This is a genomic window from Flavobacterium sp. (genome assembly GCF_041911335.1).
GTDB lineage: Bacteria > Bacteroidota > Bacteroidia > Flavobacteriales > Flavobacteriaceae > Flavobacterium.
The window spans coordinates 1-42,698 of record NZ_JAYRPD010000061.1 but is presented as its reverse complement, the minus strand read 5'-3'; the positions used below and the strand labels follow the sequence as shown (position 1 = coordinate 42,698).

Below are 42,698 nucleotides of genomic sequence, written 5' to 3'. Positions count from 1 at the left end.
ATAGGAGAGAAGCTATCGGCGTAAGTTCGGAAAATATGTTGCACACAACGTTCCCAGGCTTTACGTCTGTTGCGGACTAAAGAAGCCGTAACTTTCGATTTTGCACTGACTTCAGTGATACAAAATAAACTTTAAATTAAGCCCGAAACCCGCAATAGCGTAAAACCTGTGTTGGCAGATGCCTTTTTTGTGTTGTCGTTTTAGATACTATTTTGTAGATTGTATAATTCGGATATTTTGTAGAATTTCATATTATTACTTTTAACATAGTTACAAATTTCAATTAGAGTTTGGTATTCCGTTTCATAATTATTTTGAAAAGTCGGAACTGGTTTGTGAGCATAAAATATTACGATTTTATTATTATTTTTTGCATATTCTAAAAGTGATAAAAAATAAGAAATACTGAAATGTGAATAATTTTTGTCAATTCCTAAACCAAAAACAAGATTGTTGTTATTGTAATAACAATTTTGAGAAGCTGGATTTGCGTTTCCATATGTTGTTCCGCGAACTATTTCAAATCGATTTAGTAGCAAATTGTCAGTTGTTGTATTTCTTGCACCATAAGGATATGCAAATGATGTAGTTGACAAATCATTATTATTCATTAAAGTTTCCATTGGAATAATTTCCTGATTTAAATATTCGGCGGTTCCGTTTGCTGAAATAAAATTAGGAGCGTTTAAATGATTTAATCCGTGTCCACCAATTTCGTGTCCGTCAATTTTTAAATCTTTTAGCTTTTGTATTTTAGCTGTAGATAACTGATTAAATTTAGTTACAAAAAATGTTGCTTTCCAATCGTAAGGTTCTAAAACATTATTTACTTCAAACCACTCGTCAACATAATCATCATCAAAAGAGATTACAACTCCAGATTGTAAATTTGATTGTTGATTTGGAATATCGTCATTTTCACTACACGAAAATAACACTATGCTTAAAACTAATAAAAGTATTTTTTTTGTTTTCAAATTTCTGTTCTTTTTGCGTTCTGTTTTTTTTCCAAGGTTTCTGCCAACTAGTAAATATCATCAAATATATACAACTTTTTTTAACTTTAAAACTATTCATCAAGTTTTTGCTTACCTTTTATGTCAACCATGCGATCTAAAGGACTCTGTATTCTATCAACAGCAGTTTTTGTTAAATGTGTATAAACAGTCGTGGTTTTTATGCTCGAATGCCCTAAAAATTGCTGAATGTAGCGGATATCCGTCCCGTTTTCTAATAAATGAGTCGCAAAACTATGACGCAACGTATGCACCGTAGCCTTCTTCTCTAAACCCGATAATTTTATTGCATTCCGCATCACTTGTTGCACGCTTCCAGTACTGTAAGGCTCACCCGCAAACTGACCCTCAAAAACATAATGTTTACCCTTATAAAGTTCTCTATAAAGCTGCAAAGAAGTAACAATAGAGTAGGGCAACATTACCATTCTATCTTTTTTACCCTTAGCATTCTTAACATGAATCTTGTGTTCCTCAAATAAAATATCACTCCATTTTAAACTCACAATCTCACTCACACGCAAGCCAGCACCATAACCTATCAACAACAAAAGCTTGTGTTTCGGATTATCTACAACTTTAAAAATCTGCAAACATTCCTCCATAGTCAATACAACAGGCAACTTTTTCTCCTTCTTTGGTCGTGGAAGCACAAAACTATAGTCAACTTTCAATAAAACTTGCTGATAATAAAATTGAACCCCATTCACCATACTATGTCCACTTGTGGCAGACAAACCACGCTCCATCAAAGAGCCTAAAAAACGAATAATTTCCTCCCTAGTAATCTCCTCAGGATTTCGAAACTCAAAAAAGCGTAAAAATTGAATAAAAGCACCACAATACGTTCGCAAGGTCGAACTACTATAATTCAAAGCCAATAAAGTATCAATCATCTTACTTAAATAACTTTGAGCTTGCTCTGGAACCAAGTCCAGTAAGCTTTTCTTCGTTTTAGATAAGTCCAATTGTTTTTTATTAGGCAAATTTCGTTTATCCAAATAATTCTTCGGAAGCAAAGCGGTAATCGTAATGCTAGAAGATTCAAACTGTAAATGCAAAGAATCCATCACAACAGGCGCAGCCGGAAGCAAATAACACCCCTTAATCTTACTGTAGCGAGCCATCGAAAAACGCTTTAATTTCTCATGAACCGCAACCATTTTAGGAACATGAACTTCCATCCAAGCTGCATCTTCTAAATGAGGCAAAACCCTAATTTCTCCCTTACCAACAAACGAATCTTTAACAAAATAGTCCGTACCAAAAAACTCAGAAACGCCTAAAACCTTTTCCACTTCATGCTTCACAACTTCATTTCTAAAAACCATATAGCTTTTATAATTTCCGTTCCAATAAACCCCTTTAGTTTTCAAAAGTTGTTTACTAATTTCATGATGAAAATGCATCTTAAAAACCCAATATTTACCAATACTTGGCAACAATTGTAACTTCAATTTATCCGAAGTTAGCAAAGTTGATTTATGTTCAGGATTACTCACAGAAGAGCCTAACTGAAGTGCGCTTGAAGAAGCTATGGGTGAAAGGTCACGGTTATCAACACCGGTCACCATATTAGGAATAGAAGATTCAGTAACCACCACTAAATCCGGAAAATGAGAACGCAACAAATGATAAGAAGCCTTAGAATAATCCAAATACCAACACCTACGAGAACCACTATAAGTAGCACCCAAACGTTTTAAAATGGCAATAATTTCAAAATCCTTATCAAAAAACACCCCAATGCGATAAGCACCATGGTGAAAAATCTTCTCAATACGTACACTCTTCATGGCAAACACAAAATTTAAATGGCTTATAATGATACAAATATACAAAATAAATATATAAACCCAAAAACTCCCATATTGTCAATTCGAGCGAAGTCGAGAACTGTAGTACCGATTTTCCACCACCGTCACTTCAAGTATTTTGTAACAGTAAAGCCAAAGATTTACTATTGCAAAATGTATCAAGAACTGTAGAACCAAAACAACTCCACACCCTGTCAATTCGAGCGAAGTCGAGAACTCATCATATCAATTCTAAATCCTGTCAAGTCCAGCGAAGTCAAGACAGCCACAAAAAAAATATAGAATTTCAGAAACTCCAATATTGTCAATTCGAGCGAAGTCGAGACAAAAGCAATATCCAGTAAAAAAAGATTATAGATACTAGGAAGATTCTAAGTACATAAATAGTATATATAGCATAGATATAGCACTGATATAGCATAGATAAAGCATAGATAAAGTATAGATAAAGTATAGATAGTGTATGCGGAGTGTATGCCAGAAGTATGGATACTACATAGATGAAGTATGCCAAAAGTATATTGTAGCTTTCTAAAAGTAGTACAAACATAAAAAAAGCGTCACTTTCGTAACGCTTCATTTCTTATTTTTTCTCCGTTGTGGTTTTATTTTTCTTGTAAATTGGAATAAAATAACTCAATGAGTAATTAAATCCTGCTCCAAATTTTCCATCATACGTTCGGTTATACCCTGGTATAAAAAGATTGTCAAAATTATCTGGTTTTTTATTGGAAACCAAATAGTTTAATCGTACCGAGAATCCTAAATACACATTGCTAAACAACTCCGCTTTAATACCTCCGACAACTTCTAACCAACTCGCTGTTAAACCATCAAACTCTTCTCCTGAAATAACAACGTTTTCTCCATAATAATTGGTAGGGTCATAGATTTTATAACTATTCAAGGTGTGGCTAAAACTACTAACTCCATAACGCATTCCTACGTAAATCATGTTTTCCATGTCGAGCCAGTTTTCAAACGAATTGTAATCAAAACCCACTTTAAAGTAAGAACCTTTTGTGGTAAAGTTTAAGCGGTCGTCGTCAACCGTTTTATCTTCGTTTCCTAGTTCTCCAGCGATGTAAAACTTTTTAGTTAAGCGGTAATCTCCTACTACTTCAAAACCTCTATAGTCTTTTTCGTAAAATGAACGCGCAATTTTGTGTAAATCAGCACCTAAACGTAATCCGTAGCTTTCAGGATACATAACTTTTGCAGTGTCTTTAGTTTGTGCATTTCCTAGTAATGAAACACACAATAAGCTCAGACTAAAAATAAATCTTAACATGTATTTCATTTTCGGTTTCAATATTAGGTTGGTTTACTATGATGTTTTGAATCCAATATCCCGAAACAGGAAAACTATTCGGATTATTATCTGTTAAATTAAAAATTGTTTTGTAACCACAAGCACGTGAAATATAAATATCCTCTTTATCATATGTAAATGAAATTACATCATTATTTTCAGTAGCATCGCCGTAATTGAATTTAAAATCAAACTCAGAAATATTAGCGAATGTTTTCAACGGAATCGCAATTTTATTTCCATTGGTTAAAAAACGTGCTGGACTTGTTTCTGGTAGATTTTCATTAAAAACTACACCTTCACCTGTTCCGAATTCTTCAACCCTAAGATTCGTAACATTTTTCAAAACCGTAGGATTGGCAGCATCGTAAAACTCTATAATTACTCTTGGTGTAGTTGGAGTTCCTTCGGCACAAATATCATCTTTTTCACAATTCCAAAAGGAGAATGCTAAAAGCAAGGATAGGGTTATTAAAACTATTTTTTTCATATTTATCTTTTTTCTAAAAGAACCACGTTTTCTACATGATGCGTTTGCGGAAACATATCTACAGGACGTACACGAACTACCTTGTATTTTTCGTCCATCAAAGCCAAATCACGAGCTTGTGTTGCTGAATTACAACTTACATACACAATTTTTGGTACATCTGTTTTTAATAACATTTCTACCACATCTTTATGCATTCCGTCACGTGGTGGATCGGTGATGATAACGTCTGGTTTTCCGTGTTGGTTGATGAATTCGTCGTTGAAAACGTTTTTCATATCCCCAACATAAAACTCACAATTCGTAATGTTATTGCGTTCGGCATTTGCTTTTGCATCAATAATGGCTTCAGGTACGGCTTCAACACCAATTACTTTTTTCGCTTTTTTCGATACGAATTGCGCAATAGTTCCCGTTCCGGTGTATAAATCGTAAACCGTTTCGTTTCCAGTTAAACCTGCAAATTCTCTTGTAATTTTGTATAATTCATATGCTTGGTCCGAATTGGTTTGATAGAACGATTTCGCATTAATACTAAAATGCAAGCCTTCCATTTCTTCCAAAATATAATCGCGACCTTTAAACAAAATAATGTCTTGGTCATACAACGTATCATTCAATTTCTGATTGATAACATATTGCAACGACGTAATTTGTGGAAAACGCTCTGCCAAGAAATTCATCATCAATTCGATACCGTTTTTATCATTTTCAAAGAATTGAATCAATACCATGATTTCTCCAGTTGAAGCGGTACGAATCATCAACGTTCGCAACAAACCTTCCACAGCTCTAGCATTGAAGAACGTTAGGTTGTTTTCGTTAGCAAATCGTTTAATTTCGTTACGAATTTCGTTAGATGGATCTTCTTGTAAATGACATTTATCAATATCTAAAATCTTATCCCACATTCTTGGGATATGAAATCCCAACGCATTTTTATTGTCAAATTCAGCTCCCGATTGAATTTCGGCATCCGTCATCCAACGCGCATTCGAGAAACCAAATTCCATTTTATTTCTGTAGAATAATTGCTTTTCGGAACCTAAAATAGGCTCGAATTCTGGCAATTCAATTTTACCAATTCGCTTTAAATTATTATAAACTTCCTGATTTTTATAGAACAATTGTTGGCTGTACTTCATGTTTTGCCATTTGCAACCACCACAAGCACCAAAATGCTCGCAAACAGGTTCAATTCTATGTTCTGAAAATTCATGGATTTTTATAGCTTTACCTTGGTAGTAGGCTTTTCTTTTCTTCATCGTTTGCACGTCTACCACATCGCCGGGTACTACATTTGGAAGAAATATTACTTTTCCATCAGGAGCTTTAGCTACCGATACACCTTTTGCACCTGCATCAAGGATTTTTACGTTTTCGAATACGATTTTTTCTGTTCTCTTTTTTCCCATGAGACAAAAATAAGAATTGTTCAGTGGATTTGATAGGTTTTTTTTGATTTCTACTATTTTTAAAATCAATTTAATAGAATGCAACGGTTTAAATTGTAAATTAGCAGAAATGTTTTTGAATTATGAGTAACAATACAACGTTTAAAAGTGCTATTTCAAATATCGAATTTCCTGAGCATGATAGAGTTTCTGGGAAAACAATTCGAACTTCCATTTTAAACCTAATTTTAGAAGATTTTCCCGATTTTGATGTGAATGATTCTATTGCTGTACAAGAATTGAATGTGTATCGTGAAAAATACATCTCTAAATTTTTACAAACCGAAATTAGTCAGTTATCAAAATTAGAAAAAGATGTAGTTCGATCTTTAGGCGATGATACTTCTTTTGTAGCCAAAGTTGAAGAGGAAGTTGATACTCGAAATTATGGTCAAATTGTAGCGGATAAAGTGGCGGCTTTTGGAGGAAGTTGGACCTTTATTATTGCTTTTTTTATTTTCATTTCCATTTGGATTGGTTCCAATGTAATTATATTTACGAACAAAGAATTCGATCCTTATCCCTTCATTTTATTGAACTTGATTTTATCATGTGTGGCAGCATTGCAAGCGCCGGTCATTATGATGAGCCAAAACCGTCAGGAAGAAAAAGACCGTGAACGCGCTAAGAAAGATTACATGATTAATTTAAAATCAGAACTAGAAATTCGAATGTTAGATGATAAAATTGATCATTTGGTAATGCACCAACAACAAGAGTTAATCGAAATTCAAAAAGTGCAAATCGAAATGATGAACGATATTTTGAACCGAATGAAATAGAACTCCTATTTTTGCACCAAATTATTACTATGAAAACCCACTTAGCTTTACTTCGCGGAATTAACGTTTCCGGTCACAATATGATTAAAATGGATGTTTTGAAAACGCTTTTAGAAAATGCAGGATTTCAAAATGTTCGCACTTATATCCAGTCAGGAAACGTTTTTGTAGATTCAGAAGAAGAACACGGTGCGAGTGTTGGGTTTAAAATCAAACAAGAAATTTTCAAAGAATTAGGTTTGGAAGTTCCTGTTGTAGTTATTAGTAAAGAAGATTTGGAAGCGTGTTTTAAGAATAATCCTTATCTAAAAGAAAAAGAGTGTGATACTAAGAAATTGTATGTGGCCTTTCTTTCAAAAGAATTGCAAGGAAGTGCCATAAACGATTTAAAAATAAGTCAATTCAAACGCGATGAAGCAGCAATAGATAAAAGCAGAATCTACATCAAATACGCTGTAGGAGCCGGAAAAACAAGATTAGACCAAAAATATATCGAGAAAAAATTAAACGTTGTTGCCACAATTAGAAATTGGAATACGGTTACGACGTTGTTAGAAATGTTTGGATAGTGATTAGTTTCTGAAAATTGAACTTGAATTTGATTTTTGAATTTGATTTTGAACTTGAATTTGAACTTGAATTTGAATTTGCCCTTGATTTTTGTACTTGAACTTGCCCTTGAATTTGAACTTGCCCTTGATTTTTGAATTTAACTTTGAACTTTCCCTTGATTTTTGTATTTTTGGCAACTATATGGTTGATTTCTCACCACTAAGAAGGAATTGCGATGTAACAATCAATAACAAAATTTTATGTCAGTTTTAGAAAAAATGAGTTCGGCTGAAGCTATTGCATTAGAAGACAAACACGGTGCACACAATTATCATCCACTACCAGTAGTATTAAGTAGAGGAGAAGGAGTTTATGTTTGGGATGTTGAAGGAAAAAAATATTACGATTTTCTTTCAGCTTATTCTGCTGTTAATCAAGGTCATTGCCATCCTAAAATTGTAGGAGCAATGGTGCAACAAGCGCAAACATTAACCTTAACATCAAGAGCGTTTTACAATGATAAATTAGGAGTTTACGAGCAATTTGTAACCAACTATTTTGGATTTGACAAAGTATTGCCCATGAACACAGGAGCTGAAGCAGTAGAAACGGCTTTGAAATTGTGTAGAAAATGGGCTTACGAGCAAAAAGGAATTAATGAAAATGAAGCGCAAATTATAGTTTGTGATGGTAACTTCCACGGAAGAACCACAACAATTATTTCGTTTTCAAACGACGAGAATGCACGTAAAAACTTCGGGCCATATACGGCTGGTTTTATTAGCATTCCTTATGACGATATTGATGCTTTAGAAAAAGCAATTGCATCATCAAAAAATATTGCAGGATTTTTAGTAGAACCTATTCAAGGTGAAGCTGGTGTTTATACGCCATCAGAAGATTTTATAAAAAGAGCTAAAGCAATCTGTCAAGCCAATAACGTTTTATTCATTGCTGACGAAGTACAAACAGGAATTGCAAGAACGGGTTCGTTATTAGCGGTTTGTGGAAATTGTACTTGTGAAGCAAAATGTGAAAAACAAGAAACGTATACCCAACCTGATATTTTAATTTTAGGAAAAGCATTATCAGGCGGTGCTTATCCAGTTTCTGCGGTTTTGGCAAATGATAGCATTATGAATGTTATCAAACCAGGACAACATGGTTCTACATTCGGAGGAAATCCAGTAGCGGCTGCAGTTGCTATGGCTGCTTTAGAAGTAGTTTCTGAAGAAAACTTGGCTCAAAACGCTAGAAAATTAGGAAAAATCTTCCGTGAGGAATTAGGTAAATTTATCGAAACTTCAAACATTGCTACTTTAGTAAGAGGAAAAGGATTACTAAATGCAGTTGTTATCAACGATACTGAAGAAAGCGATACCGCTTGGAATATTTGTGTTCGTTTAGCAGAAAACGGTTTATTAGCAAAACCAACACACGGAAACATCATTCGTTTTGCTCCGCCTTTAGTTATGAACGAAGAACAATTGAGAGATTGTGTAGCTATTATTATTAATACTTTGAAAGAGTTCGAGAAATAAATAATTTCTTAGTAAATATAAATCCCGATGAAAGTCGGGATTTTTTATTTTACATACTTATTTGTTACTTTATGCGTTTTGTATTAAAAATAACAGTTATGCTTAGATTTTTTCTTTGCTTTTTTCTGCTTTCTACAGTGGCATTTTCCCAAGCTAAATTTACGGTGTATTTTGATACCGATTCACATCAGTTAACTCCTCCAGAATTAACTCGATTAGATGTTTTTCTGAAAAATAAAGATTTGAAATTTCTCAAAATAATTGGATTTTGCGATTACCGAGCAACTAATGCTTACAATGATACTTTAGCACTCAACAGAGCTAATTACGTGTATCATATTATAGAAAAAGTTACCAACCAAAAGCAAATTGAAATTGAAAGCAAAGGAGAAAATTTCATACAAAGCTCAGATTTAAAACTAAATCGAAAAGTAGAGATTTTCTATGAAGAATTAGAAACAGATAAGACGCTCCCAAAAGACGATAAGAAAAATTTATCGCAACAAGTGTCAACAGCAAAAGTAGGTGATAAATTAATTCTAAAGAATTTACATTTCTACAATCGTTCCGGAATTTTTGTTCCTGAATCGCGTCCTATTTTAGAAGAATTATTGAAAATCATGTTAGCAAATCCTAATCTAAAAATCGAAATTCAAGGGCATATTTGTTGTCAAATAGGAACCGATGTAGAAGATACAGCAAAAGTTAGAGCTTTAGCAGTATATAATTATCTGATAAATAATGGAATTAATAAAAACCGTTTGAGTTATAAAAGTTTTGGTAGTTCGAAACCAATTCATATCATTCCAGAAAATAATGAAGACGAGCGAAACGAAAATAGGAGAGTAGAAATTCAAATCATTGCCAATTAAGTTTAAAATAATTTTTTTTAATGTATTGTAAATTAATCTGTTAAGTAAAATAAAAAGTTCTTTTTCTGAATAAGTTTTTTTAATACTTTTATTTTTTTATATTCGTTACATTAAAATACCCTAAATGAAATACGTATTACTGCTGTTTGGACTACTACTTTCAGCACAAGAAAAAGCGAGTTTTTATTTTGATTTTGATCAAGATACGTTTAACCCAAAGCAAAACGAATTGTTTATGTCTTGGTTAAACAAAGCCGAAAACCGCGAAATTCTGGTAATCAACGGATATTGTGATTGGTACGGAACCTATGAATATAACGATACTTTAGCTTACAAACGAATTCATACGGTTCATGAACAACTGAAAACAAAAACAAATTCATCCCTATTTTTTAGCGAAGATTTAAAAATTAAAGGTTTTGGAGAACGAGTTCAAACCCGAAAAGAAAGACGTTATAACAGAAGAGTTGACGTTTTTTACAAGGTAATTCCAAACAAAACAATAGTTGAGAAACCCTTGGTTTACGACGATCCAGTAGTTTATACAGGACAAAAAATTTCGGAGGATCCAATGCCAATCAATGAAATTGATACCGAATTACAACCCGTTGACCCAGAAGAATTAGTGCATCTTGAAGCAATTCCAAATCGGTACACGAATGCAAAAGTAGGAGATAAGTTGGTGATGAAAAACCTCTATTTTTATGACCGTTCCGGAATTTTCGTACCCGAATCGTTACCCGTTATGGAAGAACTTTTAGCATTTATGGTAAGTAATCCGAAAGCAAAAATCGAAATTCAAGGTCATATTTGCTGTCAATTAGGCGAAGATCCAGAAGATATTGCGTTAATTCGTGCTATTGCGGTTCATAATTATTTGGTTGCCAACGATATTGATGATAGTAGATTACAGTATAAAAGTTTTGGAAGTACACAACCCATTCACAAAATACCAGAAAAAAACGAAAAAGAAAGAAACGAAAATCGTAGAGTAGAAATACTTATCTTAGAGAATTAATTTTTGGCATAGTCTTTCGACCTATTTTACAAACATGATTTCATGAAATATTTTTTTTCCTATATAGTATTTGTATTGTTTCAAATGACATTGGCGCAAGAACAAGCGGTGTTTTATTTTGATAACAATAAGTTTGAATTGAACAAAACAGAAGCGGCTAAACTTCAAAAATGGATTGTTGAAAATGCAACTTCAAAAATTCTTTCTATTACAGGTTCTACAGACGAAGTAGGGACTTCGGGTTATAATGATACTTTATCTCAAAAACGTGTGAGTCATATTTTCAATCAAATTAAAGGAAAAGTTAACATCAGACCCGATTTTAAAAGTATTTCTCTTGGCGAAAAAGGTGCCACTTCCACTAATAAAGCTGAAAACAGAAAAGCTATTATTCATTATTTATTAGAGAAAGATTTAGATAAAGAAGATGAGGTTTTAGGAATAAAAGAAGCCGAACCAGAAGTAATAATTCCAGATGATGCACCATTAGCTGAAAAAGTAAAATTGGCAAAAGTTGGAACAAAAATCACTTTAAAAAATATCACTTTTTATCAAAATACTTTCGCAACAATGCCTGAATCGCAAGGAACTTTGTATGATTTGTTGTTTGTAATGCAAAATAATCCTGAGCTAATAATCGAAATTCAAGGTCATATTTGTTGTATTGATAAAGATTACCGAAATTTGTCTACCGATAGAGCAAAACAAATTAAGCGTTTTCTCGTTTATAATGGTATTCAAGATTATCGAGTAAAAACAAAAGGATTTGGAATTTCGCAACCGATTTATCCTATTCCAGAAGCAACGCCTGAGCAAGCCGCAGCAAATCGTAGGGTAGAAATTGAAATTTTAAGTAAAAAATAATGAGAAACAGAATAACTTTATTTTTGGTAGTATTAACAATTTCATTAGTTAGTTGTAACGATGAGTGTAATGAAGGTGAAAAAGCTACTCCAGCTTCTTTCTTTGTTGAGATTATTGATGAAACTTCAGGAGAAAATGTATTTGAAAATGAAATGTATACTTCGCAACAGATTACCATTCAAGATATAGATGAAGTTGCAATTCCGTATGAATTTATAGAAAGTTCAAATATTATTCAAATATTTCCATCAGTTGTAAATCCAACAGGAAATTCGTTCATAATTAAACTAAATAACGAAACAACCTTACAAATGGATGAAATTGATGTCAATTACGATGTTTCGTCTAGCGCAGGAGAATGTTTTACAACTTTTAAAATTGAGAATATTTTGTTTCCAAATAATACATCAGAATTGGTTGAAAGTGTTCATGTTATAAAAATTTAACAAATTCTAAATTCATACTTCTAAATTCTAAATTTTAGAACTATCTTTGCGCCACAACAACAACACACTACATACATGAGTTCTGATACGAGCAAACGCTACAATTTAAGAGGAGTTTCGGCTTCTAAAGAAGATGTGCACCAAGCTATCAAAAACATAGACAAAGGCTTATTTCCACAAGCATTTTGTAAAATCATCCCCGATTATTTAACTAACGACGACCAATATTGCATCATTATGCATGCGGATGGCGCAGGAACAAAATCTTCCTTAGCCTACATGTATTGGAAAGAAACAGGCGATATTTCGGTTTGGAAAGGAATTGCTCAAGATGCCTTAATCATGAATATCGATGATTTATTATGCGTTGGAGCAACGGATAACATTTTACTTTCATCAACCATTGGAAGAAATAAAAATCTAATTCCAGGAGAAGTCATTTCAGCCATCATCAACGGAACAGAAGAGTTAATTACAGAATTAAAAAATCACGGAGTTACGATTCACTCAACTGGAGGCGAAACTGCAGATGTAGGCGATTTAGTTCGTACAATCATAGTAGATTCAACCGTTACAGCTCGTATGAAACGTACGGATGTGATTGATAATGCGAATATTCAAGCAGGTGATGTAATTGTAGGATTGGCTTCTTTTGGACAAGCAACTTACGAAAAAGAATACAATGGTGGAATGGGGAGCAACGGCTTAACTTCGGCTCGTCATGATGTTTTTGCGAAATATTTAGCGGAGAAATATCCAGAAAGTTTTGATGCTTCAGTTCCAAATGAATTAGTGTATTCAGGTCAAACGAAATTAACGGATTCAGTTGAAAATAGTCCAATTGACGCCGGAAAATTAGTGCTTTCTCCAACGAGAACGTATGCTCCTGTTATCAAAAAGATTTTATCAAAATACAATTCAAATCAAATTCACGGAATGGTTCATTGCTCTGGTGGGGCACAAACAAAAGTGCTTCACTTCGTAGAAAACGTTCACGTGATTAAAGATAATTTATTTCCAGTACCACCATTGTTCCAATTAATTCAAGAACAATCAAAAACCGATTGGAAAGAAATGTACCAAGTTTTCAATTGTGGTCACCGCATGGAATTATACGTTTCAGCAGAAGTAGCACAAGACATTATCGAAATTTCAAAATCCTTCAACATCGATGCACAAATCGTTGGAAGAGTAGAGAAGTCAGATAGTAAGAAATTAACAATTACATCGGAATACGGAACGTTTGAATATTAATCTGTAGAGACAAGTCATGACTTGTCTTTCTGTTTTTAATGAAATTAAAATTTACAACACAACAACAATAAAATGCAACACAACGTATTAATTTTAGATTTCGGTTCGCAATACACCCAATTAATTGCCCGAAGAGTAAGAGAATTAAACATTTTCTGCGAGATTTTTCCATTCGATAAAATTCCAGCAGATTTATCATCATACAAAGCCGTAATCTTAGGCGGAAGTCCATGCTCAGTTCGTTCTGAAGAAGCGCTTCATCCAGATTTATCACAAATCAGAGGAAAATTGCCTTTATTGGCAGTTTGTTACGGCGCACAATATTTAGCGCATTTTTCAGGTGGAGAAGTAGCCGCTTCAAACACTAGAGAATACGGAAGAGCGAATTTGTCTTACATCAAAGAAAACGAAGTGTTTTTAGAAGGTGTTTCTGAAAACAGTCAAGTTTGGATGAGTCATTCGGATTCAATCAAAAAACTTCCGACAAATGGAGTCATGATTGCGAGTACTAAAGACGTTGAAAATGCAGCTTATAAAATCGAAGGCGAAACGACTTATGCTATCCAATTTCATCCAGAAGTTTATCATTCAACAGATGGAAAACAAATGTTGGAAAACTTCTTAGTGAAAATTGCAAAAGTGCCTCAAAATTTTACGCCAAATGCTTTCGTTGAAGAAGTAGTTGCCGAAATGAAAGCTAAAATCGGAAACGACAAAGTAGTTTTAGGACTTTCTGGTGGTGTAGATTCAACTGTAGCAGCAGTTTTATTGAATAAAGCAATCGGTGAAAACTTATATTGTATTTTCGTAAATAACGGATTATTACGTAAAAATGAGTTCCAAAATGTACTAAATCAGTACAAAGGAATGGGCTTAAATGTAAAAGGAGTGGATGCTTCGGCACGCTTTTTGGATGCATTAGCTGGGTTAGATGATCCAGAAGCAAAACGTAAAGCCATTGGAAAAGCGTTCATTGAAGTTTTTGATGATGAAGCACACCAATTAACCGATGTAAAATGGTTAGGTCAAGGTACGATTTATCCGGATGTTATTGAATCAGTTTCAGCCACTGGCGGACCTTCGGCAACAATTAAATCGCATCATAACGTAGGTGGATTACCTGATTTTATGAAATTGCAAGTGGTAGAACCTTTGCGTATGTTATTCAAAGATGAAGTTCGTAGAGTAGGTAGAAGTTTAGGAATCGACGAAGAATTATTAGGTCGTCATCCTTTCCCTGGACCAGGATTAGCGATTCGTATTTTAGGTGATATTACGCCAGAAAAAGTAGCTATTTTGCAAGAAGTAGATGCGGTTTTCATCAACGGATTAAAAGAACACGGATTATACGATAAAGTATGGCAAGCAGGAGCCATATTGTTACCGGTAAATAGTGTTGGAGTAATGGGTGATGAGCGCACTTACGAAAAAGTGGTTGCCTTACGCGCAGTAGAATCTACAGATGGAATGACAGCAGATTGGGTACATTTACCGTATGAGTTTTTAATGAAAATTTCTAATGAAATTATAAATAACGTTAGAGGTGTAAACCGAGTGGTGTATGACATCAGTTCGAAACCGCCTGCAACGATAGAATGGGAATAAAATAAATTTTTCAAATTCAACATATAAATTTCAATAGCAATTATTTTTATTCTATTTTTACAATATAAATTGCTATTGAAATTTTTGTTTAGTATTGTTTTTAAATTAAGATTATGATAAAAAGAGTTGTTTTTCTTTTCAGTTTGATTTTTCTTTTCGCTTTGCCAGTTCAATCTCAGATTAAGCATGTAGTAGCTAAAGGAGAAACCGTTTTTCAAATCGCAAAAAAATATGAGGTAACGCCTTTCGATATTTACCGATTAAATCCAGATGCGAAAAATGGAGTTAAAGAAAATACTACATTGCTAATTCCAAATGGATCTGTTAATAAGTCAATTACACATGTAGTAGGCGAAAAAGAAACCCTTTTTGGAATTGCAAAAAAATACAATGTTTCAGTTGCTGATTTAGAAACTTGGAATAAAGCCACACTTCAAAACGGCTTGAAGAAAGGACAAGAAATTTTTGTTTCAAAACCATCTGCTGCCGATTTAAAATCAGTTTCAACTCCTTTTGTTTCAAAACCTAAACCAGTTTCAAATGTAACAACTCACTTAGTAGAAGCAAAAGAAACAAAATATGGAATTGCAACCAAATATGGCTTAACGGTTACCGAATTAGAACAACTAAATCCACAAATTGTAAGTGGGTTAAATATTGGACAAACCTTAATTTTAAAACCAGGAGTTCAAATTAAAAAGCCTTCGAATGTAACCTTAGTTAATTATGAAGTGCAACCAAAAGAAACGCTTTACAGTCTTTCTAAAAAGTTTAATATTGCTCAAGGTGAATTAATCACGTTAAATCCAGATTTACAAGATGGCTTAAAAATAGGAATGATTTTAAAAGTTCCTTCAAACGGAACTGTGATTTCGAAAGTAAAAGATTCAGTTTTAGTAGCTAAAAACAAAGTGAATTTATTGGCTACTGTAGATAAATCAAAACAAAAAAACTTAGTATTGTTATTACCGTTTAACATTAATAAAATTGAAACAGATTCGGTTAAAACCAAGACAGAACAATTAAAAACGAATAAATTCTTAAATCTTACTTTAGATTTTTACGCTGGAGCACTTATGGCGATTGATTCGGCTAAAGTGTTAGGTTTGCCAGTAAATGTTAAGGTTTACGATGTGGAAAGCACTAAATATTCATCAAATGTGGCTTCTATTATTTCAAAAAATGATTTTGAAAATGTAGATGCAGTTGTGGGACCTTTCCAAAATTCAGTAGTTGAAACAACGGCACAATTACTAACAAAATATAATACTCCAGTAATTTCTCCCCTTTCAAAAGAACGTGGATTGCCATTGTCAAATTTATACTACACTGTTCCTTCTGAAGATCTTTTACGTGCTTCAATGTTTGATTATTTCAAATCGAAAAACGGAAATGTGGTTGCGATTATTAGTGCTAAAAAAACGACTTCGAAAGATTTTATAACAGCGAATCACCCTGAAGTTAAACATGCTTTGTTTAATGATAAAGGCGCTTTAGATGTGGCACTTTTGAAAACGCAATTGGTTAAAGGACAAAAGAATTTCGTTTTAATGGAAATTGAAAAAGCAAGTACAATTATTAGTATTACTAATATTTTAAAAGGATTACAAAAAGAATACGATATTCAATTGGCGGTTTTCGAATTGTATGATGCGTTGAATTTTGAGGAAATTCCAATGAAAAATTTAACTGATTTAAAATTGTTATTTCCATCGGCAACTAAAGTAGCTTCAACTCCAGAAGAGAAGATTTTTGAGAAACAATTCAAAAAAATCAACAATATTTATCCAAACGCTGCAGCTAAAAAAGGTTTTGATGTTACGTTTGATGCGATGTTGCGTATTTGCCAACCAGAAGGTTTTGTAAAATCTTCAGCAACAACCAAAACAGAATACATTGAAAACGCATTTGATTATAATTCGAGTAACGGATTAATTTCAAACAACGCGACGTATTTATTGTATTACGACAGTGATTTAACGATTAAACAAGCACAATAATGGCAACTTCAAAAGTGACCTACTTAGGTGATTTACGCACCTCTTCGATACATTTACAATCGGGTTCTGAAATTATTTCGGATGCACCACTAGATAACAACGGAAAAGGAGAAGCATTCTCACCAACCGACACTGTTGCCAATGGATTAGCAAGTTGCATTTTCACCGTTATGGGTATCAAAGCACGAGATTTAGAAGTAGATTTTTCAGGTTCCACCGCAGAAGTAACCAAAATCATGGGAACCGAACCAAGAAGAATCACAGAAATTCACGTAACCTTTAATTTCTCCATCAATCCTGACGAAAAAACAAAAACTATTTTGGAAAGAACAGCCATGACTTGTCCTGTTTTTTATAGTTTGCATCCTGAGATTAAAAAGGAGATTGTTTTTAATTGGAAGTAAATAGATAAAAGAATAAAGATAAAGAGAAAAGAAAGTAGACCATTTTAAAAAGTCTTTTTTCTTTTCTCTTTTTTCTATCCTCTAAAAAATGACTAACCACGAACTCCTCATCAAACTCGCACATACTAAAATGCCATTTGGCAAATACGAAGGCTATTACTTAATAGATCTTCCGGAGTATTATGTGGTTTGGTATGCCAATAAAGGTTTCCCAAAAGGACAATTAGGCGAACAATTAAAATTGGTACACGAACTCAAGCTAAACGGCTTAGAAGAACTGGTTCGAAACATCCGCAGAAACTTTCCAAAAAAATAAAATATTTTTGCCACAGATTAAAGAATTTTCACTGATTAATCTGTGCTAATCTTTGTAATCCGTGGCTATAAAATTTCGTATTACAATATATTTTGTCTTTTAATTATTGAATAGAATATTGTTTACAATTTAATTACAAAATTGATACATCGACTAATTGGCACATTGACTAATTAGTATTATCTTTGCACGATTTTATTACAGATAAAAGATATTTATCGCAACAACAACACAACAACAACACAATGAACCAAACTAAGTACATTTTTGTTACCGGAGGTGTGACTTCTTCTTTAGGAAAAGGAATTATCGCAGCTTCGTTAGCTAAATTATTGCAAGCCAGAGGATACCGAACGACCATTCAAAAGTTTGACCCTTACATCAACGTGGATCCAGGAACATTAAATCCATACGAACACGGAGAATGTTATGTAACAGACGATGGAGCTGAAACGGATTTGGATTTAGGTCATTATGAGCGTTTTTTAAACGTTCCTACCTCTCAAGCGAACAACGTAACTACAGGAAGAGTATATCTTTCGGTTATTGAAAAAGAGCGTAGAGGAGAATTTTTAGGAAAAACGGTTCAAGTGGTGCCTCATATCACAAACGAAATCAAGGAACGCATGCAGTTACTAGGAAAATCGGGTGATTATGACATTGTGATTACGGAGATTGGTGGAACTGTTGGAGATATTGAATCATTACCTTACATCGAGTCAGTTAGACAATTGATTTGGGAATTAGGTGAAAATAATGGAATCGTTGTTCATTTAACGTTAGTGCCTTTTTTGGCTGCTGCCGGAGAATTGAAAACGAAACCAACCCAACATTCAGTAAAAACCTTAATGGAAAGCGGAATCAAAGCCGATATCTTAGTGTGTCGTACCGAACATGAATTGTCGCAAGATTTACGTCAGAAATTAGCGTTGTTCTGTAATGTGAAAAAAGAAGCGGTAATTCAATCTATTGATGCGTCGACTATTTATGAAGTTCCAAATTTAATGTTGGAAGAAGGATTGGATAGAGTAGCGTTGAAGAAATTAGATTTACCAGAAAAAAATACACCAGATTTAACCAACTGGAACGAGTTCTTATTCAGATTGAAAAATCCAAAGCATGAAGTAAACATTGGTTTAGTTGGAAAATATGTAGAATTACAAGATTCTTACAAATCAATTTTAGAAGCATTTATTCATGCTGGAGCGGCAAATGAGACAAAAGTGAATGTCATTTCGATTCATTCTGAGTATTTAGATGCCAATTCGGCAGAAAGTCAGTTGAAAGATTTAGATGGTATACTTGTTGCACCAGGTTTTGGCGGTCGTGGAATTGAAGGAAAAATCGACACGGTTCGTTATGCAAGAGAAAATAACATTCCGTTTTTCGGAATTTGTTTGGGAATGCAAATGGCAGTAATTGAATATTCACGTAACGTTTTAGGTTATGCGGATGCGAATTCAACCGAAATGAATGAAAGCACTGCTCATCCGGTTATTAATTTAATGGAAGAGCAAAAGAATATTGAAAATAAAGGAGGAACTATGCGTTTGGGCGCATGGAAATGTAGCATAAAAGAAAATACTTTGGCACAAAAAATCTATGGCAAAACAGAGATTATGGAGCGCCACCGTCACCGTTATGAATTCAATGGTGCGTATTTAAACGAATTAGAGAAAGCAGGATTAGTAGCTTCAGGAGTAAATCCAGATACGAAGTTGGTAGAAATTGTTGAAATTCCTACACATCCTTTCTTTATCGGCGTTCAATACCATCCTGAATATAAAAGTACAGTCGCTAATCCGCACCCACTTTTTGTGAGTTTTGTAGCTGCAGCTGTGCAACATAAGAATAAATAAACTGTTCAATAAAACTGAACACTGAACACTTATAAGTAGATGGAAGAAAAAAAATTAGACCTTAATTCGATTATCGGATTTGTATTGATTTCTGGAATTTTGATTTGGATGTTATATTCAAACGCTCCAACACCAGAAGAATTAAAGGAAAAAGAGAAAAAAGAGCAAGTTGAAAAACAAGCCAAAGAAGTTAAAACCGTAACTTCAACAGTTGCCACAACTCCAGTAGCAGATTCTACTAAAAATGCTGCAGCACAAGCACAATTAGGTTCGTTTGGATATTCTGCAACACTTCCATCAGCAACAGATGCTGTTACCGAAATTAAAAATGAAGTTTTATCGCTTAAAATTTCTAATAAAGGTGGATATATCGTTGATGCAACTATATTAGGTTTTGATCAATTTGAGAAAAATTCAAAAAAAGCAGTTCAACTTATTAAAAACAACAATGCTTCTTTAAACATTGCTTTAAATACAACTGATAACAGAACGTTGCACACAAAAGACATGTATTTTGAACCTAAGTTAACTACTGAAGGTAAAAATCAAGTCTTAACATTACAGTTAAAAGCAGGTCCAGATCAGTTTTTAGAATATCGTTATGTATTAAAGCCTAACGAATACATGTTAGATTTTGCTATCCGTTCTCAAGGTTTAGAAAAAGTAGTCAATACTTCAAAACCATTAGATTTAGAATGGCAAATGAAAACATACAGAAATGAGAAAAGTGTTTCGTATGAAAATCGTTATACTGAGTTGGTTTTCGAATATGAAGATGGAAAAGACGATTATTTAAACGCTGCAAAAGATTCAGAAGATGAAGCTAATGACGTTTCTTATATTGCTTTCAAACAACATTTGTTTACTTCTATTTTATTAACGGATACCAAATTCAAAACAGCTAAATTTAAATCTGACAATTTAGTTGATAATGAAAAAGTAGATACCGTTTTCACTAAAAATTTCACAGCTCAAGTTCCTTTAGAATTTAAAAATGGCGCCTTAAACTATAATATGAATTGGTATTATGGTCCAGCTAAATATGAAATTTTAAATGATTATGAAAGAAATTTAGATGAAATCATGCCATTAGGTTGGGGAATTTTCGGATGGATTAACCGTTACATTTTCATTCCAGTTTTCGGATTGATTTCTAGCATTGGAATTGGTTACGGAATGGCGATTATTTTATTTACGATTTTAGTTCGTATCGTGATGTCGCCAGTAACGTATAAATCATATTTGTCACAAGCAAAAATGAAGGTATTACGTCCTGAAATTGCTGAATTGAATGAAAAATTCAAAGATAATCCAATGAAGAAACAACAAGAGACAATGAAGTTGTATTCAAAAGCAGGAGTAAATCCTATGGCAGGATGTTTGCCAGCGTTGATGCAATTACCAGTTTTCTATGCGTTGTTCCAATTCTTCCCATCGATGTTTGATTTGAGACAAAAATCATTCTTGTGGGCAGATGACTTATCTTCTTACGATAGTATTTATCAATTGCCTTTCCATATTCCATTTTATGGAAGTCACGTGAGTTTGTTCCCAATTTTGGCTTCTATCGCTATTTTCTTCTACATGAAAATGACAACGGGTGACCAAGCAATGAGCACACCACCTCAAGAAGGTATGCCAGATATGGGTAAAATCATGAAAATTATGATTTACATTTCGCCTGTAATGATGTTGTTCTTCTTTAATAATTACGCATCAGGATTGAGTTTGTATTATTTCATTTCTAACTTAATTACTATCGGTATTATGTTAGTGATTAAAAACTACATCGTGAAAGAAGATAAAATTCACGCTCAAATTCAGGAGAATAAAACAAAAGAGAAGAAGGAAACTAAATTCCAAAGGAAAATGCGTGAAATGATGGAGCAAGCAGAAGCTCAAAAAGCCGCGCAACAAAAGAAAAAATAATTTTTATCTTAATACAAACCCTGTCTTTAAACGACAGGGTTTCTTCTTTAATTACGTAATGAAAATAGCGATTATTGGTTTTGGTAATATGGGGCAAACCTATGCTAACAGTTTTATGAGTTCGGGCTTTGTCGGAGCTTCCGATATTTTAGTTTTAAACAAAATGACAGTGGATGAAAAGTATTCCTTTGGAATTGATGCTGTGAATTTCTTTACAGAACCAAATCCTAAAATCTTCGAATCGGATATTTTGATTTTAGCTGTTAAACCTCAAGATTTCAAGCAATTAGCATCTGAAATAAAAACGTTTCTAAATCCAGAACACGTTGTCTTATCTGTTATGGCTGGAATTTCAATTGAAGCAATGCAGAAGGAGTTAGGTGTTGCTAAAATTGTACGTTCTATGCCAAATATTCCAACACAAATTGGCGAAGGAATGACTGTCTTTTGCGCATCAAATGCGGTGGATAGAAAAGAACTTTTCATTGTTCAAAATTTAGTTAACACAACTGGAAAATCGATTTATATTGATAGAGAAGAAATGTTAAATGCTGCAACAGCAGTTTCTGGAAGTGGGCCGGCTTATGTATTTTATTTTATGCAAGCCATGATAGAATCGGCTGTAAAATTAGGTTTTTCAGCATCTGAAGCGGAGTTTTTGGTTAGCCAAACTTTCTCTGGTTCGGTTCAATTACAAAACAGAAGTAAATTGTCAAATGAAGCTTGGATTCAACGAGTAGCTTCTAAAGGCGGAACAACTGAAGCTGCTTTGTCAATTTTTAATCAACTTAAGCTTCAGGAAATTGTGATTAATGGTGTAGATTCGGCAAACAATAGAGCAATTGAATTAGGAGCGTAATTTTAGTTCTTAAAACAATATTAAAGTTGCAAGGCTTATCTTCTTAATTTGATTAATTTTGCAATTGGAATAATAATTGTACAACAAAATAGTTATAAAGAAAATCAACAGATATAAAATGAAAAAAATAGTTTTCTTGTTTTTACTTTTCGGAGCTTTTATCGCTAATGCACAAGATAAAATCAATCAATTAGACGATAAAGGGAATCGTCATGGTTTATGGAGAGGAACGCATAAAGAATCCAATCGAATTCGTTATGAAGGTACTTTTGAGCATGGAAAAGAAAAAGGTGTATTCAAATATTTTGATGATACTAAAGCTGCTTCAGTTATAGCTACAAGAGATTTTTCAAAAGGAGATGGTTCTTGTTTTGCAATTTTTTATGATCAGAAAGGAAATAAAGTAAGTGAAGGTAGATTAGTGAATAAATTGCCAGAAGGAGAATGGAAATATTATCATTTTGAATCGAAACAATTAATGTCGATAGAATTTTACAAAAATGGTAAACTTAATGGTATTAGAAAAGTATTTTATAAAGATGGAACTATTGCTGAAGAAACCAATTACAAATTAGGTACTAAAGTTGGAACTTCTAAAACATTTTCAGAAAAAGGACAATTAATAGATTCTCATATTTATAAAAATGGTCAATATGATGGAGTTGCTTCTTACTATGATGGATTAGGCAATAAAATGTATGAAGGGAACTATGTAAACGGAAAACGTGTGGGAACTTGGAAGTTTTTCGAAAAAAACAAAGTAATTAAACAAGTTAAAGCAGCAAAATTTAGTCAAGAATTGATTAAATATGAGCAAAGAAATGCTAAAGAAGCATCAAAAACATTAGAACAGTTAAAAGAAGAAAAAGGAGGACAAGAATAAATGAAAAGAGTAGTAGTAGGACTTTCGGGTGGAGTAGACTCGAGTGTTGCCGCTTATTTATTAAAAGAGCAAGGATACGAAGTTATTGGGCTATTCATGAAGAATTGGCATGATGATTCCGTTACGATTTCAAATGAATGTCCATGGTTAGAAGATAGTAATGATGCTTTATTAGTTGCTGAAAAACTTGGAATTCCTTTTCAAACGGTAGATTTATCAGAACAATACAAAGAGAAAATCGTTGATTATATGTTCAATGAATACGAAAAAGGAAGAACTCCAAATCCAGACGTATTGTGTAACCGTGAAATCAAATTCGATGTTTTCATGAAAATCGCCATGTCTTTAGGAGCTGATTATGTAGCAACCGGACATTATTGCAGAAAAGGTACTATTGAAAAAGAGGGAAAAGAAGTTTTTCAATTGTTAGCAGGAAAAGATGGCAATAAAGATCAATCGTATTTTTTATGTCAATTATCTCAAGAGCAACTTTCGAAAGCCTTATTCCCAATTGGTGAATTAACCAAACCAGAAGTTCGTGAAATAGCATCCAAATTAGATTTAATTACAGCCGAAAAGAAAGATTCGCAAGGACTTTGTTTCATCGGAAAAGTGCGCTTACCTGAATTTTTACAACAAAAATTACAACCAAAAGAAGGTGTAATTATTGAAATTCCAGCAGAAGCCGAAATTTATCATCAAGAAAAACCACAATTCAATTCAGAAGAAGAAGCTTTTGCTTTTGAAGCAAGAAGAATTGATTATTTAAAAGTGCCTGGAAAAGTAATGGGCAAACATCAAGGTGCTCATTATTTTACAAAAGGACAACGTAAAGGTTTAAATGTTGGAGGAACAAAAGAACCACTTTTCATTATTGAAACCGATGTAGAAAAGAATATCGTGTATACTGGACAAGGCAATCAACATCCTGGATTATTCAAAAAAGCATTGTTTATTGCAAATGATGAAATTCACTGGATAAGAGAAGATTTAGCTTTGAAAGAGGGTGAAAAATTGGAAGTAATGGCAAGAATTCGTTACCGCCAACCTTTGCAAAAAGCAACTTTACATCAATTCAAAGAGGGCATGTATGTAGTGTTTGAAAATCCACAATCAGCTATAACAGAAGGACAATTCGTGGCTTGGCATCATGACGATGAAGTTTTAGGAAGCGGAGTTATTGCATAAAACAATTGTAGTTTCTTCAATAAAAATGAGTAAATTTGATTTAATAAACCCATGTTATATGAAGAAACTACTACTTTTTACATTATTGGTTTTTAATTTTGGCTTTTCTCAAGAAGACGCTTGGGTGTATTTTAATGATAAACCTGATGCCGCTTATTATTTAGCGAATCCTTTACAAATGTTATCTCAAAGAGCATTAGATAGAAGAACTGCTCAAGGTATTGCATTAGATAATACGGATGTTCCCATTGCTCAAACGTATATAGACCAAGTTACTGCTTCAACTGGAATTACAGTTATGGCTAAATCAAAATGGTTAAATGCACTTCATGTTAGAGGAACTCAAGCGGATATTCAATTACTAACTAATTTGCCTTTTGTAAATCATATTCAGTTTGCTAATGCTAGTTTGAATTCTAGACATTCTATTACGATTCAAAAAACTACAGTACTACAACCCGTAAACAAACAATTAGAAGTTTTAACCGATTTTAACTACGGAGGTTCATCGAATCAAATTCAAATGTTAAATGGTCATTTTTTGCACCAACAAAATTATACGGGTCAAGGTAAGATGGTAGCTATTATGGATGCAGGTTTTCCTGGAGTAAATTCTGCAAGTCCATTCCAAAGATTACGTGATAATAATTTAATTTTAGGAGGTTATAATTTTCCAGACAGAAATACCTCTATTTATACAAGAAATTCTCATGGAACATCAGTATTGTCTTGCATGGCGGGATATGTTGATAATCAATTAGTAGGTACTGCTCCAGATGCGCAATATTACTTATTCATAACTGAAGATGCAAATTCTGAAAATCCAGTAGAGGAATCGTATTGGGTAGAAGCAGCAGAAATGGCCGATAGTTTAGGAGTTGATGTTATCAATTCCTCATTAGGTTATTTTACATACGATAATATTAGCTATAGTTATTCTTATTCTGATATGAACGGATTGAAAACTTTTGCTGCAAGAGGAGCAAATATGGCTTTTTCAAAAGGAATGATTTGTGTAACAAGCGCTGGAAATTCCGGAAATTCAGCCAATCCGCATATCGCAACACCTGCAGATGCCATTACTACTCTAACTGTAGGAGCCGTAGATGCATCTGAAAATTATGTTTCTTTTAGTTCTATCGGACCATCTTTTGATGGAAGAGTAAAACCCGATGTTTGTGCAAAAGGTTACGCTGCAACTGTTAGTAATTCATCAGGAAGTATTGTAAATGCTAACGGAACATCTTTTTCAAGCCCCATTTTAGCAGGAATGGTGACTACCTTTTGGTCAGCTGTTCCAAATATGACAAATGCTCAAATCGTTCAATTTATAAAAGAATCGGCTGATATTTATGCCAATCCAACCATTTATAAAGGATATGGTGTACCTGATTTTCAATTGGCTTTAACCAATGCTTTATCAGCAAACAATTTCGAAAATGATATTGTATTATTGTATCCAAATCCAGTTCAAGATAAAGTAACTATTGTTTTTTCAGATACAAATTTTTCTGGAAATCTTATTTTATTTAATAGTATCGGACAACAAGTAGGATCTTTTGAGATTTTTGAAACAAATGCATCCGTTAATTTAGAAAATTTGGCATCAGGTTTGTATTTTTACCAATTAAAAATAGAAAATAAAACAACTCAAGGAAAATTATTAAAATTATAATGAATAAAATTACCCAACTCTTCAATATAAAATATCCCATCATCCAAGGCGGAATGATTTGGAACAGCGGTTACAAATTAGCAAGTGCCGTAAGTAACGCTGGTGGTTTAGGATTAATTGGAGCAGGATCAATGTATCCAGAAGTGTTAAGAGAACACATCCAAAAATGTAAAAAAGCAACTGATAAACCTTTTGGAGTTAATGTTCCAATGTTATATCCTAACATTGAAGAAATCATGCAAATTCTAAAAGAAGAAGGTGTGAAAATCGTTTTTACTTCGGCAGGAAATCCAAAAACTTGGACCCCGTTTTTAAAAGAAAATGGCATGACAGTTGTACATGTTGTAAGTAGTTCTAAATTCGCACTAAAAGCACAAGAAGCAGGAGTAGATGCTGTGGTTGCAGAAGGTTTCGAAGCCGGCGGACACAATGGAAGAGAGGAAACGACAACGTTAACCTTAATTCCAATGGTGCGCGAACAAATTTCCATTCCATTAATTGCTGCAGGAGGAATTGCAACTGGAAGAGGAATGTTAGCTGCTATGACTTTAGGTGCTGATGGTGTTCAAATGGGAAGTCGTTTTGCTGCTTCAACCGAAAGTTCTGCTCATGATGAATTCAAACGAACAATTGTAGAAACAGGAGAAGGTGACACGCAATTAACATTAAAAGAATTGGCTCCTGTTCGACTAATCAAAAATAAATTCTATAACGATGTTCAGGAATTGTACACTAAATGTCCATCTAAAGAAGATTTGGAGAATTTATTAGGAAAAAGAAGAGCAAAAAGAGGAATGTTTGAAGGCGATTTAGTGGAAGGTGAATTAGAAATTGGTCAGATTGCCGGATTAATTCATGATATTTTACCTGTTCAAACAATTGTTGAAAACATCATGACCGAATTTAACGCTGCTAAACAAGAGGTTGTTACCTTTGATTTTTAATTCAATACTAATACAATGAAAATTTTAAAATACTTACTACTGATTTTGTTTTTAGCTTCGGCTTCGACTTATGCTCAAAAATATCGCTTTAAAACATCGAGTTTTATGGTGAGTAATAAAGACAAAAAAGGAAATTGGGGTGAATGGTCTAAACCAGAAAAGAGTAAAATGATTGTGCTTTTAGACATGGAAAGCCATAGAATTGTGGTGTATTCTGAAGTAATACAATTGTTTTCTATTATCAAATACGGCAATCAGGAAACTAAAGGCGATGATGATGTGGTTAGCTTTGATTGTGTAGACAACAATGGTGTGGAATGTGTTTTATCGATTTACACTAGAAAAAAACAAGGAAATAGAAATCAGTTGTATATCACCTATCAAGATATGATAATTGCTTATAACATGGTTGTGGAAGAGGAACCTAAACCCAAAAAATAATTTCTGAGAAAGCATTAAAATGACTTTTTATTGAATGCAATAGAAAGTCATTTTTTTATTTATTAACATTCCATTGACATCAAAAACGTACTTTTGTATAAAATTCTTTTAAAATGAAAAAAGCCTTAGCTATATCAGCATTACTTGTTTCTTCGCTACTTTCAGCACAAGAAAGACCTAAATTAGTGGTAGGAATCGTGGTTGACCAAATGAAAATGGAATATTTATATCGCTTTTCAAGCGACTTTTCCGAAAATGGTTTCAAGCGATTAATGAATCAAGGCTACACGTTTCATAACACGCATTATAATTACATGCCAACATACACGGCTCCTGGACACGCTTCAATTTACACAGGAACAACGCCTGCGGTTCATGGAATTGTAGGTAATGAGTGGTTCAATAAAGCGACTGGAAAAGAAGTGTATTGTACAGATGACGAAACGGTTTCAACTATTGGTGATGATTCAAAAAAAGAAGGAAAAATGTCACCAAGAAACTTGCAAAGTTCCACCATTACTGACGAATTGAAGTTGTCAACCAATTTCAAAGGAAAAGTTATCGGAATAAGTATTAAAGATAGAGGAGCTATTTTGCCTGCGGGACATTTTGCGGATTGGGCTTTTTGGTACAGCAAAACTGGAGCGTTTATTTCAAGTTCGTATTATGGAGAAAAACTTCCAGATTGGGCAACGCAATTCAATGCTGAGAAAAATTATTTGAAATATGTAAATAAAGGTTGGGATCTGCTAAAACCAAAAGAAACCTATAACGAAAGCTTAACTGATAACAATCCATACGAAGGGAAGTTGTATAAAAAAGCACCATTTATGCCATACAATCTTCAAGATATGTATGATGCAAACGATGCTGGAATTCTACGTTCAACGCCTTATGGAAATAATTTATTAGCCGATTTTGCTAAAAAAGCGATCGAAAACGAAAATTTAGGAAAAGACAATATCACCGATTTCTTAGCCGTTAGTTTCTCTTCAACTGATTACATCGGACACGTTTTAGGTCCGCGTTCTATTGAATTACAAGACACTTATTTACGTTTAGACGAAACTATTGCTGATTTCTTAGCTTACTTAGATAAAACTGTTGGTAAAGGAAATTACTTGGTTTTCTTAACTGCCGATCACGCTGGAGCGGAAAATGTAACGTACTTGAAAGACAATAAATACAAAGTTGATAACATCAATTACAAAAACATCCAGAAAGAATTAAAAGAGTTTTCGGAAACAACTTTTGGAGAAAACTTAGTATTGGATTATTCGAATTACAACTTGTTTTTCGATAAAACAAAAGTAAAAGCAAAAGGCTTGAATTTACAAGAAGTAAAACAAACCTTCAAAGATTATTTACACAAACAGGACTATATCAAGCGTGTTTACACCGAAGAAGAAATCACCAACGGAAATCCAAGTGATTTTTATTTAGACTTCATCACAAAAGGGTATGACCCAACACAAAACGGTGAACTAATCATGATTTTTAAACCAGGTTATGTAGAATATTCTTCAACCGGAACTACTCATGGTTCGCCTTATTCTTATGATACACATGTTCCCTTAATTTTCTTCGGTTGGAACATTAAAAAAGGACAAACTCACGATAGAAAAGAAATCACACAAATTGCTCCAACGGTTACCCAAATGTTAAAAATTACCATGCCAAATAGTTCTGATGGTAAGATTTTGTTGGAGGTTTTAAACTCAAAATAAATCAAAAATCCCGTATTAATTACTAATGCGGGATTTTCTTATTTAACCAAAAACTAAATTTCAATCATCACTTGATTCCTCATAATATCATCAAACGTTTCGCGTTCTCTGATTAAGTGACCTTTTCCATCTTTCCAAAGTACTTCTGCTGGTTTTAGTCGTGAGTTGTAGTTAGATGCCATTGAAAAGCAATAAGCGCCGGCATTTCTAAAGCATAAAATATCACCTTCGTGTATTTCAGTAATTCTTCGGTTGCTAGCAAAAGTGTCGGTTTCACAGATATAACCTACTACCGAGTAGTATCGTTCTTTTCCTTTAGGATTAGAAATATTTTCAATATGATGTTGCGCACCATATAACATCGGACGAATCAAATGATTGAAACCCGAATCAATTCCAGCAAAAACTGTTGAGGTAGTTTGTTTTACTACATTTACTTTCGCTAAGAAATAACCCGCTTCGCTTACCAAGAATTTTCCAGGTTCAAAAGCTAAGGTTAATGGACGACCGTATTCTTTTTCGAAAGCTAAAAAGCGTTTCGTTAATTTTCTTCCAAATTCTTCTACATTAGTCTCAATATCGCCTTTTTTGTATGGTACTTTAAATCCGCTTCCAAAATCGATAAAATCTAATGCTGGGAAATTTTTAGCCGTTTCGAATAGGATTTCGGCAGCATATAAAAACACTTCTACATCTAAAATATCCGAACCCGTATGCATGTGAATGCCGTTGATATGCATTTTTGTATTTTCAATAATTCTCAAAATATGAGGCAATTGATGTATTGAAATCCCAAATTTACTATCAATATGTCCCACCGAAATATTCGCATTTCCGCCTGCCATTACATGAGGATTAATTCGAATACAAACCGGAACATTCGGATGTTTCGTTCCAAATTGCTCCAAAATCGATAAATTATCAATGTTGATTTGAACACCTAATTGCGCTACTTCTTCAATTTCTTCCATTGAAACCCCATTAGGTGTGTAAATAATGTCTTTTGGTTCAACACCGGCGTGTAATCCCAATTGTACTTCTTGTAAAGAAACCGTATCTAATCCAGAGCCTAAACTTTTTAAGTATTTCAAAACAGATACATTCGATAAAGCTTTAACAGCATAGTGTACTTTAAAACGTTCTACTTTGCTAAATGCATTATGTAATCGGTTGTATTGAAAGGCAATTTTTTCCGCATCATAAACGTATAATGGACTTCCAAATTCTGTTGCTAATTGTTGTAATACTTCTGGTTTCATTTTTGATTTAATTTGATGCAAAAGTAAATCAATATTTAAAAGTTACAATTTTTAAAACAATTATTAACAAAATATAACAAAATGTTTTATTTGTAACATTCGTATTTTTTTAAAGTTACAGTTTTAATACGAATATGTATATCAAATTCCCAAATTAAACGAAAAAAAGTTAGTCCATTAAAAATTACTTTGCTATTTTTGTGGCACTTTTTTAAACAAGATAAACGCATAACAATTATGAACATACACGAATATCAGGGTAAAGAAATCCTAGCTAGTTATGGAGTACGTGTTCAACGTGGTATTGTTGCTAACAATCCAGTTGAGGCGGTAGCTGCAGCAAAACAATTAACTGCTGAAACAGGTACAAGTTGGTACGTAGTAAAAGCACAAATCCATGCTGGAGGTAGAGGAAAAGGTGGAGGAGTTAAGTTAGCTAAAAACTTAGACCAAGTAACTGAAATTTCTGAGCAAATCATCGGAATGCAGTTGATTACACCACAAACTCCACCAGAAGGGAAAACAGTTCACAAAGTATTAATTGCTGAAGATGTTTATTATCCTGGTGAAAGCGAAACTTCTGAATTTTATGTTTCTGTTTTATTAAACAGAGCTACTGGTCGTAACATGATTATGTATTCTACTGAAGGTGGAATGGATATCGAAGAAGTTGCTGAGCACACACCACACTTAATTTTTACTGAAGAAATTGATCCTGCTTACGGATTACAAGGTTTCCAAGCTAGAAAAATTGCTTTTAATTTAGGTTTATCTGGAGAAGCTTTCAAAGAAATGGTGAAATTTATCGATGCTTTATATAAAGCCTATATCGGTTCTGATTCATCTATGTTTGAAATCAACCCAGTATTAAAAACATCTGACAATAAAATTTTAGCAGTTGATGCTAAGGTAAATATCGACGATAACGCTTTATTCAGACAAGCAAAATATGCTGAAATGCGTGACATTAGAGAAGAAAACCCAATCGAAGTTGAAGCTAAAGAAGTAGGATTAAACTACGTTGATTTAGATGGAACTGTTGGTTGTATGGTAAATGGTGCTGGTTTAGCAATGGCTACTATGGACTTAATTAAGTATGCAGGTTTTGAGCCAGCTAACTTCTTAGACGTAGGTGGTACTGCTGATGCAAAACGTGTTGAAACTGCTTTCCGTATCATCTTAAAAGATCCAAACGTAAAAGCTATTTTGATTAACATTTTTGGTGGAATCGTTCGTTGTGACCGTGTTGCTCAAGGTGTTGTAGATGCTTACAAAAACATGGGTGACGCTATTAAAGTGCCAATCATCGTTCGTTTACAAGGAACAAATGCAGAAATTGCTAAAGAATTAATCGATAATTCAGGTATGCCAATTTTATCTGCAGTACAATTCCAAGAAGCAGCTGATCAAGTAAAAGCAGCTTTATCTTAATCGAATTTAATATCCAATCATAATGAAACTCTCAGATTTGTCTGGGAGTTTTTTGTTTTTTACGACCTCAATATTTTTTAAACTTCAAAGGATTTCTTACATTAGCGATTCAATTTACAAACCATGATTTCAGAAGCGCAATTTCAAAAAGAATTAGAATTAATCATTAGTAATGCTATCCGTGAAGATGTTGGAGACGGCGACCACAGTTCACTCGCGTGTATTCCAGCTTCAGCACAAGGAAAAGCGAAGTTATTAGTAAAAGATGAAGGGATTATTGCTGGTGTAGAATTCGCTAAAATGATTTTTCATTATGTAGATAAAGACATGAAAGTGGAAACGTTTATCAATGATGGTGAAAGAGTAAAATATGGTGATGTTGTTTTTCATGTTTCAGGAAGCTCACAATCGATTTTAAAAGCCGAACGTTTAGTATTGAACTCGATGCAACGAATGAGCGCCATCGCAACGAAAACCAAAATGTTTGTTGATTTACTGGAAGGTACAAAAACTAAAATTTTAGATACCAGAAAAACCACACCTGGAATCCGTGCCATCGAAAAATGGGCGGTGAAAATTGGTGGTGGTGAAAATCACCGTTTTGCATTGTACGATATGATTATGTTGAAAGACAATCACAACGATTTTGCTGGAGGAATTCCGCAAGCGATTGCAAAGACAAAACAATATTTAATCGATCATAATAAAGATTTAAAAATCATTGTCGAAGCCAGAAATTTAGACGAAGTGCAACAAATTTTAGATGCTGGCGGTGTTTATCGAATTTTATTAGACAATTTCGATTATGAAACTACAAAGAAAGCAGTAGCCATGATTGGAAATCAATGTTTGACTGAATCTTCTGGAAATATTAATGAAAAAACCATTCGTAATTACGCAGAATGTGGAGTGAATTATATTTCTTCTGGCGCTTTAACGCATTCAGTTTATAATATGGATTTAAGTTTAAAAGCGATATAATGTATGTCGGAAGAAATAGAAAATAAACTCAATAAAATCCCAGTTGTAAAGCAATTAGTTTCGCTTACGAAAGCTATAAAGTTGAAATCTTTAGAAGGCTTATCACTTTATGATATTTTGGAACTATATGTGTTGGGAATTTTCAAAGGTGCTTTTTCGTACAGAGCAAGTGCTATTGCGTTTAGTTTCTTTATGGCATTATTTCCTTTTACGTTATTTATCTTGAATTTAATTCCGTTTATCCCTTTGGAAAATTTTCAAGCCGATTTTTTAGAGTTTGTAGAAGAAGGAGTGCCACCCAATACTTACGAAGCTATTGAAGCCATTTTAAAAGATATCATGGAAACCAGTCACCAAGGTTTACTATCGTCAGGTTTTATTTTATCTATTTTGTTAATGACCAACGGAATTAATGCCATTTTAGGAGGATTTGAAATGTCGGCTCACATTACTATTACTAGAGGTTTTTTTAGACAATATTTTATTTCATTAGCCATTTCTTTGGTCTTATCGATGATTTTGTTGATAACAGTTGCAGCCATTGTGATTGCTGAGGTAATGATTCAAAAAATAAATATTCGAGGTTATGTAGCAGATGTTTCGGTTATTGAATGGAGTCGATATGGTTTCATTCTTTTAATGATTTTGATCACAACTTCAATATTATATAAATTTGGAGCTAAAGAAACTTCAAGTATTGCATTTATTAGTTATGGTGCGGTTTTTACTACCATTTTAATAGTAGTTTCTTCTTATGTTTTCGGAATTTATGTAACTAAATTTGCAAAGTACAACGAGTTATATGGTTCAATTGGTACACTTCTTGTATTAATGTTCTATATTTGGATTAATTGCATGGTTTTGTTATTAGGTTTCGAACTAAATGCAACTATTTCAAAATTGAAAAGAAAAAATTTATATATTTAACCAAACTAAAAAAAATAAATTATGAAAAAACAAGTTATTACATTTTTAATGTTGATTACGACTGTGTTTACAGTAAATGCACAAAAAACAGTTTCGGGAGTTAAAGTTGATGCTAAGTTAAATTTAGAGGGTCAATCTTTAGTTTTAAATGGCGCTGGAACTCGTGTTAAGATGTTTATGGATATGTACGTTGGTGCTTTGTATTTAGAAAAAAAGAGTACTAATGCCAACGAAATCATGAACAGCAAAGAAGGAGCTGCCATTAAATTAAACATTGTATCAGGTTTAATTACTTCTGATAAAATGATTTCGGCTATTAATGAAGGTTTCGAAAATGCTACAGGAAAGAAAACCGCTCCATTAAAAGCAAAAATCGATAAATTCAAAGGTTTCTTTAAAGAAGAAATTAAAAAAGGGGATGTTTTCATCATTATGAATGTTCCAAATGAAGGAGTTGTAGTTTATAAAAACGGAACTAAAAAAGGAAGTATCGACGGACACGATTTCAAAAAAGCTTTATTCGGAATCTGGTTATGCGACAAACCAGCTGATAAAGATTTAAAAGATGAAATGTTAGGAAAATAATTCCAACTAAATATAAAAGTAAGCGTTCTCAATCGAGGACGCTTTTTTTATTCAGTAATTTATCTTTTTTCTATTTTCTTTTTTCTATTCTCTTTTTCCAACTATATTTGTTCTATGCTGTATTTTATCGAAGTCGTTTTACCTTTAGCGGTTTCTAAAACCTTTACTTATCAGGTTTCGGAAGCGGAATTTAACTACATTCAAATAGGAATGCGAGTGGCAGTTCCCTTTGGGAAAACTAAGATTTATACGGCTTTGGTGTTAGATAAAACGAATACGCCACCTCAATTATACGAAGCAAAAGAAATTCATCAAATTTTAGATGAAAAACCAGTTGTAAATTTACATCAAATCGAACATTGGAAATGGATTGCCTCTTATTATATGTGTTCGTTGGGTGAAGTTTTTCGAAGTGCATTGCCTTCTGGTTATATATTGGAAAGTGAAACCATTATTTCGGCAAAAGCAGACCAAGACATTCATTCTGATGAATTAAAAGACGATGAATATTTAATTTTAGAGGCGTTAAAAACGCAATCTTCTATTACGATACAAGATGTTATCAAAATAGTTGGGAAAAAGACGGTTTTTCCTGTTATCAATCGATTGTTGGCGAAAGGCGCATTAGTTTTACAAGAAGAAATTTCGGAACAATACAAACCAAAATTAGTTCGTTATATCAGATTGCAAGAAGAATTTTTGCAACAAGAAAGATTAGCCGAATTATTAGAAATGTTATCCAAAGCCAAAAAGCAACGCGAATTGGTTCTACATTATTTCCAATTACAAGCTCGTGAAAAAGCACCTATTTCAGTAAAAAAACTCATTGAAACTTCAGGAAGTTCTGCTGCTATTGTAAAATCTTTGGTAGATAAAACCATTTTCGAAGAATATTATATTGCGCAAGATAGAGTTGCTTTCGATAAAGATGATGATAGTCAATTCACGTTAAGTGAAGCTCAACAACTAGCTTTTGATAGTATTCAAGAAAATTTCAAATCGTTTGATGTAAATTTATTACACGGAGTTACCGCTTCTGGTAAAACCGAAATTTACATCAAACTTCTTGAACAATATATTAAGGAAGGAAAACAAGTATTGTTTTTATTGCCAGAAATCGCTTTAACCACTCAATTAGTACAACGATTAACAGCTTATTTTGGAAATGAAGTTGCTGTTTTTCATTCAAAATATACTAATAACGAAAGAATAGAAGTTTGGAATCAAGTCTTGGAAAATTCTCCAAAAGCCAAAGTAGTAATTGGTGTTCGAAGTGCTTTGTTTCTTCCGTTTTCTAATTTAGGTTGTATTATTGTAGATGAAGAACACGAGCAAACTTTCAAACAACACGATCCAGCGCCAAGATATCACGCCCGTGATGCCGCTATAGTTTTAGCGAAGCAACACGGAGCAAAAGTGGTTTTGGGAAGTGCCACGCCATCTTTGGAAACGTATTATAACGTACAAGCTAAAAAGTATGGTTTAACCGAATTGAAAGTACGCTACGGAAATGTAGTGTTACCCGAAATTCAATTAGTCGATTTAAAAGACAAATATTTCAGAAAGAAAATGTCAGGGCATTTTTCTGATGAATTATTGGAGGAAATCACTAAAACGTTATCAAAAGGCGAACAAGTTATTTTATTTCAAAACCGTAGAGGATTTTCGCCTTATGTGGAATGCATGACGTGTGGTCATGTGCCACATTGCCCAAGTTGCGATGTGAGTTTGACGTATTACAAATTCAAAAATCAATTGCGTTGTCATTATTGTGGTCATTCGATAGCTAATCCAACGCATTGTCATAGTTGTCAATCGGTTGATTTAACTACTAAAGGTTTCGGAACTGAACAAATTGAAATGGAATTGAAAACCCTTTTTCCAGAGAAAAATATCGGAAGAATGGATCAAGATACCACTAGAGGAAAGTTTGGCTTCGAGAAGATTATCGATTCCTTCAAAAATAGAGAAATTGATGTTTTGGTAGGAACACAAATGCTAGCCAAAGGTTTAGATTTTGATAATGTAACTTTAGTTGGGATTCTAAACGCCGATAATTTATTGAACCAGCCGAATTTCAGAGCCTACGAAAGAGCGTATCAAATGATGATGCAAGTTTCGGGTAGGGCAGGACGTTCAGAGAAAAAAGGAAAAGTAGTTATTCAAACGTATAATCCGTATCACAATACCATTCAACAAGTTTTGGGTAATGATTATATGGGAATGTATAAAGAGCAAATTTACGAACGCCAGAATTTCAAATATCCGCCTTTCTTTAGATTAGTGAAGCTTACATTAAAACATCGTGATTTTGATAAATTGAAAGAAGGTTCTATGTGGTTGTATAATGTGTTGTCTCAAAATTTAGATATGCCAGTTTTAGGACCAGAAGAGCCAGCGATTAATAGAATCCGAAATGAATATATTCGAACGATTATGGTTAAGATTCCAGTTCAGAAGCATTTGGGTAATACCAAAAAAAATATTGCGAAAGTGCTCATGAGTTTTGAAACAGTTCCGCAATATCGTTCTATTAAGGTAAAAGTAGATGTCGATGTGTATTAAGCGTTTTCGATTGCTTTTACAATTTCTTCTTTCTTGTTTCGACTTAATGGTATTTTTGTATTTCCAATTTCGGCAAACTTACTATTGAATTTTTCCACTCGGTCTAAATTGATAATATACGATTTATGAACGCGAATGAATTTGCCTTCTGGAAGTTCTTTTTCAAAACCTTTCATTGTTGATAGCACTAAATGACTTTCATCATCGGTAACTACTTTGATGTAATCGCCATAGGCTTCAATCCATTTAATTTTAGAAACATAGACTTTTAGTTTCTTTAAATTACTTTTAATCACAATACTCTCACCATGGTCTTCATGGTTTTCGTAACGCAAAGCGTGAAGTTCAGTAGCTTTTTTAACTGCTTTATTGAAACGTTCTTTAGAAATAGGTTTTTGAAGAAAATCAGTTGCTTCATAATCAAAAGCTTTAACAGCATAGTCTGCTTTTGAAGTAATGAATATAATTTGTGGTTTGGTTTTTAGTCCGTCTAATAAGTCGAAGCCATTGATTAACGGCATTTCAATATCAAGAAATATAAGGTCGATTGTATTGTTGTTGATACAATTCTTTGCCTCAAGAGCATTGGCAAAATCTCCTACTAAATTTAATAATGTTGATTCGTTAACAAGTTTTGTGATGGTAATCCTTTGAATAGCGCTATCATCTACAACGATACAATTCAACTTCATGGGCATATATTTTTTATAGTTTGTTAAAAATAGAACAATTATTACAAATACACAAGTTTTTTTAATAAAAAATTAATAAGGTGTTGTGCTTGCTATTTCAAATAAAAGTATTATTTTTGCACCCAATTTTATAACAATAAATATAAAGATTATGAATCATTATGAAACTGTTTTCATCTTGAATCCCGTTTTATCTGAGCAACAGGTAAAGGAAACAGTAAGCAAGTTTGAAGATTTTCTTACTTCTAAAGGGGCTGAGATGGTATCGAAAGAAGATTGGGGCTTAAAAAAATTAGCTTATGAAATTCAACACAAAAAAAGTGGATTTTACCACTTATTCGAATTCAAAGCGCCAGCTGAAATTATCCTTGCATTTGAAACTGAATTCCGCCGTGACGAGCGTGTTATGCGTTTCTTAACAGTGTCTTTAGACAAACATGCAATTTCTTGGGCAGAAAGAAGAAGAGCAAAATTAAAATCTAAAACAAACTAATCATGTCTACATTAGAGCAATCTGCAAAAGGGAAAAAAGACGGAGATATCAGATATCTTACGCCTTTAAACATAGATACAAACAAAACTAAAAAATACTGTCGTTTCAAAAAATCAGGTATTAAATATATCGATTATAAAGACGCAGACTTTTTATTGAAATTTGTTAACGAGCAAGGTAAAATTTTACCAAGACGTTTAACAGGTACTTCATTAAAATACCAAAGAAAAGTTTCTGTAGCTGTTAAAAGAGCTCGTCACTTAGCTTTAATGCCATACGTGGCCGATTTATTAAAATAATAATTAACAAATAGTTGTTGCTTCGCTACTGGCGGGCTAACTTCTAATTAAAAGGACAACAACATGGAACTTATCTTAAAACAAGACGTTCAAAATTTAGGATTTAAAGATGACGTAGTAACTGTGAAAAACGGATATGGTCGTAATTATTTAATTCCTCAAGGTTTTGCTATTTTAGCAACTCCATCTGCTAAAAAAGTTTTAGCTGAAAACTTAAAGCAAAAAGCGCACAAAGAAGCTAAACTTGTTGCAGATGCAAAAGCTTTAGCTGAAGCTTTAAAAGCTTTAGAAATTAAAATTACTGCTAAAGCAGGTGGTGATAAATTGTTTGGTTCAGTTACTAGCGCTAACATCGTGGAAGCATTAGAAGCTAACGGTCATTCAATTGAGAAAAAATTCATCACTAGTGGTGTAGTAAAACGTGTAGGTAAATATACTGCATCAGTTAGATTACACAGAGATGTTATCGTAGAGTTACCATACGAAATCGTAGGTGAAAAAGCATAATTTTTCTTAAAATATAAATTAGCTCCGATTTTATCGGGGCTTTTTTTTTATCTTTACTTTATGAAATACGCAAGATTAACCAAAGAACAATTAGAAGAATTACATCCAGAATTCATTACTTTTTTAGCTACACAATCAATTGATAAAAAGGAATGGGATGAAATTAAGCAAAATAAACCTCATATTGCCGAACAAGAAATTGACGTTTTCTCTGATATGATTTGGGAAAAAGCATTGACGAATGTTACGCACATTGATCATTTTTCTAAAAACTACATTTTTCTTTTTAAATGTATGCAAAATGCGGTTTTTTCTTTTGTAATAAAAACAAATAATCCACAAATTGATTTCGTTTCTGCAGATGGGATTCACTGGTTGTCTGAAAATTTATTTTCCGATGAAGTAGAAATCACTAGAGGAAAGAAAGATTTATCAGAAAACAGAAATGAATCTTTGTTTGAAATCATTAAACAAGGTGGAATCATCAGTAAAGGAGAATTGTTTACCAAATTAGACAGCTTAATCAATCAGTAAATATGAGCGTTTTAGATACTATTAAGAATTTAAGAGACGAATTAAATCTACATAATTACAATTATTATGTTTTAGATAAACCTACCATTTCTGATTTTGAATTTGATCAAAAGCTAAAACATTTACAAGATTTAGAAGCACAACATCCAGAGTTTTTCGATGAAAATTCGCCCACTCAAAGAGTAGGAGGAATGGTTACGAAGAATTTTGAAACAGTGAAACATGAATATCGCATGTATTCGTTGGACAATTCTTATTCCATTGAAGATTTACAAGATTGGGAAACCCGAATTCAAAAGGTTTTAGGCGATGTTCCGTTAGAATATACTTGCGAATTAAAATACGATGGTGCATCAATTAGTATTTCGTATGAAAAGGGTCGTTTAGTTCGTGCAGTTACGCGTGGCGATGGTTTTCAAGGCGATAATGTCACGAATAATATCAAAACGATAAAAGCAGTTCCTATTCATTTAAAAGGTGATTTTCCTGAAAAATTCGATATTCGAGGAGAAATCATTCTTCCGTTTGCTGGATTTGAAAAAATGAATCAAGAATTAATTGAAATTGGTGAAACTCCTTATTCCAATCCAAGAAATACGGCTTCTGGAAGTCTAAAATTACAAGACAGTGCCGAAGTAGCCAAACGTCCTTTAGATTGTTTGTTGTACTTCGTAATTGGTAATAATTTACCCTTCAAAACTCAATTTGAAGGCTTACAAAAAGCAAGAGATTGGGGATTTAAAGTACCAACACAATCCAAATTAGCTAAAAACCTAAGCGAAGTTTTCGAATACATCAACTATTGGGACAAACACCGTCATGATTTACCCTATGAGACAGATGGAGTTGTTATCAAAGTAAATAATTTGCAACATCAAGATGAATTAGGGTATACAGCAAAATCTCCCCGTTGGGCGATGGCGTATAAGTTTAAAGCCGAACAAGTCACTACGAAATTAAACTCGATTTCATATCAAGTAGGGCGAACAGGAGCGATTACGCCCGTTGCGAATTTAGAACCCGTACAATTAGCAGGAACGATTGTAAAACGTGCTTCGTTACACAATGCCGACCAAATTGAAAAGTTAGATATTCGAATTGGCGATGAAGTTTTCGTAGAAAAAGGAGGTGAAATTATTCCGAAGATTATTGCGGTTGCTAAAAGAGGTGATCAAACCGAGCCAACAAAATATATCACTCATTGTCCAGAATGTCAAACGGAATTGGTTAGAAGCGAAGGCGAAGCGAATCATTTTTGTCCAAATTTCTATGGTTGTCCACCGCAGATTATTGGAAGAATTCAGCATTTTATCACCAGAAAAGCAATGGATATTGATGGTTTAGGCGGAGAAACAGTTGCTTTATTATTCAATGCTGGTTTGATTACGAATTATGCTGATTTATATGAACTGAAAAAGGAACAAATCATTCCTTTAGAACGAATGGCGGAAAAATCAGCAGAAAACTTAATCAACGGAATTGAAAAATCGAAAACGATTCCATTTGAACGTGTTTTATATGCGTTAGGAATTCGATATGTAGGTGAAACAGTTGCTAAGAAGCTAGCGAAACATTACAAATCAATTGATGCAATTGCGCAAGCGAGTATTATGGATTTGATTTTGGTTGATGAGATTGGCGATAAAATCGCACAGAGTGTCGTACAATTCTTTGAAAATCAAGAAAATATTCGTATTATTGATAAGCTTAAGAGTTTTGGAGTTCAATTAGAATCGGGTGAAGATGATGTTTTACTTTCTGAAAAGTTAAAAGGAAAAACCTTTGTAGTATCGGGAGTTTTTGAAATATATTCTCGAGACGAACTAAAAAAAGCTATTGAAGATAACGGAGGAAAAGTAGGAAGTTCCATCTCATCAAAAACCGATTATGTAATTGCTGGGGATAATATGGGACCTTCCAAACTAGAAAAAGCAAATCAATTAAAAATTGCAATTATATCAGAATTAGACTTCAAACAAATGATAGATGCTTAAAGTAAATTCGGCTTTAATATTATATTTTACAGCTTTTATTTTATATGTATTTGCTGTTTTAATTGGAAGCGATAATTTGGAACTTTTTACTAAGCCAATTATCCTTCCGTCGATTTATTATTTCTATTATATTAGTGTTAGGGGTAAAATTGATTATTTGTTTTCTTTTTCGGTTTTATCCTTCTTTATTGGTGAAATTTTACATCTAATTAGTAGAGAAGAGTTTAATGTTTCGGGGCTTATATTTTTGTTAATTCCATATTTCATTATATTGTTTTTTATTTTTCAAGATTTAATCTATTATTTAAAAAAGAAAAAAATTAACCTGAATACCTTTTCTTTCTATATTATCGTAATGCTTTTAGTGTATTTATTATTTAATGCACTAATGATGATGATAGAAGAGAAAAGCTTTGAATTTTTTATTTATTTTTTGTACGGAATATTATTGTTGTTAATGGGAATTTTAGCCTTTGTAATGCTAATTAACTACATTAATAGAACAATTTTGTACACGGGTTTTATGGTTGGTTGTTTTCTATTATCCGATTTGTTTTTTGTTTTTTCAAAAAAAATCCCCGATTTATTAGCCTTGAAGATGATTAATGTTGCAACTCAAGAGTTATCGTTTTTTTGTTACATAAGTTATTTTGTTTACAGAACTAAATTTAAACTTCATGGTAAGAGAGATATTCAAGACTGATAAAAATATAGATAGCCGAGCTAGTGGAGCTCTGTATATATATTTTATTTCCTATTTGTGTTATTTGTTTTTTTATAGGGTTTATGGCGATTTAGACATTGCTTTGATTTTTAAACCCATTATAATTCCAAGTATTGCTTTTGCTTACTTTTTTATAAGTAAAGCAAAAAAAATATATTTGAATTTATTTTTGTTTTTAGTAATCTTTTTTGCTGATAATTTGATTTTGATAGAGGGAAGAGATATTAAAGTGTTTTCGACCTATTTGTATCTAATAGCTATAGGTATTTTATTTAGTTATGTAGTTACAGATTCGAAAATCTTTAAAAGAAACCTCTTTTTAAAAAACAATTTCAATTATTTTATAATTGCTTATTTGTTGTTAGTCATCTTTTATAAGATTGCAAGTTTGACTTTAAATAAGGAGTTTAAAGAGTTTTTTGTAGTAATTGGATATAGTATAATGTTCTTAATGGTTGT

40 protein-coding genes are annotated in these 42,698 nt (G+C 33.1%); 33 read left to right on the top strand and 7 right to left on the bottom strand.

What is annotated here, in order from left to right; all coding sequences use genetic code 11:
- Positions 1-200: 200 nt before the first annotated feature.
- From ACE3PD_RS10445 to rlmD, 5 genes are all read right to left on the bottom strand, one after another.
- Complete coding sequence (locus tag ACE3PD_RS10445) at positions 201-977, bottom strand: polysaccharide deacetylase family protein (protein WP_374402210.1); 777 nt, start codon at positions 975-977, stop codon at positions 201-203.
- A 92-nt stretch (positions 978-1,069) separates the two neighbouring features.
- Positions 1,070-2,812, bottom strand: a complete 1,743-nt coding sequence (locus ACE3PD_RS10440; RefSeq protein ID WP_374402208.1) for a tyrosine-type recombinase/integrase — start codon at positions 2,810-2,812, stop codon at positions 1,070-1,072.
- A 604-nt stretch (positions 2,813-3,416) separates the two neighbouring features.
- Positions 3,417-4,124 (bottom strand): DUF6048 family protein, encoded by a 708-nt coding sequence (locus tag ACE3PD_RS10435; RefSeq protein WP_374402206.1) that lies wholly within the window; start codon positions 4,122-4,124, stop codon positions 3,417-3,419.
- Positions 4,105-4,635 carry a DUF6452 family protein gene (locus ACE3PD_RS10430; protein WP_374402204.1) on the bottom strand — a complete coding sequence of 177 codons (531 nt, stop codon included), beginning with the start codon at positions 4,633-4,635 and terminating at the stop codon, positions 4,105-4,107. The genes ACE3PD_RS10435 and ACE3PD_RS10430 overlap by 20 nt, the downstream gene beginning before the upstream one ends.
- Before the next feature lie 2 nt (positions 4,636-4,637).
- A complete protein-coding gene (rlmD, locus tag ACE3PD_RS10425) occupies positions 4,638-6,050 on the bottom strand; it encodes a 23S rRNA (uracil(1939)-C(5))-methyltransferase RlmD (RefSeq protein WP_374402202.1) in 1,413 nt (470 codons plus the stop codon).
- Positions 6,051-6,172: 122 nt separating this feature from the next.
- Here rlmD and ACE3PD_RS10420 point away from each other — a divergent pair, with 122 nt between their 5' ends.
- From ACE3PD_RS10420 to pafA, 21 genes are all read left to right on the top strand, one after another.
- A complete protein-coding gene (locus tag ACE3PD_RS10420; RefSeq protein ID WP_374402200.1) occupies positions 6,173-6,871 on the top strand; it encodes a DUF1003 domain-containing protein in 699 nt (232 codons plus the stop codon).
- Positions 6,872-6,900: 29 nt separating this feature from the next.
- A complete protein-coding gene (locus tag ACE3PD_RS10415; RefSeq protein WP_374402197.1) occupies positions 6,901-7,440 on the top strand; it encodes a DUF1697 domain-containing protein in 540 nt (179 codons plus the stop codon).
- Positions 7,441-7,683: 243 nt separating this feature from the next.
- Complete coding sequence (rocD, locus tag ACE3PD_RS10410; RefSeq protein WP_374402195.1) at positions 7,684-8,964, top strand: ornithine--oxo-acid transaminase; 1,281 nt, start codon at positions 7,684-7,686, stop codon at positions 8,962-8,964.
- Between the two features lie 98 nt (positions 8,965-9,062).
- Positions 9,063-9,836 (top strand): OmpA family protein, encoded by a 774-nt coding sequence (locus ACE3PD_RS10405; protein ID WP_374402193.1) that lies wholly within the window; start codon positions 9,063-9,065, stop codon positions 9,834-9,836.
- 124 nt (positions 9,837-9,960) lie between these two features.
- On the top strand, positions 9,961-10,854 hold the full coding sequence (locus tag ACE3PD_RS10400; protein ID WP_374402191.1) for an OmpA family protein: 894 nt from the start codon (positions 9,961-9,963) through the stop codon (positions 10,852-10,854).
- A gap of 42 nt (positions 10,855-10,896) precedes the next feature.
- On the top strand, positions 10,897-11,718 hold the full coding sequence (locus ACE3PD_RS10395; RefSeq protein ID WP_374402189.1) for an OmpA family protein: 822 nt from the start codon (positions 10,897-10,899) through the stop codon (positions 11,716-11,718).
- Positions 11,718-12,164 (top strand): hypothetical protein, encoded by a 447-nt coding sequence (locus ACE3PD_RS10390; protein WP_374402187.1) that lies wholly within the window; start codon positions 11,718-11,720, stop codon positions 12,162-12,164. The genes ACE3PD_RS10395 and ACE3PD_RS10390 overlap by 1 nt, the downstream gene beginning before the upstream one ends.
- A 75-nt stretch (positions 12,165-12,239) precedes the next feature.
- Positions 12,240-13,418, top strand: coding sequence for an AIR synthase related protein (locus ACE3PD_RS10385; RefSeq protein ID WP_374402185.1), 1,179 nt, complete (start codon positions 12,240-12,242; stop codon positions 13,416-13,418).
- A 72-nt stretch (positions 13,419-13,490) separates the two neighbouring features.
- A complete protein-coding gene (gene guaA, locus ACE3PD_RS10380; protein ID WP_374402183.1) occupies positions 13,491-15,023 on the top strand; it encodes a glutamine-hydrolyzing GMP synthase in 1,533 nt (510 codons plus the stop codon).
- A gap of 113 nt (positions 15,024-15,136) precedes the next feature.
- Positions 15,137-17,023: a LysM peptidoglycan-binding domain-containing protein gene (locus tag ACE3PD_RS10375; protein ID WP_374402181.1), complete on the top strand. Its 1,887-nt coding sequence runs from the start codon at positions 15,137-15,139 to the stop codon at positions 17,021-17,023.
- Positions 17,023-17,427 (top strand): OsmC family protein, encoded by a 405-nt coding sequence (locus tag ACE3PD_RS10370; RefSeq protein WP_374402179.1) that lies wholly within the window; start codon positions 17,023-17,025, stop codon positions 17,425-17,427. The genes ACE3PD_RS10375 and ACE3PD_RS10370 overlap by 1 nt, the downstream gene beginning before the upstream one ends.
- A gap of 88 nt (positions 17,428-17,515) precedes the next feature.
- On the top strand, positions 17,516-17,743 hold the full coding sequence (locus tag ACE3PD_RS10365; protein ID WP_291108712.1) for a DUF3820 family protein: 228 nt from the start codon (positions 17,516-17,518) through the stop codon (positions 17,741-17,743).
- A gap of 245 nt (positions 17,744-17,988) precedes the next feature.
- Entirely contained in the window at positions 17,989-19,602 is a 1,614-nt protein-coding gene (locus ACE3PD_RS10360; RefSeq protein ID WP_374402177.1) for a CTP synthase, read from the top strand.
- 39 nt (positions 19,603-19,641) lie between these two features.
- The gene (gene yidC, locus ACE3PD_RS10355) at positions 19,642-21,531 is read left to right on the top strand and encodes a membrane protein insertase YidC (RefSeq protein WP_374402175.1); all 1,890 of its coding nucleotides are present in this window, start codon (positions 19,642-19,644) and stop codon (positions 21,529-21,531) included.
- A 58-nt stretch (positions 21,532-21,589) separates the two neighbouring features.
- Positions 21,590-22,390 carry a pyrroline-5-carboxylate reductase gene (gene proC / locus ACE3PD_RS10350; protein WP_374402173.1) on the top strand — a complete coding sequence of 267 codons (801 nt, stop codon included), beginning with the start codon at positions 21,590-21,592 and terminating at the stop codon, positions 22,388-22,390.
- A gap of 118 nt (positions 22,391-22,508) precedes the next feature.
- Positions 22,509-23,273 (top strand): hypothetical protein, encoded by a 765-nt coding sequence (locus ACE3PD_RS10345; RefSeq protein WP_374402171.1) that lies wholly within the window; start codon positions 22,509-22,511, stop codon positions 23,271-23,273.
- Positions 23,274-24,461 carry a tRNA 2-thiouridine(34) synthase MnmA gene (gene mnmA, locus ACE3PD_RS10340; protein WP_374402169.1) on the top strand — a complete coding sequence of 396 codons (1,188 nt, stop codon included), beginning with the start codon at positions 23,274-23,276 and terminating at the stop codon, positions 24,459-24,461.
- Between the two features lie 58 nt (positions 24,462-24,519).
- Positions 24,520-26,136: a S8 family serine peptidase gene (locus tag ACE3PD_RS10335; protein ID WP_374402167.1), complete on the top strand. Its 1,617-nt coding sequence runs from the start codon at positions 24,520-24,522 to the stop codon at positions 26,134-26,136.
- Entirely contained in the window at positions 26,136-27,080 is a 945-nt protein-coding gene (locus tag ACE3PD_RS10330; protein WP_374402165.1) for an NAD(P)H-dependent flavin oxidoreductase, read from the top strand. Before ACE3PD_RS10335 ends, ACE3PD_RS10330 begins: the two co-directional genes overlap by 1 nt.
- 15 nt (positions 27,081-27,095) lie before the next feature.
- Positions 27,096-27,521: a hypothetical protein gene (locus tag ACE3PD_RS10325; protein WP_374402163.1), complete on the top strand. Its 426-nt coding sequence runs from the start codon at positions 27,096-27,098 to the stop codon at positions 27,519-27,521.
- Between the two features lie 113 nt (positions 27,522-27,634).
- Positions 27,635-29,248, top strand: coding sequence for an alkaline phosphatase PafA (gene pafA, locus ACE3PD_RS10320; protein WP_374402161.1), 1,614 nt, complete (start codon positions 27,635-27,637; stop codon positions 29,246-29,248).
- 53 nt (positions 29,249-29,301) lie between these two features.
- Here pafA and lysA read toward each other — a convergent pair whose 3' ends face one another.
- Positions 29,302-30,507, bottom strand: coding sequence for a diaminopimelate decarboxylase (gene lysA, locus ACE3PD_RS10315; RefSeq protein WP_374402159.1), 1,206 nt, complete (start codon positions 30,505-30,507; stop codon positions 29,302-29,304).
- 237 nt (positions 30,508-30,744) lie between these two features.
- On the opposite strand from lysA, the gene sucC reads away from it, so the two are divergent.
- From sucC to priA, 5 genes are all read left to right on the top strand, one after another.
- Positions 30,745-31,938: an ADP-forming succinate--CoA ligase subunit beta gene (gene sucC / locus ACE3PD_RS10310; protein ID WP_374402157.1), complete on the top strand. Its 1,194-nt coding sequence runs from the start codon at positions 30,745-30,747 to the stop codon at positions 31,936-31,938.
- Between the two features lie 123 nt (positions 31,939-32,061).
- Positions 32,062-32,919, top strand: coding sequence for a carboxylating nicotinate-nucleotide diphosphorylase (gene nadC / locus ACE3PD_RS10305; RefSeq protein ID WP_374402155.1), 858 nt, complete (start codon positions 32,062-32,064; stop codon positions 32,917-32,919).
- 3 nt (positions 32,920-32,922) lie between these two features.
- Positions 32,923-33,846 (top strand): YihY/virulence factor BrkB family protein, encoded by a 924-nt coding sequence (locus ACE3PD_RS10300; protein ID WP_374402153.1) that lies wholly within the window; start codon positions 32,923-32,925, stop codon positions 33,844-33,846.
- 21 nt (positions 33,847-33,867) lie between these two features.
- Positions 33,868-34,431 (top strand): chalcone isomerase family protein, encoded by a 564-nt coding sequence (locus tag ACE3PD_RS10295; RefSeq protein WP_374402151.1) that lies wholly within the window; start codon positions 33,868-33,870, stop codon positions 34,429-34,431.
- A 114-nt stretch (positions 34,432-34,545) separates the two neighbouring features.
- Positions 34,546-36,996 (top strand): primosomal protein N', encoded by a 2,451-nt coding sequence (priA, locus tag ACE3PD_RS10290; RefSeq protein WP_374402149.1) that lies wholly within the window; start codon positions 34,546-34,548, stop codon positions 36,994-36,996.
- Here priA and ACE3PD_RS10285 read toward each other — a convergent pair.
- Entirely contained in the window at positions 36,993-37,688 is a 696-nt protein-coding gene (locus ACE3PD_RS10285; RefSeq protein ID WP_026726604.1) for a LytTR family DNA-binding domain-containing protein, read from the bottom strand. The two genes, priA and ACE3PD_RS10285, sit on opposite strands and share 4 nt — an antisense overlap.
- A gap of 151 nt (positions 37,689-37,839) precedes the next feature.
- On the opposite strand from ACE3PD_RS10285, the gene rpsF reads away from it, so the two are divergent.
- From rpsF to ACE3PD_RS10250, 7 genes are all read left to right on the top strand, one after another.
- Positions 37,840-38,181 (top strand): 30S ribosomal protein S6, encoded by a 342-nt coding sequence (rpsF, locus tag ACE3PD_RS10280; RefSeq protein WP_194096148.1) that lies wholly within the window; start codon positions 37,840-37,842, stop codon positions 38,179-38,181.
- Positions 38,182-38,183: 2 nt separating this feature from the next.
- Positions 38,184-38,480, top strand: coding sequence for a 30S ribosomal protein S18 (gene rpsR / locus ACE3PD_RS10275; RefSeq protein ID WP_008253655.1), 297 nt, complete (start codon positions 38,184-38,186; stop codon positions 38,478-38,480).
- Positions 38,481-38,543: 63 nt separating this feature from the next.
- Positions 38,544-38,987: a 50S ribosomal protein L9 gene (gene rplI / locus ACE3PD_RS10270; protein ID WP_194096150.1), complete on the top strand. Its 444-nt coding sequence runs from the start codon at positions 38,544-38,546 to the stop codon at positions 38,985-38,987.
- Between the two features lie 60 nt (positions 38,988-39,047).
- Positions 39,048-39,521, top strand: coding sequence for a DUF6495 family protein (locus ACE3PD_RS10265; protein ID WP_374402145.1), 474 nt, complete (start codon positions 39,048-39,050; stop codon positions 39,519-39,521).
- 2 nt (positions 39,522-39,523) lie between these two features.
- Positions 39,524-41,515 (top strand): NAD-dependent DNA ligase LigA, encoded by a 1,992-nt coding sequence (gene ligA, locus ACE3PD_RS10260; RefSeq protein WP_374402143.1) that lies wholly within the window; start codon positions 39,524-39,526, stop codon positions 41,513-41,515.
- Positions 41,508-42,218 (top strand): hypothetical protein, encoded by a 711-nt coding sequence (locus ACE3PD_RS10255; protein WP_374402141.1) that lies wholly within the window; start codon positions 41,508-41,510, stop codon positions 42,216-42,218. The genes ligA and ACE3PD_RS10255 overlap by 8 nt, the downstream gene beginning before the upstream one ends.
- Positions 42,193-42,698: hypothetical protein (locus ACE3PD_RS10250; protein ID WP_374402140.1), on the top strand; the 506-nt coding region annotated here is incomplete at its 3' end. The genes ACE3PD_RS10255 and ACE3PD_RS10250, both read left to right, overlap by 26 nt.

Excerpts from the sequence above, each read along its gene's own strand:
- ACE3PD_RS10295 (WP_374402151.1), top strand. The coding sequence starts at position 33,868 with ATGAAAAAACAAGTTATTACATTTTTAATGTTGATTACGACTGTGTTT.
- ACE3PD_RS10255 (WP_374402141.1), top strand. The coding sequence starts at position 41,508 with ATGCTTAAAGTAAATTCGGCTTTAATATTATATTTTACAGCTTTTATT.
- ACE3PD_RS10390 (WP_374402187.1), top strand. The coding sequence starts at position 11,718 with ATGAGAAACAGAATAACTTTATTTTTGGTAGTATTAACAATTTCATTA.
- ACE3PD_RS10345 (WP_374402171.1), top strand. The coding sequence starts at position 22,509 with ATGAAAAAAATAGTTTTCTTGTTTTTACTTTTCGGAGCTTTTATCGCT.
- ACE3PD_RS10420 (WP_374402200.1), top strand. The coding sequence starts at position 6,173 with ATGAGTAACAATACAACGTTTAAAAGTGCTATTTCAAATATCGAATTT.
- ACE3PD_RS10285 (WP_026726604.1), bottom strand. The coding sequence starts at position 37,688 with ATGAAGTTGAATTGTATCGTTGTAGATGATAGCGCTATTCAAAGGATT.
- ACE3PD_RS10370 (WP_374402179.1), top strand. The coding sequence starts at position 17,023 with ATGGCAACTTCAAAAGTGACCTACTTAGGTGATTTACGCACCTCTTCG.
- ACE3PD_RS10365 (WP_291108712.1), top strand. The coding sequence starts at position 17,516 with ATGACTAACCACGAACTCCTCATCAAACTCGCACATACTAAAATGCCA.
- rpsR (WP_008253655.1), top strand. The coding sequence starts at position 38,184 with ATGTCTACATTAGAGCAATCTGCAAAAGGGAAAAAAGACGGAGATATC.
- yidC (WP_374402175.1), top strand. The coding sequence starts at position 19,642 with ATGGAAGAAAAAAAATTAGACCTTAATTCGATTATCGGATTTGTATTG.
- rpsF (WP_194096148.1), top strand. The coding sequence starts at position 37,840 with ATGAATCATTATGAAACTGTTTTCATCTTGAATCCCGTTTTATCTGAG.
- ACE3PD_RS10400 (WP_374402191.1), top strand. The coding sequence starts at position 9,961 with ATGAAATACGTATTACTGCTGTTTGGACTACTACTTTCAGCACAAGAA.
- ACE3PD_RS10360 (WP_374402177.1), top strand. The coding sequence starts at position 17,989 with ATGAACCAAACTAAGTACATTTTTGTTACCGGAGGTGTGACTTCTTCT.
- priA (WP_374402149.1), top strand. The coding sequence starts at position 34,546 with ATGCTGTATTTTATCGAAGTCGTTTTACCTTTAGCGGTTTCTAAAACC.
- ACE3PD_RS10430 (WP_374402204.1), bottom strand. The coding sequence starts at position 4,635 with ATGAAAAAAATAGTTTTAATAACCCTATCCTTGCTTTTAGCATTCTCC.
- rplI (WP_194096150.1), top strand. The coding sequence starts at position 38,544 with ATGGAACTTATCTTAAAACAAGACGTTCAAAATTTAGGATTTAAAGAT.
- ACE3PD_RS10375 (WP_374402181.1), top strand. The coding sequence starts at position 15,137 with ATGATAAAAAGAGTTGTTTTTCTTTTCAGTTTGATTTTTCTTTTCGCT.
- ACE3PD_RS10330 (WP_374402165.1), top strand. The coding sequence starts at position 26,136 with ATGAATAAAATTACCCAACTCTTCAATATAAAATATCCCATCATCCAA.
- proC (WP_374402173.1), top strand. The coding sequence starts at position 21,590 with ATGAAAATAGCGATTATTGGTTTTGGTAATATGGGGCAAACCTATGCT.
- mnmA (WP_374402169.1), top strand. The coding sequence starts at position 23,274 with ATGAAAAGAGTAGTAGTAGGACTTTCGGGTGGAGTAGACTCGAGTGTT.
- rlmD (WP_374402202.1), bottom strand. The coding sequence starts at position 6,050 with ATGGGAAAAAAGAGAACAGAAAAAATCGTATTCGAAAACGTAAAAATC.
- lysA (WP_374402159.1), bottom strand. The coding sequence starts at position 30,507 with ATGAAACCAGAAGTATTACAACAATTAGCAACAGAATTTGGAAGTCCA.
- ACE3PD_RS10435 (WP_374402206.1), bottom strand. The coding sequence starts at position 4,124 with ATGTTAAGATTTATTTTTAGTCTGAGCTTATTGTGTGTTTCATTACTA.
- ACE3PD_RS10395 (WP_374402189.1), top strand. The coding sequence starts at position 10,897 with ATGAAATATTTTTTTTCCTATATAGTATTTGTATTGTTTCAAATGACA.
- sucC (WP_374402157.1), top strand. The coding sequence starts at position 30,745 with ATGAACATACACGAATATCAGGGTAAAGAAATCCTAGCTAGTTATGGA.
- ACE3PD_RS10335 (WP_374402167.1), top strand. The coding sequence starts at position 24,520 with ATGAAGAAACTACTACTTTTTACATTATTGGTTTTTAATTTTGGCTTT.
- ligA (WP_374402143.1), top strand. The coding sequence starts at position 39,524 with ATGAGCGTTTTAGATACTATTAAGAATTTAAGAGACGAATTAAATCTA.
- ACE3PD_RS10440 (WP_374402208.1), bottom strand. The coding sequence starts at position 2,812 with ATGAAGAGTGTACGTATTGAGAAGATTTTTCACCATGGTGCTTATCGC.
- rocD (WP_374402195.1), top strand. The coding sequence starts at position 7,684 with ATGTCAGTTTTAGAAAAAATGAGTTCGGCTGAAGCTATTGCATTAGAA.
- ACE3PD_RS10300 (WP_374402153.1), top strand. The coding sequence starts at position 32,923 with ATGTCGGAAGAAATAGAAAATAAACTCAATAAAATCCCAGTTGTAAAG.
- guaA (WP_374402183.1), top strand. The coding sequence starts at position 13,491 with ATGCAACACAACGTATTAATTTTAGATTTCGGTTCGCAATACACCCAA.
- nadC (WP_374402155.1), top strand. The coding sequence starts at position 32,062 with ATGATTTCAGAAGCGCAATTTCAAAAAGAATTAGAATTAATCATTAGT.
- ACE3PD_RS10325 (WP_374402163.1), top strand. The coding sequence starts at position 27,096 with ATGAAAATTTTAAAATACTTACTACTGATTTTGTTTTTAGCTTCGGCT.
- ACE3PD_RS10405 (WP_374402193.1), top strand. The coding sequence starts at position 9,063 with ATGCTTAGATTTTTTCTTTGCTTTTTTCTGCTTTCTACAGTGGCATTT.
- ACE3PD_RS10265 (WP_374402145.1), top strand. The coding sequence starts at position 39,048 with ATGAAATACGCAAGATTAACCAAAGAACAATTAGAAGAATTACATCCA.
- ACE3PD_RS10385 (WP_374402185.1), top strand. The coding sequence starts at position 12,240 with ATGAGTTCTGATACGAGCAAACGCTACAATTTAAGAGGAGTTTCGGCT.
- ACE3PD_RS10415 (WP_374402197.1), top strand. The coding sequence starts at position 6,901 with ATGAAAACCCACTTAGCTTTACTTCGCGGAATTAACGTTTCCGGTCAC.
- pafA (WP_374402161.1), top strand. The coding sequence starts at position 27,635 with ATGAAAAAAGCCTTAGCTATATCAGCATTACTTGTTTCTTCGCTACTT.